Origin of the sequence: Cytobacillus sp. FSL H8-0458 (genome assembly GCF_038002165.1) — a bacterium.
Taxonomy (GTDB): Bacteria; Bacillota; Bacilli; order Bacillales; family Cytobacillaceae; genus Cytobacillus.
Map to the genome: position 1 here is coordinate 4,115,694 of NZ_JBBOBR010000001.1, position 57,671 is coordinate 4,173,364.

55 protein-coding genes, 4 tRNA genes, 3 rRNA genes and 1 other RNA gene (2 of these 63 cut by a window edge) are annotated in these 57,671 nt (G+C 45.0%); 6 read left to right on the forward strand and 57 right to left on the reverse strand.

The features are described from left to right. The 8 genes from hslO to spoIIE all read right to left on the reverse strand — a co-directional run. Nucleotides 1–373 carry the beginning of an Hsp33 family molecular chaperone HslO gene (gene hslO, locus NYE23_RS20770; RefSeq protein ID WP_076262413.1) on the reverse strand. It extends 506 nt beyond the left edge of the window, so 373 of the gene's 879 nt are visible here — the first part of the coding sequence; it begins with the start codon at nucleotides 371–373; the stop codon falls past the left edge of the window. Between the two features lie 159 nt (nucleotides 374–532). Then, nucleotides 533–1,312 carry a type III pantothenate kinase gene (locus NYE23_RS20775; RefSeq protein ID WP_163145274.1) on the reverse strand — a complete coding sequence of 260 codons (780 nt, stop codon included), beginning with the start codon at nucleotides 1,310–1,312 and terminating at the stop codon, nucleotides 533–535. A 153-nt stretch (nucleotides 1,313–1,465) separates the two neighbouring features. Next, nucleotides 1,466–3,457, reverse strand: coding sequence for an ATP-dependent zinc metalloprotease FtsH (gene ftsH, locus NYE23_RS20780; protein ID WP_341080416.1), 1,992 nt, complete (start codon nucleotides 3,455–3,457; stop codon nucleotides 1,466–1,468). Between the two features lie 142 nt (nucleotides 3,458–3,599). Next, complete coding sequence (hpt, locus tag NYE23_RS20785) at nucleotides 3,600–4,145, reverse strand: hypoxanthine phosphoribosyltransferase (RefSeq protein WP_175609168.1); 546 nt, start codon at nucleotides 4,143–4,145, stop codon at nucleotides 3,600–3,602. Between the two features lie 23 nt (nucleotides 4,146–4,168). After that, nucleotides 4,169–5,557 (reverse strand): tRNA lysidine(34) synthetase TilS, encoded by a 1,389-nt coding sequence (gene tilS / locus NYE23_RS20790; protein ID WP_341080417.1) that lies wholly within the window; start codon nucleotides 5,555–5,557, stop codon nucleotides 4,169–4,171. 160 nt (nucleotides 5,558–5,717) lie between these two features. Next, nucleotides 5,718–6,692 carry a serine/threonine protein kinase gene (locus NYE23_RS20795; RefSeq protein ID WP_341080824.1) on the reverse strand — a complete coding sequence of 325 codons (975 nt, stop codon included), beginning with the start codon at nucleotides 6,690–6,692 and terminating at the stop codon, nucleotides 5,718–5,720. Next, nucleotides 6,661–7,398 carry a VWA domain-containing protein gene (locus NYE23_RS20800; protein WP_341080419.1) on the reverse strand — a complete coding sequence of 246 codons (738 nt, stop codon included), beginning with the start codon at nucleotides 7,396–7,398 and terminating at the stop codon, nucleotides 6,661–6,663. The genes NYE23_RS20795 and NYE23_RS20800 overlap by 32 nt, the downstream gene beginning before the upstream one ends. A gap of 90 nt (nucleotides 7,399–7,488) precedes the next feature. Then, a complete protein-coding gene (gene spoIIE, locus NYE23_RS20805; protein WP_341080420.1) occupies nucleotides 7,489–9,969 on the reverse strand; it encodes a stage II sporulation protein E in 2,481 nt (826 codons plus the stop codon). A gap of 356 nt (nucleotides 9,970–10,325) precedes the next feature. Here spoIIE and NYE23_RS20810 point away from each other — a divergent pair. Next, nucleotides 10,326–10,399, forward strand: a tRNA-Met gene (locus NYE23_RS20810). A gap of 159 nt (nucleotides 10,400–10,558) precedes the next feature. Beyond that, nucleotides 10,559–10,630: transfer RNA gene (locus tag NYE23_RS20815), tRNA-Glu, on the forward strand. A gap of 114 nt (nucleotides 10,631–10,744) precedes the next feature. Here NYE23_RS20815 and NYE23_RS20820 read toward each other — a convergent pair. The 27 genes from NYE23_RS20820 to metG form a co-directional block, all read right to left on the reverse strand. Beyond that, nucleotides 10,745–11,200: a S1 domain-containing RNA-binding protein gene (locus NYE23_RS20820; RefSeq protein WP_341080422.1), complete on the reverse strand. Its 456-nt coding sequence runs from the start codon at nucleotides 11,198–11,200 to the stop codon at nucleotides 10,745–10,747. Nucleotides 11,201–11,435: 235 nt separating this feature from the next. Next, nucleotides 11,436–11,846 carry an FtsB family cell division protein gene (locus tag NYE23_RS20825; protein WP_341080424.1) on the reverse strand — a complete coding sequence of 137 codons (411 nt, stop codon included), beginning with the start codon at nucleotides 11,844–11,846 and terminating at the stop codon, nucleotides 11,436–11,438. A 15-nt stretch (nucleotides 11,847–11,861) separates the two neighbouring features. Further along, nucleotides 11,862–12,494, reverse strand: a complete 633-nt coding sequence (gene yabQ, locus NYE23_RS20830; RefSeq protein WP_341080426.1) for a spore cortex biosynthesis protein YabQ — start codon at nucleotides 12,492–12,494, stop codon at nucleotides 11,862–11,864. Beyond that, nucleotides 12,491–12,793, reverse strand: coding sequence for a sporulation protein YabP (yabP, locus tag NYE23_RS20835; protein WP_206845858.1), 303 nt, complete (start codon nucleotides 12,791–12,793; stop codon nucleotides 12,491–12,493). The genes yabQ and yabP overlap by 4 nt, the downstream gene beginning before the upstream one ends. Nucleotides 12,794–13,056: 263 nt before the next feature. Further along, nucleotides 13,057–13,323, reverse strand: a complete 267-nt coding sequence (locus tag NYE23_RS20840) for an RNA-binding S4 domain-containing protein (protein WP_076262393.1) — start codon at nucleotides 13,321–13,323, stop codon at nucleotides 13,057–13,059. Nucleotides 13,324–13,340: 17 nt separating this feature from the next. Next, entirely contained in the window at nucleotides 13,341–14,795 is a 1,455-nt protein-coding gene (mazG, locus tag NYE23_RS20845; RefSeq protein ID WP_341080428.1) for a nucleoside triphosphate pyrophosphohydrolase, read from the reverse strand. An 8-nt stretch (nucleotides 14,796–14,803) separates the two neighbouring features. Then, a complete protein-coding gene (locus NYE23_RS20850) occupies nucleotides 14,804–16,411 on the reverse strand; it encodes a putative polysaccharide biosynthesis protein (RefSeq protein ID WP_341080825.1) in 1,608 nt (535 codons plus the stop codon). 162 nt (nucleotides 16,412–16,573) lie between these two features. Then, complete coding sequence (gene spoVT / locus NYE23_RS20855) at nucleotides 16,574–17,110, reverse strand: stage V sporulation protein T (protein WP_009336655.1); 537 nt, start codon at nucleotides 17,108–17,110, stop codon at nucleotides 16,574–16,576. A gap of 410 nt (nucleotides 17,111–17,520) precedes the next feature. After that, on the reverse strand, nucleotides 17,521–21,060 hold the full coding sequence (gene mfd / locus NYE23_RS20860; protein ID WP_341080429.1) for a transcription-repair coupling factor: 3,540 nt from the start codon (nucleotides 21,058–21,060) through the stop codon (nucleotides 17,521–17,523). A 411-nt stretch (nucleotides 21,061–21,471) separates the two neighbouring features. Further along, nucleotides 21,472–21,702, reverse strand: coding sequence for an anti-sigma-F factor Fin family protein (locus tag NYE23_RS20865; RefSeq protein ID WP_048009787.1), 231 nt, complete (start codon nucleotides 21,700–21,702; stop codon nucleotides 21,472–21,474). Between the two features lie 129 nt (nucleotides 21,703–21,831). After that, nucleotides 21,832–22,392, reverse strand: coding sequence for an aminoacyl-tRNA hydrolase (gene pth, locus NYE23_RS20870; protein ID WP_341080431.1), 561 nt, complete (start codon nucleotides 22,390–22,392; stop codon nucleotides 21,832–21,834). Between the two features lie 428 nt (nucleotides 22,393–22,820). Further along, complete coding sequence (locus NYE23_RS20875; RefSeq protein ID WP_341080433.1) at nucleotides 22,821–23,471, reverse strand: 50S ribosomal protein L25/general stress protein Ctc; 651 nt, start codon at nucleotides 23,469–23,471, stop codon at nucleotides 22,821–22,823. 164 nt (nucleotides 23,472–23,635) lie between these two features. Next, nucleotides 23,636–24,592, reverse strand: coding sequence for a ribose-phosphate diphosphokinase (locus NYE23_RS20880; protein ID WP_035332965.1), 957 nt, complete (start codon nucleotides 24,590–24,592; stop codon nucleotides 23,636–23,638). 44 nt (nucleotides 24,593–24,636) lie between these two features. Beyond that, a complete protein-coding gene (gene glmU / locus NYE23_RS20885; protein ID WP_341080436.1) occupies nucleotides 24,637–26,010 on the reverse strand; it encodes a bifunctional UDP-N-acetylglucosamine diphosphorylase/glucosamine-1-phosphate N-acetyltransferase GlmU in 1,374 nt (457 codons plus the stop codon). Between the two features lie 271 nt (nucleotides 26,011–26,281). Next, the gene (spoVG, locus tag NYE23_RS20890; protein ID WP_009336662.1) at nucleotides 26,282–26,572 is read right to left on the reverse strand and encodes a septation regulator SpoVG; all 291 of its coding nucleotides are present in this window, start codon (nucleotides 26,570–26,572) and stop codon (nucleotides 26,282–26,284) included. A 167-nt stretch (nucleotides 26,573–26,739) separates the two neighbouring features. Continuing rightward, nucleotides 26,740–27,114, reverse strand: coding sequence for a RidA family protein (locus NYE23_RS20895; RefSeq protein ID WP_341080440.1), 375 nt, complete (start codon nucleotides 27,112–27,114; stop codon nucleotides 26,740–26,742). Nucleotides 27,115–27,138: 24 nt separating this feature from the next. Further along, nucleotides 27,139–27,957: a pur operon repressor gene (gene purR / locus NYE23_RS20900; protein WP_035332962.1), complete on the reverse strand. Its 819-nt coding sequence runs from the start codon at nucleotides 27,955–27,957 to the stop codon at nucleotides 27,139–27,141. A gap of 59 nt (nucleotides 27,958–28,016) precedes the next feature. After that, on the reverse strand, nucleotides 28,017–28,886 hold the full coding sequence (gene ispE / locus NYE23_RS20905; protein WP_341080827.1) for a 4-(cytidine 5'-diphospho)-2-C-methyl-D-erythritol kinase: 870 nt from the start codon (nucleotides 28,884–28,886) through the stop codon (nucleotides 28,017–28,019). After that, complete coding sequence (locus tag NYE23_RS20910) at nucleotides 28,870–29,043, reverse strand: hypothetical protein (RefSeq protein WP_341080442.1); 174 nt, start codon at nucleotides 29,041–29,043, stop codon at nucleotides 28,870–28,872. Before NYE23_RS20910 ends, ispE begins: the two co-directional genes overlap by 17 nt. A 167-nt stretch (nucleotides 29,044–29,210) precedes the next feature. Beyond that, nucleotides 29,211–29,384: a small, acid-soluble spore protein, alpha/beta type gene (locus tag NYE23_RS20915; protein WP_026041722.1), complete on the reverse strand. Its 174-nt coding sequence runs from the start codon at nucleotides 29,382–29,384 to the stop codon at nucleotides 29,211–29,213. Between the two features lie 432 nt (nucleotides 29,385–29,816). Further along, a complete protein-coding gene (gene veg, locus NYE23_RS20920) occupies nucleotides 29,817–30,080 on the reverse strand; it encodes a biofilm formation stimulator Veg (protein WP_009336667.1) in 264 nt (87 codons plus the stop codon). Nucleotides 30,081–30,388: 308 nt separating this feature from the next. Then, on the reverse strand, nucleotides 30,389–31,273 hold the full coding sequence (gene yabG / locus NYE23_RS20925) for a sporulation peptidase YabG (RefSeq protein WP_341080445.1): 885 nt from the start codon (nucleotides 31,271–31,273) through the stop codon (nucleotides 30,389–30,391). A gap of 179 nt (nucleotides 31,274–31,452) precedes the next feature. Beyond that, nucleotides 31,453–32,331 (reverse strand): 16S rRNA (adenine(1518)-N(6)/adenine(1519)-N(6))-dimethyltransferase RsmA, encoded by an 879-nt coding sequence (gene rsmA / locus NYE23_RS20930; protein WP_341080447.1) that lies wholly within the window; start codon nucleotides 32,329–32,331, stop codon nucleotides 31,453–31,455. Next, entirely contained in the window at nucleotides 32,324–32,884 is a 561-nt protein-coding gene (gene rnmV, locus NYE23_RS20935) for a ribonuclease M5 (RefSeq protein WP_035332988.1), read from the reverse strand. Before rnmV ends, rsmA begins: the two co-directional genes overlap by 8 nt. Nucleotides 32,885–33,166: 282 nt before the next feature. Next, on the reverse strand, nucleotides 33,167–34,360 hold the full coding sequence (locus NYE23_RS20940; protein ID WP_197204267.1) for a G5 and 3D domain-containing protein: 1,194 nt from the start codon (nucleotides 34,358–34,360) through the stop codon (nucleotides 33,167–33,169). A gap of 657 nt (nucleotides 34,361–35,017) precedes the next feature. After that, on the reverse strand, nucleotides 35,018–35,785 hold the full coding sequence (locus NYE23_RS20945; protein WP_341080451.1) for a TatD family hydrolase: 768 nt from the start codon (nucleotides 35,783–35,785) through the stop codon (nucleotides 35,018–35,020). 214 nt (nucleotides 35,786–35,999) lie between these two features. Continuing rightward, on the reverse strand, nucleotides 36,000–37,967 hold the full coding sequence (gene metG / locus NYE23_RS20950; RefSeq protein ID WP_341080453.1) for a methionine--tRNA ligase: 1,968 nt from the start codon (nucleotides 37,965–37,967) through the stop codon (nucleotides 36,000–36,002). A gap of 619 nt (nucleotides 37,968–38,586) precedes the next feature. On the opposite strand from metG, the gene NYE23_RS20955 reads away from it, so the two are divergent. After that, on the forward strand, nucleotides 38,587–38,871 hold the full coding sequence (locus NYE23_RS20955; protein WP_048009776.1) for an AbrB/MazE/SpoVT family DNA-binding domain-containing protein: 285 nt from the start codon (nucleotides 38,587–38,589) through the stop codon (nucleotides 38,869–38,871). Nucleotides 38,872–38,910: 39 nt separating this feature from the next. On the opposite strand, the gene rsmI is transcribed toward NYE23_RS20955, so the two are convergent. The 10 genes from rsmI to NYE23_RS21005 all read right to left on the reverse strand — a co-directional run bounded on the left by rsmI (nucleotide 38,911) and on the right by NYE23_RS21005 (nucleotide 46,242). Then, nucleotides 38,911–39,795, reverse strand: coding sequence for a 16S rRNA (cytidine(1402)-2'-O)-methyltransferase (gene rsmI, locus NYE23_RS20960; protein WP_341080457.1), 885 nt, complete (start codon nucleotides 39,793–39,795; stop codon nucleotides 38,911–38,913). Between the two features lie 95 nt (nucleotides 39,796–39,890). Beyond that, nucleotides 39,891–40,157 (reverse strand): GIY-YIG nuclease family protein, encoded by a 267-nt coding sequence (locus NYE23_RS20965; protein ID WP_341080459.1) that lies wholly within the window; start codon nucleotides 40,155–40,157, stop codon nucleotides 39,891–39,893. Next, the gene (locus tag NYE23_RS20970; RefSeq protein ID WP_341080461.1) at nucleotides 40,147–40,887 is read right to left on the reverse strand and encodes a tRNA1(Val) (adenine(37)-N6)-methyltransferase; all 741 of its coding nucleotides are present in this window, start codon (nucleotides 40,885–40,887) and stop codon (nucleotides 40,147–40,149) included. The genes NYE23_RS20965 and NYE23_RS20970 overlap by 11 nt, the downstream gene beginning before the upstream one ends. A 75-nt stretch (nucleotides 40,888–40,962) precedes the next feature. Continuing rightward, the gene (gene yabA / locus NYE23_RS20975) at nucleotides 40,963–41,337 is read right to left on the reverse strand and encodes a DNA replication initiation control protein YabA (RefSeq protein ID WP_341080463.1); all 375 of its coding nucleotides are present in this window, start codon (nucleotides 41,335–41,337) and stop codon (nucleotides 40,963–40,965) included. Between the two features lie 12 nt (nucleotides 41,338–41,349). Next, nucleotides 41,350–42,177, reverse strand: a complete 828-nt coding sequence (locus NYE23_RS20980) for a PSP1 domain-containing protein (protein ID WP_035332950.1) — start codon at nucleotides 42,175–42,177, stop codon at nucleotides 41,350–41,352. Continuing rightward, entirely contained in the window at nucleotides 42,170–43,177 is a 1,008-nt protein-coding gene (gene holB, locus NYE23_RS20985; RefSeq protein ID WP_341080466.1) for a DNA polymerase III subunit delta', read from the reverse strand. Before holB ends, NYE23_RS20980 begins: the two co-directional genes overlap by 8 nt. A gap of 13 nt (nucleotides 43,178–43,190) precedes the next feature. Further along, a complete protein-coding gene (locus NYE23_RS20990) occupies nucleotides 43,191–43,631 on the reverse strand; it encodes a YaaR family protein (protein WP_341080468.1) in 441 nt (146 codons plus the stop codon). A gap of 42 nt (nucleotides 43,632–43,673) precedes the next feature. Continuing rightward, nucleotides 43,674–44,003, reverse strand: coding sequence for a cyclic-di-AMP receptor (locus NYE23_RS20995; protein WP_009336682.1), 330 nt, complete (start codon nucleotides 44,001–44,003; stop codon nucleotides 43,674–43,676). A gap of 155 nt (nucleotides 44,004–44,158) precedes the next feature. After that, a complete protein-coding gene (gene tmk / locus NYE23_RS21000; RefSeq protein ID WP_341080470.1) occupies nucleotides 44,159–44,785 on the reverse strand; it encodes a dTMP kinase in 627 nt (208 codons plus the stop codon). Between the two features lie 20 nt (nucleotides 44,786–44,805). Beyond that, nucleotides 44,806–46,242 (reverse strand): aminotransferase class I/II-fold pyridoxal phosphate-dependent enzyme, encoded by a 1,437-nt coding sequence (locus NYE23_RS21005; RefSeq protein WP_341080472.1) that lies wholly within the window; start codon nucleotides 46,240–46,242, stop codon nucleotides 44,806–44,808. 258 nt (nucleotides 46,243–46,500) lie between these two features. Here NYE23_RS21005 and NYE23_RS21010 point away from each other — a divergent pair, with 258 nt between their 5' ends. After that, nucleotides 46,501–46,704, forward strand: coding sequence for a sigma factor G inhibitor Gin (locus NYE23_RS21010; protein WP_341080474.1), 204 nt, complete (start codon nucleotides 46,501–46,503; stop codon nucleotides 46,702–46,704). 151 nt (nucleotides 46,705–46,855) lie between these two features. On the opposite strand, the gene rrf is transcribed toward NYE23_RS21010, so the two are convergent. From rrf to tadA, 12 genes are all read right to left on the reverse strand, one after another. Then, nucleotides 46,856–46,972 (reverse strand): 5S ribosomal RNA (gene rrf / locus NYE23_RS21015). A gap of 204 nt (nucleotides 46,973–47,176) precedes the next feature. Further along, nucleotides 47,177–50,112, reverse strand: a 23S ribosomal RNA gene (locus NYE23_RS21020). 157 nt (nucleotides 50,113–50,269) lie between these two features. Beyond that, a tRNA-Ala gene (locus tag NYE23_RS21025) sits at nucleotides 50,270–50,345 on the reverse strand. Between the two features lie 11 nt (nucleotides 50,346–50,356). Beyond that, nucleotides 50,357–50,433 (reverse strand) — tRNA-Ile (locus NYE23_RS21030). Between the two features lie 216 nt (nucleotides 50,434–50,649). Next, a 16S ribosomal RNA gene (locus NYE23_RS21035) occupies nucleotides 50,650–52,200 on the reverse strand. Together the 16S, 23S and 5S rRNA genes with 2 tRNA genes alongside form the textbook arrangement of a ribosomal RNA operon. A gap of 275 nt (nucleotides 52,201–52,475) precedes the next feature. Continuing rightward, complete coding sequence (locus tag NYE23_RS21040; RefSeq protein WP_035333490.1) at nucleotides 52,476–52,739, reverse strand: pro-sigmaK processing inhibitor BofA family protein; 264 nt, start codon at nucleotides 52,737–52,739, stop codon at nucleotides 52,476–52,478. A gap of 122 nt (nucleotides 52,740–52,861) precedes the next feature. Continuing rightward, a complete protein-coding gene (locus NYE23_RS21045; protein WP_341080476.1) occupies nucleotides 52,862–53,080 on the reverse strand; it encodes a YaaL family protein in 219 nt (72 codons plus the stop codon). Between the two features lie 17 nt (nucleotides 53,081–53,097). Continuing rightward, nucleotides 53,098–53,694 (reverse strand): recombination mediator RecR, encoded by a 597-nt coding sequence (gene recR, locus NYE23_RS21050; RefSeq protein WP_009336775.1) that lies wholly within the window; start codon nucleotides 53,692–53,694, stop codon nucleotides 53,098–53,100. A gap of 126 nt (nucleotides 53,695–53,820) precedes the next feature. Continuing rightward, the gene (locus NYE23_RS21055; RefSeq protein WP_048011083.1) at nucleotides 53,821–54,144 is read right to left on the reverse strand and encodes a YbaB/EbfC family nucleoid-associated protein; all 324 of its coding nucleotides are present in this window, start codon (nucleotides 54,142–54,144) and stop codon (nucleotides 53,821–53,823) included. Nucleotides 54,145–54,166: 22 nt separating this feature from the next. Then, nucleotides 54,167–55,864, reverse strand: a complete 1,698-nt coding sequence (gene dnaX, locus NYE23_RS21060) for a DNA polymerase III subunit gamma/tau (RefSeq protein WP_341080478.1) — start codon at nucleotides 55,862–55,864, stop codon at nucleotides 54,167–54,169. 135 nt (nucleotides 55,865–55,999) lie between these two features. Next, an RNA gene (gene ffs / locus NYE23_RS21065) (signal recognition particle sRNA large type) lies at nucleotides 56,000–56,264 on the reverse strand. A 79-nt stretch (nucleotides 56,265–56,343) separates the two neighbouring features. Next, nucleotides 56,344–56,883: a tRNA adenosine(34) deaminase TadA gene (gene tadA, locus NYE23_RS21070; protein ID WP_341080480.1), complete on the reverse strand. Its 540-nt coding sequence runs from the start codon at nucleotides 56,881–56,883 to the stop codon at nucleotides 56,344–56,346. Between the two features lie 76 nt (nucleotides 56,884–56,959). On the opposite strand from tadA, the gene NYE23_RS21075 reads away from it, so the two are divergent. Together NYE23_RS21075 and NYE23_RS21080 are read left to right on the forward strand one after the other, a co-directional pair. Next, nucleotides 56,960–57,535, forward strand: a complete 576-nt coding sequence (locus NYE23_RS21075; protein ID WP_341080482.1) for an isochorismatase family cysteine hydrolase — start codon at nucleotides 56,960–56,962, stop codon at nucleotides 57,533–57,535. 46 nt (nucleotides 57,536–57,581) lie between these two features. Further along, nucleotides 57,582–57,671 carry the beginning of a glycoside hydrolase family 18 protein gene (locus tag NYE23_RS21080; RefSeq protein ID WP_341080485.1) on the forward strand. 1,197 nt of this gene lie beyond the right edge of the window, so 90 of the gene's 1,287 nt are visible here — the first part of the coding sequence; it begins with the start codon at nucleotides 57,582–57,584; the stop codon falls past the right edge of the window.

Sequence of the window (57,671 nt, forward strand, 5' to 3'; positions counted from 1 at the left end):
TTCCAATGTCCTTCACGACTGTCAGGGTCCCTTCAGTGCCGACCGCACGGCGCACGTCAAGCTTGCCCTGCTCATTAAGGTCGAAGTGCGTCTGCGGGTTTGTTACATATCCGCGAACCTCTCCATTTGCATTGCTGTCTACCAGAATGGCGCCAATTGGGCCGCCGCCTTCGATTTTGATCGTCAGTTTGTTATCGCCCTTCAGCATGGCACCCATCATCACGCCTGCCGTCATAGCTCTTCCTAAAGCAGCTGACGCGGTTGGCCATGTATAATGTCTGCGCTGCCCCTCTCCAACTGTTTCGGTAGTGCGGGATGCATATGCACGGACTTGTCCATCATATGCAAGTGCTTTTACTAGATAATCGCTCATTTTTTGCTCCTTTCCACGAAAAGCGCAAGCGCCTTGCCCACCCCCGACACCTTCGAGGGGGCAGGCTGCTTGCGCTAGACAATTTTCGAAGTTCAAAAAGTTTAAATCCTTGTTATCTTCGAGAGAAACTGCTTTAATGGCAGCAGCTTTTTAAGCTTACTATTTTTTTATGTTCTCCATATTTCGTTTATAAATAATCTGCAGGCCCTTTAAAGTTAAAAATGGATCCACAACATCGATGATATCCGACTCTTGCGCGATGAGCCCCGCAAGGCCCCCTGTGGCAATGACAGTCGGCTTTTCATCTGCCTGATCTTTCATTCTTTTTACTATACCTTCAACCTGGCCGACGTAACCATAAAGAATTCCTGCCTGCATGGCAGATACAGTATTCTTTCCGACAATATGATCAGGACGGGCAATTTCTATTCGTGGAAGCTTCGCTGCACGGGAATAAAGAGCCTCTGTTGAAATCCCGATTCCCGGGGCAATGGCGCCGCCCATATATTGTTTATTTTCATTGATATAGCAATAGGTAGTGGCTGTCCCAAAATCGACAATAACTAACGGGCTTCCATATTCATGAATGGCCGCTATAGCATTGACGATGCGGTCTGCCCCCACTTCTCTCGGGTTATCATACTTGATGTTTAAGCCTGTCTTGATGCCAGGACCTACAACAAGAGGCTTCACATGGAAATATTTCTGGCACATTCTTTCAAGTGAAAACATGATTGGCGGCACCACTGAGGAAATGATAATGCCATCTATATCTGAAAAGGAAAGATTCTCATGCTCAAACAGAGACTTCACAATCATTCCATATTCATCTTCTGTTTTATTCCGGTTGGTTTCAATTCGCCAATGATGCTTTAATTCATCTTGGTCATAGACACCCAGAACGATATTCGTATTCCCTACGTCGAAAACAAAGATCAACATTCTCACCACTTTATGATTATTTAAAACGCTTTTTTCACTGAAAACATCATATCACAACTGTTGTTGTTTCGTGTAATTGAAAATTCCGGGCGGTCTTGGAATTGATATTTTTCGGCAAAAAAAAGCGCCCCTGGAGGCGCTTTTCGATTATTATTTGTCTTTTCGTTCTTCGTCGATGGCAGGTGGCACATCCGCTTCTGCGGGGCTTGAGCCTTCCCTTGTTTCAGGGATTTCGCCTGTTTCAGCCGGATCCTCTTTCTTGATGCTGATGTTTACTTTCACATCTTCATCCGTTGAAATGGAAGTTGCTGAACGGTCAGGCAGTCTGCCGTGGTCTGATAAGTGCTTGATTTGTTCCGCATCAAGCGTTTCAACTTCAAGCAATGTATTTGCGATCAGATTCAGCTTATCACGATTTTCTGTTAAGAGCTTTCTTGCTCTTTCATAAGATTCCTTGATAATGCGCTGGATCTCAAGGTCGATTTCATATGCGATTGCATCTGAATAGTTCTGTTCATTATGGAAGTCACGTCCAAGGAATACCTGGCCGCCCTGAGACTGTCCAAACTGCAATGGTCCAAGCTTGTCGCTCATTCCAAATTCGGTTACCATGCGGCGGGCAATGCCTGTCGCACGCTGGAAGTCATTATGGGCACCTGTGCTTACTTCACCGAAGACGATTTCTTCAGCCACACGTCCGCCAAGCAATCCGACAATTTTGTCGAGAAGCTCTGGCTTCGTCTGGAAGTAGCGGTCTTCTTTCGGAAGCATTACTGCATATCCTCCGGCCTGGCCGCGCGGCACGATTGTAACCTTATGAACCATTTCTGCTTCATCAAGCACCAAACCGATGACTGTATGACCTGCTTCATGGAAAGCAACGATGTTTCTTTCCTTTTGGGAAATCACACGGCTCTTCTTGGCTGGTCCCGCAATTACGCGGTCTGTTGCTTCATCGATATCTTCCATATCGACTTTTTTCTTATTGCGGCGGGCAGCTACAAGCGCTGCTTCATTCAATAGATTTTCAAGGTCTGCACCCGAAAATCCTGGAGTGCGCATCGCAATGCTCTTTAAGTTAACCGACTCATCTAAAGGCTTGTTGCGGGCATGTACTTTAAGCACTGCTTCACGGCCTTTGACATCCGGGCGGTCAACCGTAATCTGTCTGTCAAAACGTCCCGGACGCAATAATGCCGGGTCAAGAATATCAGGACGGTTAGTGGCAGCAATGATGATAATTCCTTCATTTGCTCCAAATCCATCCATTTCAACAAGAAGCTGGTTAAGGGTCTGCTCGCGTTCATCATGTCCGCCGCCAAGGCCGGCACCACGCTGGCGCCCTACAGCATCAATTTCATCGATAAAAATAATACATGGCGCGTTCTTTTTCGCATTTTCGAATAAGTCGCGGACACGGGAAGCACCCACACCGACGAACATTTCAACGAAATCAGAACCGCTTATAGAGAAGAACGGAACGCCCGCTTCACCGGCAGCTGCCCGCGCAAGCAAGGTTTTACCTGTTCCCGGAGGTCCCACAAGAAGAACCCCTTTAGGAATTCTAGCTCCCAATTCAGCAAACTTGCGCGGGTCTTTAAGGAACTCAACGACCTCAACAAGCTCCTGCTTTTCTTCATCGGCGCCTGCAACATCTTTAAAGCGCACTTTCTTTTTGCTTTCATCATACAGCTTGGCTTTGCTTTTGCCGAAGTTCATCACACGGCTGCCTCCGCCCTGCGCCTGGTTCAGCAGGAAGAAGAATAGTATGAAGATGATGATGAAAGGAATGATTGACGTAAAGAATGTAACCCAGCCGCTTGTTTCCTTAGCCGGCATAACATCGACATCCGATGTCTGGGCTAATTGATCCACACGGTCAAGGATATTATCATTGTTCATGATATAAGTCAGGAAGTATTTGCCTTCCTCATATCCCTCAAGCTGACCCCGTACTTCAAAAACACCTCTCTCAGGCTGAAGGGAAATGGACGTGATATCGCCGCTTTCCAAGTGATCAACAAATTTATTATAAGAGATGTGCTCCGTTGGTTCATTGTTGCCGTTAAAGAAGCTGACAACTCCAATAATGACTAAAAATATTAATAAATAAAAGATGGTATTCCGGAAGATCCGATTCATCCCTTACCTCCTCCCACGGTAAACAAACTATAGTGTATAGTATCATAGAAAATCGTGCCAATACAAGGAATTAGACTTCTTAAAACCGGGTGATTCTTGTTTCAGTAAAGGGCTTTAATCCAAGATCATGCTTAGGATTTCCTTAATCGTTATTGCTGTATACTTCCGGCTTAAGCACTCCAATATATGGAAGGTTGCGGTACTTTTCCGCATAATCAAGGCCATAGCCGACTACGAACTCATCAGGAACAATAAATCCTACATAATCAGCTTTGATATCAGCCTTTCTTCCAGTTGGCTTGTCAAGCAGTGTTACAATCTTAATGCTTTTCGCTTTTCTGTAGCGGAACAGCTCAACCAGATAGCTGAGTGTCAAGCCGCTGTCGATGATATCTTCAATGATCAGAATATCTCTGCCTTCAACAGAAGTATCAAGGTCTTTCAGAATTTTCACTTCTCCAGAAGAAACCATTGAATTCCCATAGCTTGATACATCCATGAAGTCCATCTCAAGATATGTATCCACACGCTTTAAAAGGTCGCTCATGAAAGGCATTGCCCCTTTTAATACCCCAATGGCAAGCGGGAATCGGTCCTGGTATTCTTCAGTAAGTTCAGCAGCAAGGGATTTAATTTTATCCTGCAGCTCCTCTTCCGAAATCAGTACTTTTTCAATATCATTTTTCATCATTTATTGTGCCCCCTAGAAGATCATTGCTTTATGTATTTTAAAATAATATAACTGGTGCAGGATTGCTGCTGCCTATCATCATGCGATTTCTTCAAACCGGGCACCCATAGGATCCTGCCTTGTGCATCTGTCACGATTGGCCAGGTTTTCCGATCATGCAGCGGTATTTTATGATCGATGAAAATATCCTTAATCTTTCGGGAACCCTGCATTCCTTTAAGCGTCATGCGGTCTCCCTTTTCTCTCGTCCTGATAATGATTGGAAAAGAAACACCGTCCCTGTCCAGTACCAGGGTTTCATTGTTTAGATTTCCATCAGGACAGTCAGCATATTCAAGAATAATCGATCCGCCGTTTGGGAGTTTAATGCTTGCAGGTTTGAAGATTTCATATCGATAGGATTGTACAGGTTCCTTCGGGAATAAAAAGTGGCATTGCCGGTAGGAGCGTACAATATGTAAACCGCCTGGAAAATCTAAATTTCCCGATGGATGAGGACTATTCATTAAGGAAAAAACACTCTCTATATGAGATGCCGATAACGATGCCGGCCTTTCCTTATAAAGATAGTTTAATATTAGTTGAATCCCTCTCCTTTGTAAAGGCATTGGCATTGCCTCAAAAGCATCAATATCCACACTAATTTCCTCATTGGCATCCTTTTTCATTACTGTATTCATTTTATGGACGGTTAATTCCTGCAGATATGCTTCATCACTTTGCAAATCTTCACTGAATTTTTGAAAATGCTCATGCACCTGAGGATTTTCTTTTCTCAGGAATGGGAGCACTTCCTGCCTGAAGCGGTTCCGGCTGTATATGCCTTTTTCATTGCTTGGATCCCGCCGGGGGTTCAGGTGTTCTTTCAGGCAGTAGCTTTCGATTTCCGCTCTATTCAAGCACAGGAAAGGGCGGATGATCGTATAATTGCCAAACGGACGCTTAAAGGGAATTCCTGCTCTTGCGCTGCCAGCACTTCCTCTTGTGAGGCGCATCAAAATGGTTTCAACCTGATCATCGCCATGATGTCCAAGCGCTATATAGTCTGCTCCATATTTCCCGGCTGTTCTTTGATAGAAGCTGTAGCGGCAATCCCTGGCAGCTGTCTGTGAACTTTTCCCGGACTTCTTCATATACTCAGGCACATTCACCCTTTCCATTTCAAATGGAATGGCTTTGTCCCTGCAGTAATTCTTCACAAACATGGCGTCCTGAAGGGATTCTTCACCTCTGAACATATGATCGACATGTGCGGCAATCAGTTCTATCTGATAATGCTGCTGCCTGCTCCGAAAATAATGGAGCAGGGCGATGGAATCCGGCCCTCCTGATACACCGATTACTATTTTCTTATTTTTTAAATCCAATCCCTTTTTCTTAAGGAAAGCACTCACTTTCTCTTCGAGCATAGGCTTCTTCCTTATCTAATTTAAATATATTTACTACTACCCCTGCAAAGGGCAGCATAATCCTTACTATGGAAAAGCATATCATTTTTAAAGGGTAAATATCAAAAGGGATTAAGCTTATATACGGATCACTGAAAAGAAAGTTTCATTTCTTTCAAAATCAAAGCAGCTGCCCATAAATATATAAGAAATATAGCACGGTTACAATAAGGGTTATGAGCAGAGTTTCAAAGAAGCTCCCTTTCTGTTTTCTCTGCCTGTTCATTTGCCTGCTGACAGGCTGAGGGCTGGCGGTTTGGCCTGAATTCCTGCTTGTACTTCTTTGCGCCGGATTTGTACGTGTGAGCTGGAGCATATCGTTTTTCATTTCACCGGCTGAGCTATACTGGCCCTGCAGAGCATTCAGAATAACATCTTCGTATTTCAGCAGTTCTTTCTTTTGGCGGACCATCAATTTGAGCTGTTTAAGGTCACCGGTTGTCTTGGCAAACCTTTTTGGATAGGCCGTATTGATTAAAATCATGGCAGCAGCAAAGAGATCATAAGCAGGGTCGGCCTTTCTGGTCCCAAGACCCCAATACCCGCGGTCATAAAACTCGGTAAATTCCTTTATTGCCCTTCCCTGAATGGTAGTTCCGCCCACATCAATGGTGCGTATTCTCGAAGGAGGACCTGTTACGATCAGATTATCCGGCTTTAAATCACCGAACACCCAGCCCGCTTTATGCAATGCATCCAGATCGTTCAGAAGCTGTACAATTAAAACACCGGTCCAGGATGGCCCCTTCTGCTGAATGAATGTCAGCAAATCAGGACCCTGTATATATTCCATTACATAAAATGAAACCTTACCGCTCCTTCTTTCCCAATCATCGACATCAAGCAAAGAAGGCCCGAGGGCAGAGCCTTGGACCTTTGCAAAGGATTTAAGGACGTTCACCTCGGACGTGATGGACATCCCGTTATCACTCATTTTCAAAGCAACCTGCTGATTTTGGTTTTTGGCGAGATAAACAATCCCATTCGCACCATAGCCCAATTCCTTTACAATGGTATATCGGCTGCGGTGCCACTTTCCTTCAATCACAGTACCAGGGTTTACTTTACACTGACTCTTCAAAGAATGATTCATCATCACGGGAAAGCAGACTCCTTAATGAACGTTTTTTCTTGAAATGGTTTAGTGCCTCATGAATGGCCGGGCCTGTTGGCGTAATCCCTCCCGTTGTCAATTTCGAGAATATGCTGGTCAGCGATTCAAGATTCGGTGTCCAATCCAGCAGTTTTTCGACATCTTTCTTTTTCCCGGGAAATACGAATACGGAAAAACGATTATCACCAGAGCGGGCATTGAGGCTCAGGGACAGATCCAGCAGGGCTTCCTTAACGGTCGGGAGCTTATGTTTCATACTTGCACTTGTATCCACGAGGACCAGCACCTCAAGCTCGACCGTCTCACCCAATTCATCCACGACCTCCATCACTTCGCCGCGCTGATCAGGCGGGAGGTCCTCCATCGTTTTTGACCCGCCCAGAATTTGCTGGAGCTCTTTGTTCACCACTCCCTGAAGTGTCTGGGTCATGGCTTTTCTCGTCACCATCTGTACCGTCTGGGAAAGCTGCTGAGAGTAGACAACCTGACTGACTCCGCTTCCTGACATAGCGATTCCTTCAATTTCATTCATTCCCTGTTCATCAATGACATCCTGCTCCATGACTCCGATTACATTCACAGTTATTCCCTGCTCCTTGGCCAGAGCCGCCATGGCAATGGGATCTTCACCCTGATTTGAACAGCCATCCGTTATCAATAAAATCTGCTTCAGTGTTCCTGTTTTCATTTGAAACTCCCCTCCACATATGAGTTGTTAGCATTTTCGACTGATTGGAGAGGAAATATACATATAAACGCGTCACTATGAGCAAATTAATCAGTTGGCTTTTTGGCGGATGGCATGCACAGGGATGCTTGTCCATTTCGGTGTATTATGCTTAACCTTTGAGACTACCACTGTCATATCATCCTCTATATTTCCGGACCTTGACCTGATCACCTCTTCCATAATCAGATCGGCCACTTCCTGCGGATCGTCCGTCTTCAACTCGGATATTTTGCGCTTCATCCACAAATCAAAGTTCTCCACATGCTTCGGCCCTTCAAACACGCCATCACTCATCATGATCAATAAATCACCGGCTTTAAGCTGTTCACTTACCACATCCACATCAAATTCCTGAATGATGCCCATCGGGAGGTTGCTGGCCTGAATTTTCATTACCTTAGGACCTCTTTTTACAAAGCTTGGAGTTGATCCAATTTTCAAAAATTTTGCGTCAGCATTCTGCAGATCAATCATGGCCAGATCCAAAGTGGAGAAAATTTCGTCTGTGGTCCGTAAAGAAAGAACGGAATTGACGGATTTGATGGCAACCTGCTCTTCAATGCCCGATTGAAGAATTTTCTGCAGAAGCTGAAGTGTTTCCTGGCTTTCCGCATGGGCCCTTTCCCCATTGCCCATTCCATCACTGATGGCAATCGCATACTTTCCGCAGCCCAGCTCGATGGTGGAATAGCTGTCCCCGGACACTAAGCCCCCGTCCTTCGCAGCATGTGCAACGCCTGTTTCAACCACGAAAGCCTTGGCTGACCGGAATGTGACATGGCAGTATCCATTCGGAAACGCGGCACATTCCTCAGAATTTACTAATATCGTTTCTCCCAAAATATCAGATAGCATCGGTGCAATGAGCTTTTCACATTCCCCATGTCCCTGGCAGTATGGGATGGTCATATCAATGTCGACATTCCCCTGCTCCAGGCTGTAGATTTCCACCTGCTCGATATGAATGCCAAACTCCTGAAGTGCTTCAAGGATCTGTTCTTCCTGTTTATGATGATTCTCCCGCTCTCTCTGAATTTCTTTGGCAAAGTCACCCATCACCTCCGAAACACCCCTCAGCTGGTCGGCTACCAGTCTTCTGCTTTCCTGAACCTGCTTCTTCAGCTTTTGGTTCGCTTTATAATAAGTCAGCTCCTGCTGAACGGCTTCTGTCACTTTTTTCGATCTTGTACAGTACTTTTCCCAATCCCTCGCAAGCTTAGGAGATAGGGCACCTTCGTTGTTGTCCACATCATGCATAATTTCCATCATGTAGTCATAGGTTGTATTAAAGTTCTTTGACCAGCAATGATCCTTCTTAAAGCAAGTCTGGCAGGTTTTCTCCGTTACATTACTTAAGAAGTAATCCACTTCCCTGTCGCCGTCCTCTTCCCATTGAGACGGCTCATCATGAGAGGAAAAGCTTTTGGAAAGAGCCTGAAAGACGCTCGAAAATTGGGCAACGCGCTGTGCCGTTACATCACGCATTTTTCTCATATATTGCTGCTGTTCTGCGGCATATTCAGGTGTTCCCGGGATGTGCTTGGCCAATTTCAATGTTAAAGCCTGCGGGGTTAATAAAAATAAGAAAATGGCTGCACCTGTTTCTGACAGAGTTTTCATGAGGTTTCCGCTGCCCTCTCCATACATGCCCATCAGGAGTGTCGCAACCAAAAGTCCGAATGCCACACCAAATTTCCTGCCTTCTTTCAAAAGGCCTCCTAAAAGGCCCGCAAAAGCAAGCAGACTCATATGATAAAAGCTCGATATATTCGCAAGGGAGAAGATCAGGCCGGTTACAACCCCTACTGTAGAACCGACTGTTGCCCCTGCCACAAAGGCGAAGAGCAGGACAAGGTAGCGTGACATAATATGCTCGACCGAAAGATCATAGACCGTCCAGCCGATGGTTCCCGTCATGACAGAGGCCAGCATAATGATCAGGCAGACGATTTCTTCAGTTTTCAGTGATTGTCTGCGTTTATTTATCGAAAGCAGCGGCAGTCCCTGCAGAAAAATAAGTGTTAGTATGAAGCCAAGGCTCGACTCGACACCGGCCATCATGCCATCATATAAAGTCAGCTGGCCCTTCAAAATAAAAGCCTCCAGGAGCTTGCCTGCCAAAAGCGTGAAAAATACATAAAAAGGCAGTGCCCTGATTTCATTAGACAGCCATTTCTTTGAGACCCGGAATGCAAATAAAAAGATGAAGGTGATTCCAAAAGCGGATACCGCATTGGATATGGATAATGTGGCGGCACCTGCCATTAGTCCCACCAGGGCCAGGGGCGCCTTATCCCTTCTTATGAAATAAACCGCTGCAAAAAACGGAAGACTAAATGGGGTAAGCTTCGCCAATATCAAGGCTCTTCCAAGCAAAAAGCCAATGATCAGCAGAACATAGCCTTTTTTCAGAAAGAAATTCTCCAGCCCTGATTGGAGCTTTTTTAAGCCTTTGGCAAAATCCAGTTTCGGTTTGTTGAAGGGCACTTCCCCGATCGGCTCCATTACATTCCTTTCTACCTTTTCCATTAAACTACACTCCCCATATTTTTATCGTTGCTGACAATTATAAAATCAAGCGCTCCAGAAGTTTGTCAAAATAGCGGACAAGCGCCGGCTTTTCGTTCGACGGTTTTCCACTATATATGGGGATAGATAACAAGATTTAAAATGGAGCTTCCTGAGGTTCGCCTTTGTTCTGACAAAAAAAGTAAACAAACCATTGAAATGACAGCATTCTGCGAAAAGCGAAGCATGGAAGAAATTGACGAAGAGGCAAGAGAGATTTACGACATATTTCTTTCAATATATTATTGACTTCCTATTTGAAAATTTGTATTATAAATCTTGTGCTTCAGAGCACACCTATTAATCTATTGAAATTTGGCGGTGTAGCTCAGCTGGCTAGAGCGTACGGTTCATACCCGTGAGGTCGGGGGTTCGATCCCCTCCGCCGCTATCAAAGAAATGCGGAAGCGCGTTGGTCAGGGGCGACCAGCATAAGACAAGATGGCAGAAAGGTTGCACTTTACCTTTTTGACAGATTGGCTTATGACCTCGGGCCCCTGCGCGCTGAAGCTGGACTATATGAAATGCGGAAGCACGTTATTATTATCCTGGCCCGTTGGTCAAGCGGTTAAGACACCGCCCTTTCACGGCGGTAACACGGGTTCGAATCCCGTACGGGTCATTTCAAAAGATCGTCAGCCTTAGGCTGGCGTTTTTTTGATTGTTAACAGCACAAAAAAACAAGCCCTATCCGGACTTGTTTATCATTCTGCTATATAGATCGATCAGCAGCAAGTTAGCCTCGCTTAGCTCCTCTTCCTCCGCGTTTGGATTCAGTATGGCGTTTTAGCGATGACAGACGATCCTCGCTGTCCTTCAGGAAACGGGCCATTTTGGCTTCAAAGTTTTCTTTAGGGCGATGGTCGTTTGATCGGTTATGGCGAGGGCGGCCAGAATTGGAATTCGTTCTGAATTCTTTTCTGTCTCCTCTTTCAGGTCTTTCCGAACGCTCAGGCCGGTCTTTTGCCTTTTTGATGGATAATCCAATCTTGCCGTCCTTTTCGACATTAATGACTTTTACTTCAACCATGTCACCCACTTTTAGGTGCTCATTAATATCTTTTACATACTTGTCAGCGACTTCACTTATGTGCACCAGACCGGTTGAGCCTTCCGGCAGCTCCACAAATGCTCCGAATTTTGTAATGCCTGTAACCTTTCCTGTTAACTTGCTGCCTGCTTCGATTGACATTAAAAAAACTGCCTCCTTGAAAGATATAAAGTGAAACTTCAATCAGTGGGGGTTTTCCTTATCCCCCACTGATTGTTAGTTGAACCAATCGGGCCTTTACGGGCAGTTTGATCCCCACTTATCCTCCTTTGATTCCTCAAAGTCTTGAAGTGGGGGTCTTACTGCCCGTTAGACTGCGATAAAGTGAAACTTTTATATATTATACAGAAACCAAAAAAAGAGTGTCAATATAGCGTCAGTCGGCCTTTTTTTCTTTCTTCTTTTCTTTTTCCGCATCTTCTTCAGGGAGGTTAAAGATGATTTCGTTATTGTCAGATAGGAAATAATCTTTGCGGGCAAGCTTCGCGATATACTCATCATCATTCAGCTTAACAATTTCTTCTTCGAGCATAACTTCTTTTTTCTTCAGGTCAGAAAGCTCCTGATCCAGCCTGGTTTTCTCTTCCACTTTTTCTTCCAGAGCAGCAGACTGCGAAACGAGTGTGGTGATCATAAAAAAAGAAACGACGGCTGCCAGTGTGAAAAATGCTGCTAATCTGCGAAATAAAAGCTTTTTCTTCCGGCCTGCACTGATCTCTGCTGCTTCCTGCTGTTTGACATAGCTGGTTTCCATTTTGGCTACATTTTTCTTCTTGGTGACACTCATTTCCGCACTCCCTCCTTACTCTTTAGGTTTTTTCCACTTAGCTGTCCATTTTAAAACATAATTCTTTATACGCTGTAAATATCCTGCCAATTTATTATATAACTTCTCGACTGTTTTTTTAATCTTTTTCGGCAAAAGTTTCCATAAAAGTGACAAAATCCATTTGACAGGCAGAAAAACTGCCTTCAGGGTGAACCAAAAGACTCGAAGTATGACTTTTAAAAGGGAATAAAGTCCTTTTCCAAGCATGACGGCAATCGCAATTAACGCCATAATCAGACCCTGAATGGGTTTATAGATGAGCAAAGTTAAGGTCTTCACGAAAAAGCGGTATATGGAGATCGCCATTCGGATGGATATCTCCAATACCCGCAGATACATTTTCTTAAATAAGCTTTGATAAGCGGCAAAACCGCACAGCAAAGCAATGAAAATATAAAACCTCAGTTCACCCTTATTCACCAGGAATAAAATATAGAAGATTGCCAGACCCTGTACGATCCAAAAAAGAATATCATTAATGAAAACAAGCCAGCTTTTCCGCTTAGTCCTTTGCAGGAAACGATTATACGTATCAAGGGCAGCCCCAAATACACTTCCCATGCCAATCATCGCCAGCATGGTCACAAATTGAGTGGTCAGTGTCATCGGAACAACTTGCTAAAGAAACCTTTAGCTTTATCTCCATTCTGATCGTCAATATAAACAAGGTCAAATACCTTCCCTTTGATGGAAACAATTCCCTTGTCCACATCCAGATTTTTCATCTGCAGATTCTGCCCTCTAATCGCAAGGAACCCCATCACCGTTTCCAGCAAAAACTCTTCATTATCAAAGCTTTCCACCTGTTTAACACCCGTAATATCAAGCAGCCTTCTGCCTCTCATAATGACATCATGTTCCTGAGTATTGGTTTTGTTTGAATTTGACTCATAATATTGACTCATTATTCATCCCCCGCAATCACATAGTACAACCTTTTTGTACATGTTTATGAATGGTGGGATTAAAATAGAACAAGCCATTAAGAAAAGCGCAAGCGCCTTGCCCACCCCCGACAAGCACAAGACGAGCCTCCCGGAAAGGCGTTCTTTGCCTTTTTGGGAGGATTGGCTTGTGACCTCGAGGGGGTAGGCGCTGGAGCTAGACAGTTATCGAAGTTCAATGATATAAATTCTGATAATATAAGAAAAGCGGGAGTTCATAAGACTTATGCTTCTGATTCCACTTTTTCTTCCTTTACAATCGAGTACATGCCGGCCGCTTCTTCCTTGCGGGTTGTTTCCTGCAGGCGTTCCACCTTGACCGTTACCAGCTTCTGGCCGAAGCGGACTTGAAGCTCATCTCCCACTTTAACAGTGGAGCTTGCTTTGGCCTGCTGTCCGTTTATCGTGATCCTTCCCTGATCAGAAACCTCTTTTGCCAATGTTCTTCTTTTGATAAGCCTGGATACTTTTAAAAATTTATCTAATCTCATGTAACGCCACTCCTCTATTAATAGCCTTTGGATTTTGCCTCATTCCAGAATTCATCAAGCTGTCCGAGCGTAAAGTCTTCAAATTTTCTGCCGCTCATCATTACCCGTTCTTCCACATACTTAAAACGGCGGATGAACTTTTCATTTGTTTTTCTCACAGCTTCTTCGGCATCCATTTTATAAAAGCGTGCAATATTCACAAGAGCGAACAGGATATCGCCAAATTCCTGCTCCATCTCCGGGCTGAAGTCCGCGGCTTCCTTCTCGAATTCGGCAATCTCTTCTTTTACCTTCTCCCAGGCAGGCTCAACTTCCTTCCAGTCAAAGCCTACTTTTGCTGCTTTCTTCTGAATTTCAGCCGCTCTCATTAAGTTCGGGAATGATTTTGGGACAGAATCCATCATGGATTCCTGTTTGTCACCCTTTTCTTCCTGCTTAATGCTCTGCCAATTTTTCAGGACATCTTCTTCATTTTCAGCCTGCACATCGCCAAAGACATGGGGATGACGGCGGACCATTTTTTCGGAAAGGCCTTCAATCACATCATCGATGGCAAAGTAGCCTTCATCCTCGCCGATTTGAGCATGAAGCATCACCTGCAGCAGGACATCGCCCAGTTCTTCCGTCATATGCTCGGTATCTTCATTATCAATCGCTTCAATCAGCTCATAGGCTTCTTCGATTAAATATTTCTTTAATGATTCATGGGTTTGCTTTTTATCCCATGGGCAGCCGTTTGGTCCGCGCAATTCAGCGATAATGCTGCGCAGTTTAGAAAAGTCTTTATAAAGGACAGCCTCATCTTTTACAGGGGGCACATAAACGGAAGTTAAGTTATTCAGCTCCATATTATGATCCAATTCATGCAGCTGCACCTTTTTGATCACTTCTTCGCTGCTTCCGGCAGCTGTTACAATATAAACCTCGTAATCGTAAGGCAGCTTTTCCATCAATGTCAGCTTGACGTCACTCGCAATAAACTGATCATACACCTGTCCAATGATGACGTGCTGTGCGACCTGAATCTCATCCCTCTTCAGATCGGTTCCATCCAGAAGCTGGAACCCTTCGATCGGGTCGATTTTCAAAGCCTGAAATAAAGGATCCAGGAAGCTTTGTCCTCCTCCAATGGTAATCTCGATGCCTCTCTGCGGAGCCCGCTCTATGAGAAGCTGAACCGTACGCTCCGCAACAAGCGGATGCCCTGGAACTCCATATGTAATCTCTTTGGCAAGAGCTTCATTTAGGAGAAATTCACAAATCTCCTCGTATACTTCTTCAAACTGCTCATGCTTTTCGTAGATATGATCAAAAGACTGATACGTCAGCCCTTCTTGTTCGAGATCACGCAGAACCGGATGCTCTCTAGTCCGCAGGTAAAGAGCATCTGTATTTTTAAGCTGTCGATATACGCCAAAAGGAAGCTGATCCAGATCTCCTGCTCCTAGTCCAAGAATGGTTATTTTTTTCATAAAGCAATTCATCTCCTAGTCTTTTTGGGAAGCAAGAACATGAGTTTGCTTCCAAGCGGCAGCAAAGCAAGCTCTTCCTCTTTAAAAGTATTGCCTTTAAACATGATATACAAATACGTAAAGCCTCCCAGCGCTACGCCGCTTAATGCCTGGAATCCGGCAAACGCCCTTCCCGGTTCCGGGATTGGCAGCAGTGCTGTGGCGTGCAGGTACAGCTGCAGAACAACTGACATCATTAGTGCTGCGAATCCAGCCGCAAATAGAAAGCGCAGTGAAATCAATGAAATTTTCAAGTATACCTGAAGCTTTGCTATAAGAAGCATGAGGACGGCCGAAAGGGCTATGCTTGATGCCACGGCTGCACCGATTGTGCCGTATGATGGCACCAAAATCGTATTCAGTGCGAGTTTTGCCGCAAATCCAAGCAGAATGGCTCCTGCCGGGAAAAAGATGAACCCCAGTCCCTGTAAAATGCCGGTAATGGTGATGATCAGGCTGCTCAGCAAAATCAGCAGACTGAGAATCGCCAGGACATCCGATCCTGATGAGTTTTCAAACAGCATAATATTTGCAGGCTTTATGATATTCCAGAGCCCAACGGTTGCCGCAGCTCCAACCAGAATGCCGATTTGAAGGGCAAGTCTGATTTTACTATGAAGGAATGCGGGCTGATTTCTCATTTTTTCTTTGGAAATAAGCGGCACCAGCGATAGGGACATCGATGTTGCCACGACAATGCCCAGCTGGACGATCGGCTGTCCGCGGTCATACACGCCTTTTAGCGCCTTTGCCTCTTCCCCTCCAATTCCGGATGCTATGAGGAGTGAGTATAAATTAAACGAATCTGCCAGCTGAATGAAAATAAGCACCAGACTGCTGATGCAGATGGCAAATCCCTGTATGATAATCGTTTTGGCCAGCTTGCCGCCTTGTTTAAAATCAATTGAAACGGCGGACGGCAGACTATTTCTTTCTTTTATATAAAAAAAGGTAATTAAAATCAGGACGGCGATGATTCCGCCGGTAACGGCCCCGAACATGGCCCCGCCTCCCACCATGTAGAGGGAATTTCCTCCCTTAACCAGCAGATAAGCGGCAAGCAGGATCGTGACGACCCTGACAAGCTGTTCTCCTACCTGGGAAACAGCGGTTGGCACCATGTCTCCTTTCCCTTGAAAATATCCCCGGAAGAGAGACAGAATTGGAAAAATAAGAAACACGGCTGCCACCACTCTGAGCAGAATTGCCAGCTGCGGATCGCCCATCCTGACAGCCAGCCAGTCCGAACCCCAGTACAGGATGGAAAACCCGATAAAACCTATTATGAATATAATAAAGGCAGATACGGCAAATAAATTTTGAATATCCTGTTCTTTCTTTAAAGCAGCCTGTTCGGCATAAAGCTTAGAAATAATAACCGGAAACCCGTATGTAGATAACACAATGATGATTCCATAGAACGGATAAACCTGCTGATATATATAAAACCCCACATCCCCGACAATATTTTGAAAGGGGACCCGGTAAATTGCGCTTAAAATTTTTGTAATCAGGGCAGCGACCGTCAGGATAAACGCACCTCTAAACAAATCGCCGGATGTCTGAACGGGCCTCAGGTTGCCCATCTCCTTCCAATTGAATTCGAAAGTATTATAGCATATCGGGGCTTTGTGCGGGATTTTTCGGTTGTGGCACATCCCGTTGCGCACGCTTTTTTTGGTTTACGCGCCAAAGAAAAAAGGCAGCATTCCGCTACCCCTTTCATTAAGTATTCATTTTTATGATTCCATTTGTCTGGCCAGGAAGCCTGCTGCTGTTTCAACTGCTTTTTGTTCCACGTCGCCAAGTGAATCTTCTTTTGCAAAAATGATAACTGCACCAATTGGGTCGCCGTTTGCAATGATTGGGCCAATTGTATAAGCGGAGGAAGACTCAGTGTTCCCGTCCACAAGCGAAATATCGCCTGACTGGTTAACCAGAACTGAACTGCGTTCTTCCATTGTTTTTTCAACAAGATCGCTTATATTCTTGTTTAAATAGTCCTTTTTAGAACCGCCTGCAACAGCAATGTAAGTATCTCTGTCACAGATTAACACTGGATTTCCCAGGCTGTCATATAATGCTTCTGCATATTCTTTTGCAAAATCGCTCAGTTCACTGATTGGTGAATATTTCTTTAAGATGACTTCTCCATCACGATCTACGAAAATCTCCAGCGGGTCCCCCTCACGAATACGCAATGTTCTGCGGATTTCTTTAGGAATGACTACACGACCCAAATCATCGATACGACGAACTATACCTGTTGCTTTCATCCAACGTTGCCTCACTTTCATCTGATGATTTAATAGAAAAGCGGAAGCGCCTTGTTCAGCCCCGACAAGCATAAGACGAATCACGCAGGAAATCCTGATTTCTGGAGTGATTTGGCTTATGACTCGAGGGGCTAGGCGCTGGAGCTAGACATTCTCTTCAGCGCCAGCACTTACTCTTTCCTCTTCTGGCTATGATCCATAATTGGGAGAAAATGAATGCATCGCCATGTTTGAACTTAGTATCTTTCATATGGAAAGTTATATACGTGCACAAAAACTTTTTCTCGTAGATGTTATTCATTCCATTTCCGGATAAACATTCCAAATGGTCCTTCACTTAAAAATACCCTTGTCAGAACGAGATAAACATTTCTAATATTTCATTTTTTTGACAGGACTGTGTCCATGAATTACACAGTTGGATGTTCTTGTTCCTTTTTAGCTTCCTGCATTCCTTTAATCACTTCGTAGGCAATGTTGAGCCATTCATTTGTTTTGACGCCTTTAATATGGAGGACTGCTTTCAGCTTCTTTCCATCCATGCCCAGGCCGATCATACGGCCGTATTTGCTGGTAATCTGGAAAATCTTCTGTCCGTCAATATGTTCGCTGGCCTTTTCAGATAAAAGAATCAGCACTTCCTGTTTGGATTGCTTAACTGTCTCGACTCCTGCCAATTCACCATAAGCCTTCATTTCGGCAATCTGGAATAAGTAGCCTACCTCATCCGGATATTCGCCAAAACGGTCGATCATTTCATCCTGAAGCTCTTCTACATCTTCAAGAGATGATATGCCGCGGAATCGCTTATACATTTCAATTTTCTGATGGCCATCAGATAAGTAGAAATCAGGAATATAGGCATCAACATCCAGATCGATTTCAATTTTAGCCGGCTTTTCCTCGATGCCATCCAGCTTATCTTTCCGTTCTTCAATCGCTTCTTTAAGCATTTGCGAATACAGATCAAAACCGACGGAGTCGATAAATCCATGCTGTTCGGCTCCAAGCAGATTGCCGGCGCCCCTGATGGATAAATCCCGCATGGCAATTTTGAAGCCTGAGCCGAGCTCCGTAAATTCCTTTATGGCCTGAAGCCGCTTTTCAGCTACTTCTGTTAATACTTTATCTTTTCGATAAGTAAAATACGCGTAGGCAACCCTGTTGGAGCGGCCAACCCGGCCCCTAAGCTGATAAAGCTGGGACAGACCCATTTTGTCTGCATCATGGACAATCAGCGTGTTGACATTTGGAATATCTACGCCTGTTTCAATAATCGTTGTGCTGACGAGAACATCGGACTCGCCTTCAAGGAAGCTTAACATAACAGATTCTAACTCATTTTCCGTCATTTTCCCATGGGCATATGTTACCCTTGCATCTGGAACCAGCATGGATATTTCCTCGGCTTTTCGTTCTATATCCTCCACCCGGTTATATAGAAAATAGACCTGTCCATCCCTTGCCAGTTCCCTTTCAATGGCTTCACGAACCAGTGCACCATTGTATTCCATCACATAAGTCTGAACCGGGAATCGGTTTTCTGGCGGTGTTTCAATAACTGAAAGATCCCTGACGCCAAGCATTGACATATGAAGGGTTCTCGGGATTGGCGTGGCTGTCAGAGTAAGGACATCCACATTGGTCTTAAGCTGCTTGATCTTTTCTTTATGTGTCACACCAAAGCGCTGCTCTTCATCAATAATGAGCAGGCCTAAATCTCTATACTGGATATCCTTTGATAAAATCCGGTGTGTGCCGACAACTACGTCAATAGTCCCTGCCTTTAAGCCCTTTAGCGTTTCGGTCTGCTGCTTTTTTGTTCTAAATCGGCTTAATAGCCCGATTTCGATCGGGTAATCCTGGAATCGTTCTCTCATTGTTTCATAGTGCTGCTGAGCCAGGATGGTCGTCGGTACGAGGATGGCAACCTGCTTTCCATCTGCAATTGCCTTAAAGGCAGCACGAATGGCCACTTCTGTTTTCCCATAGCCCACATCTCCGCATAATAAGCGGTCCATCGGGCGCTCCCTCTCCATATCCTTCTTAATTTCATGGATGGAGCGGATCTGGTCCTCTGTTTCCTGATAAGGGAAGGCCGCTTCAAACTCTCTTTGCATATCGCCATCCGGATTGAAGGCAAAGCCTTTTGATGCCTCGCGCTCTGCATAAAGCTTGATCAGATCATCCGCAATATCCTGAACAGATGATTGAACCTTCTTCTTAACCCGCTTCCAGTCGTTTCCGCCCAGCTTGTAAATTTTAGGCTCTTTTGCTTCGGAGCCGACATATTTCTGGACAAGATCAATCTGCTCCACCGGCACATACAGCTTGTCGCTTCCCTGGTAGCGGATATGGAGATAATCTTTATGGACTCCATTAATCTCAAGGGTTTCAATCCCCAGGTACTTTCCGATCCCGTGATTGACGTGAACGACATAGTCCCCAACCTTCAGTTCGGAATAGCTTTTGATTCTTTCCGCATTTGAAAGCTTTTGCCTGCGGGCCTTCTTTTTCGTGCGTTTGTTAAAAAGCTCTTCTTCCGTAATAACGGCCAGCTTTTGCCCTGGAAGCTCAAATCCGGTCTGCAGACTGCCCTCTGTAATTTGGATTTTCCCTGTTAAAACCGGGTCATTCTCACTCACAAATGCCGCTTCAATCTCGTAGTCTTCAAGCACTCTTTGCAGTTTTTTGATCCGCTCTTCATCAGGACCCAGGAATACGACCGAATATCTGCCCTTTTTCCATCTGTCCAGCTCGCTTTTCAGCACATGCATCTGTCCATGGAAATTCTGCATCTGTTTGCAGGTGACATTAATGATGTTTTGCGGGTTGGTATTCGGTACATGTCTTAGGAACAGCGACATATACGTAATCGGATGCCTGGAGCGGTGCAAAAACTCTTTTAACGTGTGTGATACCTTCACATCATGAATAATCTGGCCTTCACCTAAAAGGCTTGTATACCACTCAGCCTCTTCCTTATCAAGGGAGTCGTTCATTTCCTGAACACGGCTGATTTCATCAATGAAAATTAAGCCATTGGCAGGGAGATAGTCTACTAAACTACTTCCTTCCTCAAAGGCATACGAAAGGTATTTGAAAAGCTGTTCAGGCTTGTTCCCCATTCGCAGCTGTTCTAATTCGTAGCCAACATTCTGGGCCAGCTGCGTTTTCGCTTTATCGTCCTTCAATTTTTTCAGGCTTGATCCCAAACCTTTTTCCAGTTTTTCAATTATGGTCTGGAAGTGCTCTGAATCAAGAGGGATTTCGGTTGCAGGTCCAATCGAAATCTCGGTTAACTTTTCTTTTGATCTCTGGTCCTCCAAAGAAAATGTCCGGATCGAATCCACTTCCGTATCAAACAGCTCAATCCTTACCGGATCCGCTTCAGTCAATGGATAGATATCAATGATTCCGCCCCTGACACTGAATTCTCCAGGCGAAGAAACCATCTCCGAACGGACATAGCCCATCTGAACAAATCTTTTTAATTGATCATCAGTCAAATCATCGCCTATCTTTAAAGACAGCTGGTATTTTGTCCAGTGGTTTGGAGGCGGAAGAATTTTTCTTAGCCCGGCCATCGGCACAATCATGATTCCTGTCTTATTTGTACTCCAATAATTTAAGGCCTCAATCCGCTGGGCCTTTAACTCGGGGCTTGCAATCCCCATTTCAGCTGCGATCAATTCATTGGCAGGATACAAAAACACTTCCGAATCTCCTGCCAGATTGACGATATCATCATATAGCTTCTGTGCCTGCAGAAGGTTGTGCGTGACAACAAGCATCGGCCTTCCCGATTGCTCATATATAGAAGACAAAAACAAGGTGCGTGCCGATCCTGATAAACCGGCAAGCATCTGCTCCCTCAGTCCTTCCTCAATGCCAGACAAGATGGAACTTACATCATCCTGCCGGCTAATAATCTCTTTAAGACCTAACATGAAAGCCCCTCCTATAAGAAAAGCGCAAGCGCCTTGTTTTACCCCTTTATCCTTGAGGGGTTGGCGCTGGAGCTAGACAGTTCTCAACGTTAAAATTATACTTTCTTATCTTTTTAGAAAAGCGCAAGCGCCTTGCTTACCCCTTTATCCTCGAGGGGGCAGGCACTGGAGCCAGGCAAAGTTTCATTTATTTTATAAAAAGCTCTCTGGCAGTTCAACCGCCAAAAGGCAGATGTCATTCCAGGCCCCTTTGAGCCCGAAAACTGACAGTCTGCAAAATCCATTTTTTCTATCATTAATCTTACTAAACAAAATAAGGATGCAACAAGAAACTATAGAACGGTTTCTATCAAAATTAATGATGCCTCAAAACAGAAATAGAAAAACGCTTTGGATGGCCTCCAAAGCTTGTTAATGAATAATAAAGTCCTGCTGATGATAATCCGGATTGCGTTCCAGTGATTCCTGGCAATCCTCACAGATCGCTCTTACATGCATATCTCCTGATTGATCATAAGAGATCATCTCCTGGCGTTCCTGATCGTTTAGCTTATGGAAGCCAAGCTGCTCTGAGTATACAGAGCTGTTCTCTATTGAACCAATCTTTGTTCCGCAATGACGGCAATGATAATGAATAGCCATGCCTGTCCCTCCCGTTAAACTGTCCATGATTCTAGTATGGACCCCGGGCAGGGAACTTATTCACGCATCCGGCACTGCAGCCAATGATGGGATACATTATTCTATGATAAGATTAATAAAATATGAAGATTATTGATTAAAATCGTTCATAACCTGTAAAAATGGTTTTCTAAACCATTCCTCACATGCCTCTGCGCACTTTTTAGCCGTTTCGTCCATGATTGGCTGTTCTTCTTTCGTGAAGCGGCCGAGCACATAGTCCGGCACCTTCATGCCGCTTGGCGGTCGGTCGATCCCGACTCGGATTCTGTTAAACTCCTGTGTTCCCAGATGTGCGATGGTCGACTTGATCCCATTGTGGCCGCCTGCGCTCCCTTTTTGGCGGAGCCTAATCTTGCCCACAGGAAGATCCAGATCATCATAGATGACCACAAGTTCATCATCATTAATCTCGAAATAATCCATAACAGCCCGGATGGACTCTCCGGACAAATTCATATATGTAAGAGGCTTAAGCAGAAATACTTTTTCTCCGTTCACATAGCCTGCGCCAAATACGCCTTTCAGCTTGGCCTGATTCAGAGGAATATTCAGACGGTCCGATAAAACATCAATCACATCAAAGCCAATATTGTGCCTCGTTTTATCATACTGCTTGCCGGGATTCCCCAGCCCTACAATTAATTTCATTTTCTCACCCCATATTAGAAAAGCGCAGGTGCGCCCGCGAATTACCTGGCGTGTGCGCTGACTTCATCTATTCTCTCTTTATTATAGTAGAAAGTGTGTGGTTCGGTAAGAAGATTCTGTTTGGAGGATGCCGGTTCGGACTCTGCAGGCTCTTTTTTCGGTCTCTCTGTCCGAAGTTGGGCCGGGTTCGGACTCTGAAACCTCTTTTTCCGCTTCCTTTGTCCGAAGTTGAGCCGGGTTCGGACTCTACGGGCACGTTTCCTGCTTTTTGTGTCTGAAGTTGAACCAGGTTCAGACTCTAACAACACTTTTCCCGCATCTTCTGTCCGAAGCTTCCAAAGGCGGGCCAAATGCCAGCTCAACTCAAACCCAAGCAAACAGGGGCTTGCCATATTGCAAAGCCCCTGTAAGAATAGCGTCACCCGAGCTTATTCTTCGCCTGTTTTATCTTCATCTGCGGTTGTTTCTCTGCCTTCTTCATTTTCAGGTGTGCCTGCTTCCTGTTCTTCACCGCTGTTGATTTCTTCTTCCTGTCTTGGAGGAAGGATGGAAGCGATGACCGCGTCTTCTTCATTGTTTATTTCATAGCCGCGATTGGCTTTGATATCTGCGACTGTCAGGGTCTCATTTACCTGGAGATTCGTTACATCCACTTCAACAGAGGATGGAATATTATTCGGTGTCGCTGTGACTGAGACTTCATGCATAGATTGCTGCATAACGCCTCCATCTTTTACCCCTGCTGCAACTCCAGTTAAGACGACGCGTACATCTGCTGTCATTTCTTTGTTCATGTCTACCGCAAGAAAGTCGGCATGGACAATAGCATTTTTAATCGGATTTGATTGGTAGTCACTAAGCACCACTTCATGCTTGCTGCCATCCACATCCAATGAAAAGACACCATTTCTGCCTACTTCCTTTATCGTCTTCAGAAAATCGGCTTCGCTTAAGTAGATCGATTTACTTTGCAGCTTTGACCCATAAACAACGGCTGGAATATTCCCTTCCTTGCGCAGTGAAGTTAAGTTAGAGTTGCGTGAACCTTTTCTTTCTTTTGCCTGCAATACAGCTGTCATAAAAACGTCCCCTTCCTCATTTAAAAATTAGTCTTGTCTATATAAAAAAATGCCCTAAAATGAGGAAGTCTAAACGTTTTTGTTTTTTACAGATTTATTATTTTCAGAATGCACGCAGATCAGGCTTGCTTTGCAGCAAGCCTGGATGGTTATTTTATTACCGATCAATCAAACAGAGTGCTCACAGATTGCTCTTCATGAACCCGGATGATGGCTTCACCGATTAGAGGTGCTACGGAAAGTTCGACAATCTTGTCTGTTTTCTTCTCTTCCGGAAGAGTGATTGAGTTTGTTACAACCAATTCTTTGATGGTTGAGTTTTCAATTCTTTCGATGGCAGGTCCGGATAGAACCGGGTGTGTACAGCATGCATAAACTTCTGATGCACCGTTTTCAATCAGGGCATTTGCTGCTAGTGTAATCGTTCCGGCAGTATCAATGATATCGTCAATTAAGATGGCCGTTTTTCCATCGATGTTCCCTACAATGTTCATGACTTCGGCTACATTTGGTCTTGGACGGCGCTTGTCAATGATGGCAATCGGCGCTTTTAAGCGGTCAGCCATTTTACGCGCACGTGTTACGCCGCCATGGTCCGGTGACACGATTACGATGTCGCCATCCATCATTTTGTTCTTAAAGTAATCAGAAAGGATTGGCACACCCATTAAATGGTCGATAGGAATATCAAAGAATCCTTGAATTTGCGGCGCATGCAGGTCAAGTGTAATCACACGGGTTGCACCAGCTGTTTCCAAAAGGTTTGCTGCAAGCTTAGCTGTAATCGGCTCACGCGCTCTTGCCTTGCGGTCCTGGCGGGCATAGCCATAGTAAGGCATTACGATGTTAATGGTCTTGGCAGATGCACGCTTAAGAGCATCAATCATGATCAAAAGCTCCATTAAATGCTCATTGACAGGAGAGCTCGTTGACTGGATCACATACACATCGCATCCGCGGATGCTTTCTTCAATGTTAATTTGGATTTCGCCGTCGCTGAAGCGCGTTACGGAACATTTACCAAGCTCCACACCAATCACATTGGCGATTTCTGCAGCTAGCTTGCGGTTTGAATTTAAACTGAACACCTTTAAATTTGGATCTAAATACTGGTTTGACATTTTGGGCCTCCATCGATTTATTTCTTACAAATAGAAAGTTCGGTTTATTTCTTAATGTTTAAGTTTTGCGTGTAGTTTTCCTTGTTCACCTGGCGTGCGCGGGCAATGGAAAGGGCTTCTCCCGGCACATCTTCAGTAATCGTCGAGCCTGCTGCTACATATGCACCTTCCCCAATCGTTACAGGTGCCACGAGATTGGAGTTGCATCCAATGAATACACCATCTTCGATTTTGGTCAGGTACTTATTTTTGCCGTCATAATTAACAGTGATTGAGCCGCAGCCCAGATTAACATCCTTGCCTACTTCTGCGTCGCCAATATAGCTCAGGTGAGAGGCTTTGCTTCCTTTTCCGAAAACAGACTTCTTCACTTCAACAAAGTTGCCGATTTTCACTTCATCATGAATATCTGATTGCGGACGAATGTGAGCAAACGGCCCAATATTCACTTGTGAACCGATATGGCTGTCATGTGCTGCAGACTGGCGGATCACTGTGCCTTCCCCAATATGGCAATCAGAGATCTCCGTATTTGGTCCGATCACACACTCAGAACCAATGATGGTATTGCCGGAAATGATGGTTCCAGGGTAAAGAACTGTATCAGAGCCAATTTTTACATCCGCACCAATATATGTGTTTGACGGATCGATAATGGTCACGCCGTTACGCATATGTTCTTCATTAATCCGCTGTTTCATGAATGATTCTGCCTGGGATAAGGCTACCCGGTCATTGACACCCAGAGTTTCGCCGAAATCAGCTGTCTGGTAAGCCGTAACGACCTCTCCTTCATTTTTCAGGATTTCAATTACATCCGGAAGGTAATATTCGCCCTGCACATTATCATTTGTTACTTTGTTCAAGGCTTCAAACAAAGCCTTATTATCAAAGCAATAAGTTCCAGTATTGATTTCTTTTATCTTGCGCTCTTCGTCGGAAGCATCTTTCTGTTCAACGATTTTTTCAACCATCCCCATGTCATTGCGGATCACGCGTCCATATCCGAATGGATTTTCCGCATGAGCTGTTAAAATAGTCGCTTTGGCAGAAAGCTCTTCATGATGCTTGAAAAGCGCTTCCATCGTTTCATGCCTGATGAGCGGTGTATCTCCGCAGACTACGATGGTCACACCCTCTTTGCCTTCAAGCATTTCGCGGGCCTGCATAACCGCATGTGCGGTGCCAAGCTGCTCCTCCTGAAGAGCATATTTGCTGCTTGAGCCAAGCTGCTGCTCCACCATTTCCGCTCCGTGTCCAGTAATCGTGACAATTTCTTTTATGTTAAGCTTTGTAACTTGATCAACTACATGTTGAACCATCGGTTTGCCGCATACAGGGTGAAGTACTTTGTAAAGCTTTGACTTCATTCTTGTCCCCTGGCCTGCGGCTAAAATAACCGCGTATCGATTAGACATTTACAGGCCTCCATTTTAACCTTTTTATCCATAACGAATATATCTTAAATGGGCTCTTATTTCAAGAATTGATGACAAAGTACAAATATTTGTCATTACCATAAGCCGTATTTTCTGAAGAAATGGTTTATATTTTTTACAGAAAGGGTAATGGACAGAAAGAAAAAAGCCCTAAGCACCGCCATTGGCAGGGGGTCTTAGAGCTTGATTTATTTCAGCTGAATTAAAAAAGAGCCTTACTTATGAAGTAGGCCCTTGTTGATTTATTTTCTTAGGAAGCACCGGCTTCTTCAAATTCCACTTCTAATTCACCTAAACGGTGGTACTCGGCTAATACAGCCTCCTGGATTTTACCTCGCGTTCCTGAATTGATTGGGTGCGCGATATCTCTAAACTCCCCATCCGGAGTACGTTTGCTGGGCATAGCTACAAATAAGCCATTATTTCCATCAATCACACGAATATCATGAACAACAAATTCATGATCCAGCGTAATAGATGCGATTGCCCTCATTCGTCCATCCGTGTTAACGCGGCGTAATCTTACGTCTGTCACTTCCATTCTGTTCACCACCTTTTCGAGAAGATATAATCCTAATTGTATAAATTCAACATATTTCCTGAATCTCCTTCTTTAATAAAAAATATTTTTTGAATATTTTGTTCAAATATTTTCCCAAAATAAAAAACGCCCGTCACATGAACGAGCGAGTGAAATGCGGTTATTATTTATTTAACAAGAGCAACAACTTCAATTTCCACAAGAGCATCCTTAGGCAAGCGTGCCACTTCCACACAGGAGCGTGCAGGCTTGTGTGTGCTGAAATATTCTCCATACACTTCATTGATGGCTCCAAATTCGTTCATGTCCTTGATAAACACCGTTGCTTTTACCACGGTATTTAATGACGCTCCAGCTTCTTCAAGCACTGCCTGAAGGTTTTTAAATACCTGATGCGTCTGTTCTTTTACATCCCCACCCACCATAACACCTTCTGCTGTAAGCGGAATTTGGCCTGAGCTGTAGAATAAGTTATTTACAGTAATCCCCTGAGAATATGGTCCAATTGCTGCAGGTGCCTGATTTGTTTGAATGACTTTCATGAATTCTCCCCCTAAAAAATATGATTATTTTTTAAAATAGTTGCCTTCACTTACATTGATTTTCTTTTCCCTCACATCAACATCAGATAGACGCACAAGAGAAAGGTACTCATCAACCAGCCGTTCTTCTGCTTTTTCCGCCTCGACCAGGACAGCAATGCCAGCAAGGTTTGCTTTGAATTCCTCCAGCATGCTGACCATGCCATTAACCGTTCCGCCGGCTTTCATAAAATCATCAATGATTAAGACATTGGATCCCTCTGCCAGGCTTCTTTTCGAAAGTACCATGGTTTGAATTCTCTTGGCGGAGCCTGACACATAGTTAATACTTACCGTGGATCCTTCTGTCACCTTGCTGTCACGTCTTACGATGACAACGGGCACATTGAGATAATTTGCGGCAGCATAAGCAAGCGGAATCCCTTTTGTTGCTACCGTCATGACCACATCAACGGGCTTATCCGCAAAGGCAGAGGCAAAAAGCCTGCCTGCACGCTGGACAATTAAAGGATCACCGAGAATGTCAGTCATATAGAGATAACCCCCGGGAAGAAGCCTTTCGGGGCTTGCAATTAAGCTGCAAAGCTCGTCTACAAATGGCCGGGCTTCATCATCGGTTACTTTAACATGGAACTTGACGCCGCCTGCTGCTCCGGAAACGGTCTGCAGTGTGCCTATTCCTCTTTGCTCAAATGTTTCTTTGATGATGGCGAGATCTTCACTGATCGAAGACTTGGCAGAACCATACCTTTCTGAAAAGAAAGTTAAGGATACCAGCTGACGCGGATGGTTCAATAAATAATTGGTCATATCTATCAACCGTTCGCTTCTGCGAAATTTCATTGTGGAACCCCCATTTAAATCCGAATATTTTAACGATAATATACCACTAATATACGGATTTAATCAAGCTTATGTCTTTCTCCGAGCATTCTGACCGCAAAAACCTGGTCGCAAAACCCTCTAAGTCCATTATAAATCCGATGCATTCTTGAATCATGATGCACAAGCCCAAACACGGTTGGTCCGCTGCCGCTCATCAGGACAGCATCTGCCCCAAATCGTTTCATCTGGTCTTTTATTTGCAGAACCTCCGGGTGCATATTCAGTGTGACATCCTCGAGAACATTACCCATGTTCCGGCATACGTCATCATAGCAGCCCGAATTGATTGCTTCGATCATTCCTTCAGTATTTGGATGCTGCACCTGTTCTACATCCAGCCTTCTGTATACATCCGCTGTCGATACGCCGATGAACGGCTTAGCAAGTATGACCCAGCAGGTTGGAGGAGCAGGAAGCTGCTGAATTCTCTCTCCTCTTCCTGTAGCTAATGCAGTGCCTCCGTATACGCAAAAAGAAACATCAGAACCGATTTCCGTCCCTATTTGAGCAAGCTCATCCATTGAAAGCCCCAAATCCCACAGCTTGTTAAGACCCCTGAGAGCCGCTGCTGCATCACTGCTGCCTCCGGCAAGTCCAGCCGCAACCGGAATCATTTTTTCTATTGTAATGGACACACCTTTTTTTATTTGAAACCGTTCTTTAAGAAGGTGTGCAGCCTGATATGCCAGATTCCGCTGATCATCCGGAACAAAACGGTTGTGAGAGATAATCCTGATCTCGTCTTTATCTAAAAGTGTTAATTCCAGGCGGTCTGCCAAATCAATCGTTGTCATTATCATTTCCACTTCATGATAGCCATCTTCCCGTTTATGTAAAACATCCAATGACAAATTGATTTTAGCAGGCGCCTTAACCATGACCTTCAACATTTCCACCTACTTCTTTCCTTTGAATCGGACTCCTGTCCAGCTCCACAAGCGAGCGCTTTGCCCTGCCGGTTCGTTTCGAAGGGAAAGCCATACCTTCAATCAGTATTGACTTTATTTTAATCGGCAATAAGCGGCAGCTTAATGCTTTTCTCATAGAGCGTCTCCATTTTTTGTCCTATTTTACCACAAAATAAACATAAAAGCTCAGGTAGCCTGGAATATAGAGGTTATCGCGATTAGACAGAAGAAATGCCGAGGCATAAGCCTCGGCAGACGCAGTGCATATTAATGCTTAAACATAAAACATATTCTGTGCGAATGCTATTTGTTAAGAAGGTTCTGCTGTGCAATTTCGATGGCCCGCTTCACCATATTGCCGGCATCTTTCGCACGGATGCCGCCCCAGCCTTCCTTTTGGACCACATCATAAAAGCCAAGCTCTTTCGCAATTTCTTCTTTTAAACCATCTGACATAACGCCGCGTCTTCTGCCCAACATTAACATCCCCTTTCGCACTGCGGTATGTATAGTATGTGAAAGGGGTGTGCTAATCATTAAGAAAAGTGCAAGCGCCTTCGGAACAAGCAAAAAACGCTTGTTCCTGCGAAGAACATCCAAGGAAGCTTTCCCTTGGTGCTCACCCCCGACAAGCACAAGGCGAGCCTACCGGAAAGGCGTCTTTTGCCTTTTTGGGAGGCTTGCCTGAAGTGTGGAGGCGACTGCCCAGGGACGTCAGACATAAGATGGTTCCTGTAAGAAGGCGTTTTTCCTTCTGGAAACGGCTGGCTTATGACCCCGAGTCCCTAGGAGCCGCAACTAGACAAGCTTGTGACCTCGGGGGGGGTAGCGCTGGAACTGGACAACTCTAAAAAAGAGCAAACAAAAAGCAGCAAACAATTTGTTCACCGCCAGCTGTCATATATATTATTAGCTTAAAGCAACCTGTCCTGATGTATCTTCATAGAATGTAATTTGAACCGTTTCTGTTAAAACATCCGCATAGCTGTAAGATACCCGTTCAAATGCATTTTCATCCTGATCTAACTCAATCACAAATACTGAAGGATACGTTTCGGCCAGAACTCCTGAGCGTTCAATGGTCTTTCTGCGCCCGCCATTAGCTTTTAGCAGGAGCCTTTTCCCAAGATTTGAATCAAGAGCTTTTTTAATATCTGATAATGTTTTTGCCATTCGGTCCACCTCACTATGTTAAGTATATCACACTGACACAAGACTGTCAAACAAAAATATAAATTATAACAGTGTTTAAAATTAAATGTCAATATGTTTTGTTCTACTTTTTCTTCTAATTTTCAACAATTTTAGGATTGCCTTAATTGGAAAAGATTATGTATAGTTTTTAGAAAGCTTATAAGCTTGCCGTTCATTACCTGGGAAATAGACGATTGCCCCCGCGCGAAATTCCTCGAAAAATGCTAAATATCTTATTAGAAACAACATAAAAAAACAAGCCGCATATAATAAAAACGGCCCGCTCATTAAAATTCATTTAATTCATCGTCATTGTAAGGCATTCCTGTTCTCAGTACTCCCCGGGTTTCAATTCCTCCAAGTCCCTTTTCACCTGTCAGTGTATTTCTTAAGATATCCCACAAATTGATTCTTTCCATAAATGGAGTAAGGCTGACTTTCGCAACAATGTAAACAGGGTCAAGGGCATGAATATTCACTCTGGAAGGAGAACTGGCAAAATTGGCTCCAGCATGGATCAGTGATTCGAAATGTGACTGGCATGCTCCGGCAAAAATGACAAGCTGATCAAGGTGCGGTACTTTTTTGCGTGCTTCCCTCACCGCCTGCACAAATTCCCTGGAGTGCCGGTAAGCATTGATATCGGACTTTTTCCCTTTTGCCTTTGAATAAGCATCATGACCTGTTACAACGAGGATATCCGGCCTGTAATGATCGATGAGCTGTCCGATTTTCATCGGCATTTCCTTTTCATTGCAATGGATGCCTGTTACGGGTATGCCTATTTTTTCATACACACTCAAGCATTTTTTTAAATAAGAAGGATCACCATCCAGGTGAAGCACCCTGCCTGGTATCTGAAAATAGTTAAGCGTCTTGCTGTACCCGTCTGTCACTTCATACTCCTGCTTCTCCCTCAAGAGAGCCACATCCTGCCTGAATAGCTGGAAGGACTGTTCCTCAAGTGACCTGAACTCCTGTTCGAACTTCATCCGCTGCGCCTGGTTGATGACGATTAAATCCTCACATGGAGCATCCGCAACAAGGCGGATATCCTCTCCGAATAATATGGCAATTTTCTTGCCGCCCTGTTCTTTAATATCAATCACGCGGAATAAAATATCACAATGATACGAAATTCTTCCGACGATATCCATCGTATTTATAGTCAATGTCGTCACTCCAATTTCCCGAGGGTAAACACGGGCTGCATCTAAGCTCTGGTTTGTGATTTATTATTTATGTCATAAATTATGCATTTGACTATGAACATGTGCGTAGAAATGGCGGATGGAGAAGATGGCATTGGGGCGTAAAAAAAGCCCGCTGGCTACTCAGCAGGCTTAGTCTTTTATGAAAAATGGGGCAGCAGGGCATCGCTCAATCGGGCAAATTCTTCAATGGATAGAGTTTCCCCTCTTCTGCCAGGCTCAACATTGGCTTGTTCGAGAGCAGAGAGGATTTGTTCCTTTTTCTGTTTTCCTTCAGGCAGCTGGCTTGTTAAGTTATTCAGAAGCGTCTTGCGCCTCTGAGCAAAGCTTGCTTTTGTCACCTGGAAAAAGAAGGGTTCACTTTTCACTGCCACTGCAGGCTCTGTGCGCTTTGTCAGTTTAATGACGGCAGAATCCACATTCGGCTGCGGCACAAAGACCGTCTTTGGCACGATCATGGCGGTTTCAGCCTCTGTATAGTACTGGACAGCAATGGAAAGGGAGCCGTACTCTTTCGTGCCTGGGCGGGCCGAAATTCTGTCTGCTACTTCTTTTTGGAGCATACAGACGATGCCCCTAATTGGAAGCTGGTCCTCTAACAGTTTCATGATAATCGGGGTTGTTACATAGTATGGTAGGTTGGCGACCACCATTATATCGTCAATTCCTTCAAATTCCCGTTCAATCGCCGTCTTTACATCTGCCTTTAACACGTCTTCATTGATAATGGATACATGGGGATATGGCGATAGAGTTTCCTCTAAGATGGGAAGCAGCCGCTGATCGATTTCAAAAGCCAGCACCTTTTTGCTTCTCCGGGCCAGCTGTTCGGTCAGTGCCCCAATTCCCGGGCCGATTTCAATGGCGCCCGACTCTTCCGTTAAATCAGCATGATCGACAATTCTCCGGAGAATATTCGTATCGATCAAAAAGTTCTGTCCCAGGCTTTTCTTAAAAGAAAATCCGTATTTATCCAAAATCGCCCGTGTTCTGGCTGGCGTTGCAATATCTTTATGCATTTTGTTCCTCCTTGCGAATAGCTTCGATTGCCTCAGCAAAATCCTTCTGGCTAATTTGAAACATCATTAAGCGCTTATGAAGCTGCTTCCCGTTTGTGTAGCCGATTTTAAGAAGCCTGCCAAGCTTTTCTCTTCTTTCCTTGGCACCTTCCCCGCCAATAAGGCCTGCAGTGACCAGATCTTCCTGGGTAATGGTTTCTTCATAGGTTTCCTGCATAACCTGGGCATCCTTTAATGCCTGGCGGATCATTTCTGGCGATGCATGCTCAACGCCCACTCCTCTGCCATGCTTGTGGAGGGCATCCGCTTTTTCTATAAAGGCATGCTTGCATCCGGGAACTTCATTGGTGATCGTATTCCGGATTTTTTGTCCGGGAAAGTCCGGATCTGTGAACACGATGACCCCTCTCGTTTTCTGGGCAAGCTTTATTTTTTCAATGGTTACCCCATTAATGGCAGATCCATTCGTTTCAATTGTATCGGCATCCAGCGCCCTCTTGATCGCCGCTGTATCATCCTTGCCTTCTACAACGATAATTTCCTTGATTTTCATGGTTCCTCCCAATAAAAGCATAAGCGCCTTGCCAGGCTGCTTGTGCTAGACAGTTATCGATGTCAAAAATAAAAACTTCTCATTCCGTAAAAAAATATAAAAAAACTGAAAAAAATTTGAAACATTTCTGTAATGTAATTCGTCTAAATAGATGTAAGAAGAATATATTTATAAAGAATAGTTCTTATTATATATGAACCAGCTTGAAAATGAAAAATGTTATCCATTAACCTTCTCTGCAATGAAATAAAAAATGCAGGGGAAGCCCCTGCATCATAAAATTTAATTCAGTATTTTAATTTTTACAGTTTTTCTTCCCCACTTGTATGCTTCTGATTTGGAGGAGAAGAATACATCGATTTTGTTTCCTTTAATCGCGCCGCCTGTATCAGCTGCAACGGCATAGCCATAGCCTTCCACATAGACCTTCGTTCCAAGGGGAATGACACTTGGATCAACCGCTATGACCTTAGCACCAGGATTGGCACGCAGGTCCAGGCCGGTAGCCGTTTTGCCTGAGCATCCGCTGCAATTAGCCGTATAGGCAGTTGACGATACATATATTTCCTTACCGCTTGCCTTGCTGCTTGTTCCGCGGGAAACGACTTGTGTTGCTGCAGCCACCTTTGTTCCGACAGCAACGACTTTATCCTGCTTTTCCTTCACTTGCTTTTCACTGATCAGCTTTCTGGAAATTTCTTTGCCATTCTCCAGGACGACTTCAAACTCTTTCGTCTTAAGGCCTTTTTTTCCAGCATTCATCACTTTTTCAGTGCCCTTAGTTAAGCTATTATCCTTCTTTGTCACAACTGCGAAATTAATTGGTTCTTCCACTACATCGGTGACTTTTTCAACTCGAATGACTTTTATTTTGTCATTGGCTTTGACTGTCTCTTCCAACTTTGGTTCAACGCGGTCTAAATCATTGATCTTGATTCCCTGCTGTGATAAAAAGTCAGCGACCGTAGTCGAAGTTGACCAAACCTGCTTCTCTTTCCCGCCATTATTAAGCGTTAAAGCGAATGCTTTCTCTACTTGAATTTCCAGGTTGTTTTTAACTGTATCCTCTGGCTTTGGCTGAACCTTATCATGTTCAGTCAGTGTAATATTCTGTTCTTTTAAAACGTCCCCGACCGTCTTTGCAGCCGTCCAAATCGTTTTCTTCTCGTTATCTGTTACAACTTTCACCTGTTTAGCCGGTTCATAGACAATTTCTGTATTGTCCTTAACCTCTGTGTTTACCGAGGGAAACACATAATCTTCTGAGCGGAGTGAAATATCTAGATCATCGAATATATCTTGAATCGTTGCTGCATGTGTTTTGATGACTTTCTCTTGGCCGTCTATCGTCAATGCTACTGTTTTCTTTGTCGTTTCATATGCAATGAAACCGCAGGCAGCAGCAAAAACTACTAAACTAGCAGAAAAAATGGCCAATTTCTTTTTACTCAAAGACTTGGATAACAGGTTTTTCATGTTTTGAATCACGATGAAAAACGCCTCCTTTTCTCTCGGAGTGATTATATAGAGTATCTTGCCGACTGTCAACTCTTTCATTTTCCAGCTTCCGAAAGGCTGGAAGAATGCAGGCATTAGGTTTTTTTGCCTGTATTCTTAGAACTGCACTCTATCTCTATGTATGAATGATAGTTCCCCTCTATGCATGCCTTTTTGCAAATGCCCTGTTTTTAGTCATGCTTGCCTTGGATTAATAATTTTCCACACTCATGTGAAAAATCCTTCTTTTTTTGATTTAGGAATTTTTCACGCATTTGGAAATCCTTTGTTTCCGGCTGACCAGGCGCTCAGCAATCGGGAGCGATTTTCGGGAATTCCCTCAAGACCTCAGTCTTCCGGTCCTCCAACTGTCACGCTCCCCGACCAGCAGTAAACGCCCTCCGCTCGATCAGCAGGGGTGCTAAAATAGCACCTTTTTCTAATTGTCCAGCTAACTTTTTTCTAGTAATTGGCAAGCACTTCCGTAAACGTATTTCCTATTATGCAAAAAAACCGGATGAAAGGAAAGAGAGACTTATCGACACGGTTATCCTATGAGAAGAAGGAGACATGTAGAACTTTTTAGAATCAGAAAAAATTTGGACAAGCTCCCACAGGCTTCGACAAAATGAGCTATCAATTTATGCCGAATAATTTTTTTGCATTTTCTGTGGTTGCCTGTGCAACTTCTTCTGTTGAAAGTCCTTTTATTTCTGCAATCTGCTCTGCCACCAATTTCACATAGCTGGGTTCATTCCGTTTTCCTCTGTGCGGATGAGGGGTCAGATATGGGCAGTCTGTTTCAATCAATAGCTTTTCAAGTGGAATAACATCGGCTACTTCCTTTGGTTTTTTTGCGTTTTTGAAGGTCACCGGACCGCCAAGGGAAATGTAAAAATTCATATCCACACACTCTTGGGCAATTTCCGGGCTGCCGCTGAAGCAATGCATGATTCCGCCCACTTCTCCCGCGCCTTCTGCCTTGAGGATTTCAACTATATCGGCTGTAGCATCACGGTTATGGATGACGATGGGAAGCTTGACCTTTTTCGCCAGACGGATCTGCTTACGGAAGACCTCCTGCTGGATATCCTTTGGGGACTTGTCCCAATAATAATCCAGCCCCATTTCTCCAAGTGCCACCACTTTTGGATGGCTGGAAAGCTCTTCAATCCACAGCAAATCTTCCTCTGTCATATCGATGGCATCAACCGGGTGCCATCCCACACTGGCGTAGATGAAATCGTATTTCTCGGTAAGCGCCATCGCTTTTTCGATGGTTGGACGGTCAAACCCGACGACCACAATGTTGGAAATTCCTTCACTAAGGGCACGGTCGATCACTTCTTGTAAATCTTCGTTATATTGTTCGGCATTAAGGTGTGCGTGTGTGTCGAAAAACATCAAAAAACTCCTTTTCCTTCATATTATTTTTCTATTACTATTATGTCAGTGATGTAACAAAACAACCTTACTGTCAAAATGGTTCCAATTATATAAACCCGTCAGAAATTACTTTCTAAGAATAATTTTTTCCAAAAATAAAAAACATAGAAATGCCCACGGTATACGCTTAACACTTCTATGTTTTTATGTTTAACAGGAAAAAGAAATAATATTATTTTACCCTTGCACCTAGTGGAAGAGATTCAGCAATTGTGGCAAGTGAAAGTTCGCCGTCTTTTCCTCCTGCTAAAATCATTCCTTCTGAAAGCTCGCCGCGAAGTTTAACAGGCTTTAAATTGGTTACACAGATTACTTTTCTGCCGACCAGTTCTTCCGGCTTATAGAATTTGGCAATCCCGGAAACGACCTGGCGCTTTTCATAGCCAAGATCCAGCTGTAATTTCAGGAGCTTATCAGCTTTTTTCACCGGTTCTGCCCCAATGACCTGGGCCACTCTTAAATCGACCTTCATAAAGTCATCGATTGAGATTTCCTCGCTATCCGGCTTTTCCTCTGCTTTTGCTTCAGGCTTCGATTCTTCTTTAAGGGCAGCAGATCCCTGCATTTTTGTTTTAATGAACTCCACTTCTTCAGTAATATCCAGGCGAGGGAAAATCGGTTCTCCCTTTAATACCTTTGTGCCTTCAGGAATCAGGCCGAATGTCTCAAGGCTTTCCCAGGATGTTAATGCTTCTTCATTTACATTAAGCTGTGTGAAGATTTCCTTCGGCGTACGTGTCAGGAATGGCTGCAGAAGCACCGCGATTCTGCGCAGGGATTCCGCCAGATGAACCATTACACTTGCAAGCTCTTCTCTCTTCTCTTCTTCTTTGGCCAAAGTCCAAGGCTGTGTTTCATCTATATATTTATTCGTTCTGCTGACAAGCTGCCACACGGCAGTTAAGGCAACAGAGAACTCCATTTTTTCCATTGCTTCCTCATATTTGTAAACCGTCTCACGATTCATTTGCAGCAGCTGCTGGTCGAACTCACCTTCTGAACCTGTATATGTCGGAATAACACCGTCAAAGTATTTATTCACCATCGCGATCGTACGGTTTAATAGGTTGCCTAAATCGTTGGCAAGATCAAAGTTGATTCTTTCCACAAAACCTTCCGGTGTAAATACTCCGTCTGCGCCGAATGGCACTTCGCGAAGCAGGTAATAGCGCAGTGCATCCAGGCCATAACGGTCAATAAGGGTCACAGGGTCCACTACATTCCCTTTTGATTTGGACATTTTGCCGTCCTTCATCAAAAGCCAGCCATGGGCAAATACCTTTTTCGGCAGAGGCACATCCAAAGCCATCAGCATGATTGGCCAGTAAATCGTATGGAAGCGCACAATTTCTTTTCCAACCAGATGAACATCTGCAGGCCAGTAGTTCAGATACTTGGAATCATCATCGGTTCCATAGCCAAGTGCGGTAATGTAATTTGATAGTGCATCAATCCATACATACACCACATGCTTTGGATTATTTGGCACTTTTACTCCCCAGTCAAAAGTTGTTCTGGATACCGCCAAATCCTCAAGGCCCGGTTTAATGAAGTTATTGATCATTTCATTTTTACGTGATTCAGGCTGTATGAAAGATGGATTTTCTTCATAATACTGCAGAAGTCTGTCAGCGTATTTGCTGACCTTAAAGAAATAAGATTCTTCCTTCACTTTATGAACGGGACGTCCGCAGTCAGGGCAGTTGCCGTCTGCAAGCTGGCGTTCTGTATAATAAGACTCGCATGGCGTACAGTACCAGCCTTCATATTCACCAAGATAAATATCGCCCTGTTCTACAAGCTGGGCGAAGATTTTTTCGACGATCTGCTTATGTCTGTCCTGTGTCGTGCGGATAAAGTCATCATAGGAAATATCAAGCTTTTTCCAGAGATCCTGGATGCCGGCAACAATTTCATCAACGTACTGCTGAGGTGTTACCCCTTTTTCTTCTGCCTTCTCCTGGATCTTCTGTCCATGTTCATCTGTTCCTGTAAGGTACATAACGTCATAGCCGCGCATGCGCTTGTAGCGCGCCATCGCATCACCGGCCACCGTTGTATAGGCATGCCCTATATGTAAATTTCCGCTAGGATAATAAATTGGAGTGGTTAAATAAAACGTCTTTAATTTGTCCTCCACAAGATTCCCTCCCTCATTTAATGAAAACATTGGTGCATATTTATATGCAGCTATGCCTTTGGCTGACTCATATCAAAGATACTAAAAAATCTCGCCCAACTAGGACGAGAGTATTAATCAGAAAATCGTGCCGTTATTGGGCCTGCTATATCGATATTTTACAAGAGGTTATATTCGTCAGCATAACCTCTTATACCATCAAAATATACCTAAAAACTTGAAATTGTGCAACCAATAGGCAGAAAGGAATGGCAGGATTTTTCTCTAATAAAATTTTTTTATTTTTCTATCCCTAAAAAAGGAAACTGCCTTTCGAATATTATTATAGTAATAGCATGCGTTTTTGTAGAATTTTGTCGAAATGTCGAAAAGAGTCATATGCTTAATTTATGGAAGCTTCTTTCCATATTCTCATTTAAAATGGCTTTTATTTCGAAAATCGCAGTTATATCAACACTTCAGACAGTATCCTAAAATTTTCTATTCCATTCCAAAATAAAGTAATTGACGTATATGGGAATGGCTGGTATTATGAATGTAGCAAAGATTTTGTCGAATAATGACGAAACGATATAGATAGAGAAAAATATTATTGGAGATTTGAGAGGAGACTTTTATTATGAAATCTACAGGTATTGTTCGTAAAGTTGATGAGCTTGGCCGCGTAGTAATCCCTATTGAACTAAGACGCACACTTGGAATCGCTGAAAAGGATGCTTTGGAAATCTACGTAGATGACGAAAGAATCATCCTTAAAAAGTACAAGCCAAACATGACTTGCCACGTTACCGGGGAAGTATCTGATGATAATATCTCACTGGCTAACGGCAAACTAATCTTAAGCCGTGACGGTGCAGAGCAGCTGTTAAAAGAAATTCAAAACACTTTTGAAACTGTAAAATAATAATGTACAAAAGCTTCTCACTTGTGTGAGAAGCTTTTTTTATTCTTCAATATGATAAGCATGGTAAACATCCCGCTTATTTAATCCTCGATCTTTTGCGGTTTGCTTGATGGCTTCCTTGCTCGAGAGACCTGTTTCTTCTATATGATGTCTGACATGATCCTCAATCGAAAGATTCTCCCACCAGGCAGTTTCTTCTTCATCCTGCACTGTCTCGGAAGTCCCTTCAATAATAATCACAAATTCTCCTCTCACTTCGCCGCCGCTTGAAGCCCATTCCATCACTTCTTCTACAGTTCCCCGGATAAATTCTTCATATCTCTTAGTCAATTCACGGCATAACGCAATATTTCTGTTGCCCATGATCACAGACATCAGTGAGAGGGTTTCCTTCAGGCGGTGGGGAGCTTCATATAAGATGATGGTTGCCGATAGCCTGGAGAGATCCTCGAGCTCCTGTTTCTTGAGTTTCTTCTGCCTGTTCAGAAACCCATAGAAATAAAAAGGCTGGGTGTTGATGCCGGAAGCAATCAGGCCAGTTAAAGCAGCATTCGCACCGGGTAGGGGCACCACTGTCAGCTTTTCTTCAGCAGCTGCTGTTACAAGGTCATAGCCCGGGTCTGAAATCGCAGGCATCCCTGCATCACTGACAAGGGCAATTTTGGCGCCATTGGCCACTTTTTCAAGCAGCTTCTGTCCGCTGATTTCCTTATTATGTTCATGATAGCTGATGATGGGTGTGGCTATCTCAAAATGATTGCATAGCTTCTTTGTATTGCGCGTATCCTCCGCTGCTATAAAGTCCGCTTCCTTCAGGATTCTAACCGCCCTGAAGCTCATGTCTTCCAGATTGCCGATCGGAGTCGGAACTAAATACAGAATTCCTTTTGTTTCTTCATGTTCAAAGCTTTTTTGCTGCCACATATGTACCACCCGTCTCTTTCGTGAAAAGCGCAGAGCGCCCGCTTATCGGCTTAAGACCTAGAGCCGATGGCGCTCGGAGCTAGACTGTTTTCAAATTAATAAATTGAAATATTGTGTTGTTTTAAAAACTCGTCCTTCTTCTTTCGGGACCATTGCTTGAATTCATATTCCGCTCTCATCGCTTCGCCTTTTTCCGAAAAAGAACGGGTGAAGACCAGCTCAACCGGTCCTCGTCCTCTGGTATACTTGGCCCCTTTTCCTTCATTATGGGCCTTCACCCGTTTTTCAAGATCATTGGTGTAGCCTGCATATAAGCTGCCATCACGGCAATGGAGAACGTAAAAAAAATGGCTATTCTCCATATAAAATCTCTCTCATTTCGGGTGTGTATTCATTTTCTTCATTATATACAAATAAAGGAGGCAGGATTTTCAGGTCTGGATTTCCGTTCTTAACTGCCTCAATCAGCAAGGTGTTTGCTTCTTTTCCGGCCTTCGGATAGACAAATTGCACCCTTTTCGGCTCCAGCTTATATTTGCGCATGAGCGTGACAATGTCCAGGAACCTGCCCGGCCTGTGCACAAATGCCACCTTGCCTCCCTGTCTCGCAAGTCCGCTTGACGCTTTAACCGCATCCTCAAGTGTACAGAGAATTTCATGACGGGCAATCGCCAAATGCTCATTCTCATTGATTTCATCCTTAGAAGGAGTCGGAAAATAAGGCGGGTTGCAGGTGACAACATCAAATTTTCCATAACCTAATTCTCGATGGATCTCTTTAATATCCCCGCGAATCATCTTAATCCGGTCTTGAAGCTTATTGTATTCAATGCTTCTGACCGCCATATCATACAGACGCTCCTGAATTTCGACGCCTGTAATGGCCCCCTTTGTTCTTGTGCTTAAAAAAAGCGGTATCACGCCATTTCCACTGCACAAATCAATGAGATTGCCTTTTTGAATCGGCACATACACAAATCGGGCCAGCAAGACAGCATCCAATGAAAAAGAAAAAACGGCCGGGCTTTGGATGATCCTCATATCTTCAGCCAGCAAATAGTCCAGCCTCTCCCCTTCTTTTAAAAAATCCATTCTTGATCCTCCATGCTTCTCTGATTCTTTGCTTTTATGGAAAAATAGCCTTCCTATCATAGGAAGGCTAAAAGTTTACTTCTTATTCAGGAAAGACAGGCAAAACAGACAGTCTCCCTCTTTACGGGGGCTGCCGAAATGGAGATTGCAAATGTGAAAGCCTTCCTGATAGAGGCGGGCCAGGTTATCATAGCCTTCGCCAATATCAATCACCTTATCATCATCTGCAGCATCGGCCAACTGCTCTGATTTTCCTTTTTTCGCCGATGTGCTTTCTTTTTCCGCAGATATGTCTAAATGACGTCTTAAATGCTCATTTTCCAGCTTCAAAGAGTTATTCTCTTCAAGTATTTCTGCCAAATGCTGCTTTAACTCACCAAGCTGCTGATATAACTCTCCAATTTGGGTTTCCATATTACTCACTGAGTCAAAGATTTCTTTTTTATCCACGACTTCCACCTCTTAATCTGTGGACTGAACTGATACAGCACCTTGTTTTAAAATTTCATCCAGTGTATATTCGAGGACGCGCTCGGCTTCTTTCACATCAACCTGCAGCACACGCTCCAATATATTCAAGCCTACCACTTTTCCGGCTCCATCCGGGGTCTGAATCCATTCCCCAAGGTCCGGAAGCATTTCTTTTGCTGCTTCATACTCATCATTTTCATATTTCAGGCAGCACATTAAACGGCCGCATAAACCCGATATTTTCGTTGGGTTCAGCGATAGATTCTGGTCCTTTGCCATCTTAATGGATACAGGATCAAAGTCACCCAGGAAAGTGGAACAGCACAGCATTCTTCCGCATGGGCCGATTCCTCCCAGCATTTTTGCTTCATCCCTCACACCAATCTGGCGAAGTTCAATCCTTGTCCGGAAGATGGCTGCGAGATCTTTGACAAGCTCGCGGAAGTCAACCCGGCCATCAGCCGTAAAGTAGAAGATGACCTTATTTCGGTCAAATGTATATTCAACATCCACCAGCTTCATATCAAGCTGATGTGTTTGTACCTTTTCACAGCATACCTCGTATGCTTCCTTGGCAGCCTGCTTGTTCTCCTCAACAATCATGCGATCCTTTTGATCTGCAATACGAAGAACCTTTTTTAATGGAAGGACAACATCATGCTCATCGACCTGCTTCGGTGCAATTACCACTTTTCCGTATTCTACACCTCGGACAGTTTCGACAATGACAAAGTCATCCTTTTGTATTGAGAGATCTCCGGGATCAAAATAATAAATCTTGCCCGCTTTTTTAAAGCGCACTCCTACTACATCATACAAAGGAAGATCCCTCCTGCAATTTTAGCACAAGCTGTTCCATCAACAGCTGCGGATTCATATTTGCCTGCAATTTTCTTTTGGCTTCCAAAACAGCCGTCATCTGTTCCGTCAGGCGTTTGGTGGAAGATTGCAGTGCAAACTGCTCTAAACGTTTTCGTTCGTTCAGATGGACAACCTGGTCTTGTTTCCCAAGCTGAATATATAGTAAATCTTTAAAAATAAGAAGTAATAGATCCAAGCCGCGATCAATCTGCTCTTTTTCTCTAAAGTGCAAGAACCAATCCTCCTGAAGGGCAACCATTGCCTCAAGCGGATTCTTCTTTACCACTTCATATAATTTTAACACTATTTTTTGTGCTTGTACAAACCAATCATCAGAACTATATTGTAAAGCTTCATCCAAATTATTGGTAATTTGTGCAAGTAATGGTGCCTGGACAGGATCCACTCCATTATTTTTTAATTGCTGAATCATTTCAGCAGGAGATAATGGTTTAAAAGAAATGGACTGGCAGCGGGATAGGATAGTAGGAAGCATCTGCTGCGACTGCTCGGTAATCAGCACAGCGGTCGTCTCTGAATGGGGTTCCTCCAGAAATTTAAGCAGACTGTTGGCCGCGTTCACTGTCATTTTGTCAGCATGAACAATCACATAAAGTTTCCGCCTGGATTCTACCCCGGTCTTTGAAAACTCTTCCTGCAGGCTTTGAATCTGATTTTTTTTGATAGAATGCCCGTCCGGCTCCAGAATATGAACATCCGGATGATTTCCGCTGTTTATCCTTTTGCAGTTTGAACATGTTTCACATGGAACATACCCTTCAATCGGCTCATGGCAGAATCGGCTTTTCGCCAAAAGCATGCTAGCTTCCCGCTTTCCTGTTCCTTTCATCCCTTCAAACAAGTAGGCGTGGGCCAGCCGATCCTTCACTATGCTATTTTTAAACATTTTTAATACAACTGGCTGTACGGCCTCCAGCTGTTCCCACGTTTTTCCCACAAGTATCACTCACTTACATATATAAATTTATTAGGAGTCCCTTAATTTCTCCGACTTTCCCTAATATATCAATAGAAGATTCTTCTTTTTTCATTAATTCATCTGTCAGCTCTGAAAGCTTTTCATCTACCGTTTCCACGACTTTCAGAGACCGGCCCTGTCCATGCTGGTTCCAGCTGTGCGATTGCCTCAGCTCCATTCCAAAATCAACCGCTTCCTTCACAAATCGTTTCACAAGCGTTTTAAATTTGGCCAGATCCTTAAAGGTTCTGGAGCGGGCAAGCCGTTCCCCTGCGGCATCTATATCCTTTAACAGACCCTGAAGCTGGGAAGCCTGCATTTTCCGGTCCTGCTTCTGCACGATTTCAGAAAATTTAACGCCGTTCCCGGCCGCCTGCTTCTGCTCATTGCGGACATTTTCCATCTTGAGCCGAAGTTCCTGATTAATTTTCATACCTGATCCTCCGCAAAGGGCTCTAGGCTCCCTTTGTATTTATTAAAAATGATGGAATTGCTCGACTGGCAGAACAAACACTGTCGCACCGCCAACCTCAACCTCAACAGGGTATGGCACATAAGAATCAGCGTTTCCGCCCATCGGCGATACCGGTGCAACCAGCTGGTCTCTTGCTCTGCAATTTTCCTTAATAATCTGCAGGGCTCTCTCCACACGGATATCCTCTGTCCCGATCATGAACGTTGTATTGCCTGATTTCAAGAATCCGCCCGTGCTGGCCAATTTTGTCGCACGAAAGTTATTGTCAACCAGCGCATTCATTAGCTTATTGCTGTCCTGATCCTGAATGACTGCCAGAATTAATTTCATAAGCCCATCCCCTTTACAAGTTTTCATCCGTTTTGTCTTACTTTTATTATATCAATTATTTTATCTTCAAGCAGAAATTAAGGGAATACAGAAAAAATAATTTTAAAGCTTGTAAAAAAAAAACCTTAAAGATATCCCATCTTTAAGGCGAGTTTTTATATTCGTTCTTTCAGCTTGCTCTCCGCTTGCTGATACACTTCCTCCAATGGCTTTGAAGCATCAATCTTAAAGATGCGCTCCGGGTAAAGCTCCATTAGCTTCAGATAGCCCTCCCGCACTTTATGATGAAAATCGAGCTTTTCCAGGTCCAGGCGGTTCACTTCCCGTCCTTTATGCTGATTGATTCTTTCCAGCCCGGCCTCAGGTTCAATATCAAAATACAGTGTCAGTTCAGGCATCATGCCTTCAATGGCAAAGCTGTTGATCGAGTAGACCTCCTCAATGCCAAGTCCTCTTGCATAACCCTGATAGGCAAGAGAGCTATCAATAAACCGGTCACATAAAATGATATATCCCTCATCCAGTGCCGGCTTTACTTTCTCAGCCAGGTGCTGCCTTCTGGCTGCCGCATACAGCAGAGCCTCTGTTCTCGGGTCCATCTTTGTATTCTTTTTATCAAGTATGACACTTCGAATTTGCTCAGCAATCTCGATTCCGCCAGGCTCTCTTGTCTGAAGTACCTGATAGCCTTCCTCTGCCAGATTGCTTGCCAGCATATCAATAATCGTTGTCTTTCCGGCACCCTCAGGTCCTTCGACCGTAATAAACTTACCTTTTTTCATTTTACTTCCTCCAGCTGCTGTTATAGATCATCATAAATGTTAATGCTGCCTGCTTTTATATTGTCTCCATTTTGAAACCGCGCTCCGGCCTGAATTTGTAATGTGATGTTTGCTATATCTTCGCTCTCAATGATTTCACCCGGGTATAAGAGCGGAATGCCTGGCGGATAAGGAGTTACCTGCTGAGCGCATATTTTGCCGGCCGCCTCTTCCAGTGCCACCGTTTTAATGATGTGCTGACTCTGTTCCTTTTGCTCAAGGGCAAGGCCGGAAACAGGCTTTTTAATGAAAGTGATTCTTTCCTGGCGGTTTGCCGGTCCGTATGATGTCAATTCCTCTTTCAAACATTCAATCACCCGGTCAAATGGATAATCCATATCGTTCTTCAAAAGAGGCGAAACAAAAAGGACATTATTGGGATCCGCCATTTCCGTAAAGATCCCGTGCTTCTCCAGAAGAGTCTGCAGGTCAAATCCGCTGAGTGAGGTTTCCGACTGAATGGTTACCTTTAAAGGGTCGCCTTTGTGATATTGAAATGGCAGTACCTTAATGCCTTTAACACTGTTTAGATCCTTCCTGAAACGCCCGATTTTTTTTAGCAGTGCTTCCTCATCCTTTTTCGAAAATGAAGCTAAATAAGCCCTTGCCAAATCAAGAGAAGCCATAATCGGATAGGAAGGGCTGCTTGATTGGAGTATCCCCAGATAGTTGGACACTTTCTCTTCCTTTATAAAACGGCTGTTAAAATGCAAATAAGCACCCATTGTCATAGCAGGCAACGTTTTATGTGCCGATTGTACAGTGAGATCTGCCTGCAGCTGAACGGCCGATGCGGGAAAATGGCTCCCGCCTATTAAATGCGCTCCATGCGCCTCATCCACCAGCACCGGAATACCATGATTGTGGGCGTACTTAATAATATTTTCAAGATCGTATACCATTCCATAATAATTCGGATAGGTTAAGATGACTGCTTTTGCCTCCGGATATTGCCTGATCGCCTCTTTAAGCGTTTCTAAAGCCACTCCCCCGGCGACGCCCCACTCATCATTAAACTCAGGCGCTAAAAAGACAGGCTTCGCCTTAGCCAAAGCAATGCCATTAAGGATGGACTTATGGCAGTTCCTCTGGACCAGTACAGTCTCATTTTCCTCTGCTGCTGACAGGACCATGGCAAGATTCCCTGCAGTCGATCCGTTCACAAGGAAAAAGCTTTTTGAAACTCCATACAGGCTGGCAAGCAACTCTTGCGCCTCCAGGATGACTCCTTCAGGAGAATGCAAATCATCCAGTCCGCTGAGCTCCGTAGCATCGAGCTCTAAAATATGTTTAAAATAATCTGCTCCCTCACCGCCTGCAAGAAACCCGTTCTTATGGCCCGGCACATGAAAGGATAACGGCTGGTGTGAAGCATGTATTTGTAATTGATTCCATAATGGAGTGTTTTCCTGATTCATATGTTCATCACTTTCCTATGATTCTTCTTCTATTTTAACAAAACAAGTATGTAACTGCTACATATGGCCGATATCTGCGCCAGTCCCTGAAGCATCTGGCAAAATAATAAAAGAAATCCTTTATAGACATACACCCAAATTAGATTTCCATCATACAATATTAATCAAGTAACCTCAGAAAAAACCGTCAATGAATATTCGAAAAATTGTATACAATACAATTGATCTGGGCAGAATAAGTGTATGGAGGTGGAGTGATTGGGTTCGCTATTAGCAAAGAAACAGGCAGGGGAAGAATGTGTCATATGCGAGCAGGCAAAAACCAGGGGAATACATCTATACACTTCTTTTATCTGCACAGATTGTGAAAATGATTTACTCACCACGGATACAAATCATCCAAAATATAATTATTACTTAAAGAAACTGCGGAAAATAACAATGCCGGAGATATTTTCTTGAAATGTAAGCCCTTTGATAGGGGCTTTTTATTTTTTTGCGGCTGCGGGGGCAGCTGGTGTTTGGGTTTCTGCATGCTGGGAATGTGGGCACGATGATTCAGATACCTATCATTCCACACAAAAAAGAGCACCCAACAGGTGCTCTTTCATTTGCCCGGCAGCGTCCTACTCTCACAGGGGGACAGCCCCCAACTACCATCGGCGCTGAGAAGCTTAACTTCCGTGTTCGGTATGGGAACGGGTGTGACCTTCTCGCTATCGCCACCGGACTATTTGGTTTGAAGAAACTTCGTTCCCTCAAAACTAGATAATGTATGAAGAAGCAGTTGCCGAGTATTCACCAATGACTTGTCTAGCTTCGGCTCCTAACTTCTTGGCCGTTTCGATCCGTCCCTCCAAATCCCAAAACCAGGATTTGAATGGCCGGCTCTCCAACGTCTCTCGAAGTTGAACAGTCGCCTCCGCTTTTCGTTTTGGTTAAGTCCTCGATCGATTAGTATCAGTCAGCTCCACATGTCGCCACGCTTCCACCTCTGACCTATCAACCTGATCATCTTTCAGGGATCTTACTAGCTTGACGCTATGGGAAATCTCATCTCGAGGGGGGCTTCATGCTTAGATGCTTTCAGCACTTATCCCTTCCGCACATAGCTACCCAGCGATGCCTTTGGCAAGACAACTGGTACACCAGCGGTGCGTCCATCCCGGTCCTCTCGTACTAAGGACAGCTCCTCTCAAATTTCCTGCGCCCACGACGGATAGGGACCGAACTGTCTCACGACGTTCTGAACCCAGCTCGCGTACCGCTTTAATGGGCGAACAGCCCAACCCTTGGGACCGACTACAGCCCCAGGATGCGATGAGCCGACATCGAGGTGCCAAACCTCCCCGTCGATGTGGACTCTTGGGGGAGATAAGCCTGTTATCCCCGGGGTAGCTTTTATCCGTTGAGCGATGGCCCTTCCATGCGGAACCACCGGATCACTAAGCCCGACTTTCGTCCCTGCTCGACTTGTAGGTCTCGCAGTCAAGCTCCCTTGTGCCTTTACACTCTGCGAATGATTTCCAACCATTCTGAGGGAACCTTTGGGCGCCTCCGTTACTTTTTAGGAGGCGACCGCCCCAGTCAAACTGCCCACCTGACACTGTCTCCCGCCCCGATCAGGGGCGCGGGTTAGAATTTCAATACAGCCAGGGTAGTATCCCACCGACGCCTCCACCGAAGCTGGCGCTCCGGCTTCTCAGGCTCCTACCTATCCTGTACAAGCTGTACCAAAATTCAATATCAGGCTACAGTAAAGCTCCACGGGGTCTTTCCGTCCTGTCGCGGGTAACCTGCATCTTCACAGGTACTATAATTTCACCGAGTCTCTCGTTGAGACAGTGCCCAGATCGTTACGCCTTTCGTGCGGGTCGGAACTTACCCGACAAGGAATTTCGCTACCTTAGGACCGTTATAGTTACGGCCGCCGTTTACTGGGGCTTCGATTCAAAGCTTCGCTTGCGCTAACCTCTCCTCTTAACCTTCCAGCACCGGGCAGGCGTCAGCCCCTATACTTCGCCTTGCGGCTTCGCAGAGACCTGTGTTTTTGCTAAACAGTCGCCTGGGCCTATTCACTGCGGCTCATCAGGGCTATTCACCCTAATGAGCACCCCTTCTCCCGAAGTTACGGGGTCATTTTGCCGAGTTCCTTAACGAGAGTTCTCTCGCTCACCTTAGGATTCTCTCCTCGCCTACCTGTGTCGGTTTGCGGTACGGGCACCTTTTCCCTCGCTAGAGGCTTTTCTTGGCAGTGTGGAATCAGGAACTTCGGTACTAAATTTCCCTCGCCGTCACAGCTCAGCCTGTGTGGTAACGGGATTTGCCTCGTTACCGGCCTAACTGCTTGGACGCGCTAATCCAGCAGCGCGCTTACCCTATCCTCCTGCGTCCCCCCATTGCTCAAACGGTAAAGAGGTGGTACAGGAATATCAACCTGTTGTCCATCGCCTACGCTTTTCAGCCTCGGCTTAGGTCCCGACTAACCCTGAGCGGACGAGCCTTCCTCAGGAAACCTTAGGCATTCGGTGGATGGGATTCTCACCCATCTTTCGCTACTCATACCGGCATTCTCACTTCTAAGCGCTCCACCAGTCCTTGCGGTCTGGCTTCAACGCCCTTAGAACGCTCTCCTACCACTGACATCGAAAGATGTCAATCCACAGCTTCGGTGATACGTTTAGCCCCGGTACATTTTCGGCGCGGAGTCACTCGACCAGTGAGCTATTACGCACTCTTTAAATGGTGGCTGCTTCTAAGCCAACATCCTGGTTGTCTAAGCAACTCCACATCCTTTTCCACTTAACGTATACTTTGGGACCTTAGCTGGTGGTCTGGGCTGTTTCCCTCTTGACTACGGATCTTATCACTCGCAGTCTGACTCCCATGGATAAGTCTTTGGCATTCGGAGTTTGTCTGAATTCGGTAACCCGATGGGGGCCCCTAGTCCAAACAGTGCTCTACCTCCAAGACTCTTACTACATGAGGCTAGCCCTAAAGCTATTTCGGAGAGAACCAGCTATCTCCAGGTTCGATTGGAATTTCTCCGCTACCCACACCTCATCCCCGCACTTTTCAACGTGCGTGGGTTCGGGCCTCCATCCAGTGTTACCTGGACTTCACCCTGGACATGGGTAGATCACCTGGTTTCGGGTCTACGACCACATACTCATTCGCCCTATTCAGACTCGCTTTCGCTGCGGCTCCGTCTTATCAACTTAACCTCGCATGTAATCGTAACTCGCCGGTTCATTCTACAAAAGGCACGCTATCACCCATTAACGGGCTCTAACTACTTGTAGGCACACGGTTTCAGGATCTCTTTCACTCCCCTTCCGGGGTGCTTTTCACCTTTCCCTCACGGTACTGGTTCACTATCGGTCACTAGGGAGTATTTAGCCTTGGGAGATGGTCCTCCCTGCTTCCGACGGGATTTCTCGTGTCCCGCCGTACTCAGGATCCACTCTGGAGGGAACGAAGTTTCAACTACAGGGCTTTTACCTTCTCTGGCCGGCCTTTCCAGACCTGTTCATTTACCTCGTTCCTTTGTAACTCCGTGTAGAGTGTCCTACAACCCCAGGAGGCAAGCCTCCTGGTTTGGGCTAATCCCGTTTCGCTCGCCGCTACTCAGGGAATCGCGTTTGCTTTCTCTTCCTCCGGGTACTTAGATGTTTCAGTTCCCCGGGTCTGCCTTCCATATCCTATGTATTCAGATAAGGATCCCATCCCATTACGGATAGGGGGTTTCCCCATTCGGAAATCTCCGGATCAAAGCTTACTTACAGCTCCCCGAAGCATATCGGTGTTAGTACCGTCCTTCATCGGCTCCTAGTGCCAAGGCATTCACCGTGCGCCCTTTCTAACTTAACCGTATTTGACAGGTTCATCGAAGATGAACAAGATCAAAGGTTTTTAACTCTATTTAACATAGAGAATTTACTAAGATGGCGATTACTCGGTTATTGCTTCTTCAATAACATTATCTAGTTTTCAAGGAACAAAAAATAACGAATGGCATCGTTATGGTTGGTGGAGCCTAGCGGGATCGAACCGCTGACCTCCTGCGTGCAAAGCAGGCGCTCTCCCAGCTGAGCTAAGGCCCCATTATATGAGATGGTGGGCCTAAATGGACTCGAACCATCGACCTCACGCTTATCAGGCGTGCGCTCTAACCAGCTGAGCTATAGGCCCACATAACAGGATTCGAAAAATGATAAGCTGCATATCTCTGTGTCAGTTCTCTCACTGCGCTCCTCACGTACCTCCGTACGCTCCGGTGCTCGTTCGGTCGCTTCCTTGATCTATTTGCTTCTCATTTCTCTCATTTTTTTAGTATGAAAGTTTGAGGATTCATCCCTCAAAACTGAACGAACAAAGAGCGTCACGTCTCTTGTAAATATTCCTTAGAAAGGAGGTGATCCAGCCGCACCTTCCGATACGGCTACCTTGTTACGACTTCACCCCAATCATCTGTCCCACCTTAGGCGGCTGGCTCCAAAAGGTTACCCCACCGACTTCGGGTGTTACAAACTCTCGTGGTGTGACGGGCGGTGTGTACAAGGCCCGGGAACGTATTCACCGCGGCATGCTGATCCGCGATTACTAGCGATTCCGGCTTCATGCAGGCGAGTTGCAGCCTGCAATCCGAACTGAGAATGGTTTTATGGGATTCGCTTAACCTCGCGGTTTCGCAGCCCTTTGTACCATCCATTGTAGCACGTGTGTAGCCCAGGTCATAAGGGGCATGATGATTTGACGTCATCCCCACCTTCCTCCGGTTTGTCACCGGCAGTCACCTTAGAGTGCCCAACTGAATGCTGGCAACTAAGATCAAGGGTTGCGCTCGTTGCGGGACTTAACCCAACATCTCACGACACGAGCTGACGACAACCATGCACCACCTGTCATCCTGTCCCCCGAAGGGGAACGCCCTATCTCTAGGGTTGTCAGGAGATGTCAAGACCTGGTAAGGTTCTTCGCGTTGCTTCGAATTAAACCACATGCTCCACCGCTTGTGCGGGCCCCCGTCAATTCCTTTGAGTTTCAGCCTTGCGGCCGTACTCCCCAGGCGGAGTGCTTAATGCGTTTGCTGCAGCACTAAAGGGCGGAAACCCTCTAACACTTAGCACTCATCGTTTACGGCGTGGACTACCAGGGTATCTAATCCTGTTTGCTCCCCACGCTTTCGCGCCTCAGCGTCAGTTACAGACCAAAGAGTCGCCTTCGCCACTGGTGTTCCTCCACATCTCTACGCATTTCACCGCTACACGTGGAATTCCACTCTTCTCTTCTGCACTCAAGTTCCCCAGTTTCCAATGACCCTCCCCGGTTGAGCCGGGGGCTTTCACATCAGACTTAAAGAACCGCCTGCGCGCGCTTTACGCCCAATAATTCCGGACAACGCTTGCCACCTACGTATTACCGCGGCTGCTGGCACGTAGTTAGCCGTGGCTTTCTGGTCAGGTACCGTCAAGGTACCGGCAGTTACTCCGGTACTTGTTCTTCCCTGACAACAGAGTTTTACGATCCGAAAACCTTCATCACTCACGCGGCGTTGCTCCGTCAGACTTTCGTCCATTGCGGAAGATTCCCTACTGCTGCCTCCCGTAGGAGTCTGGGCCGTGTCTCAGTCCCAGTGTGGCCGATCACCCTCTCAGGTCGGCTACGCATCGTGGCCTTGGTGAGCCGTTACCTCACCAACTAGCTAATGCGCCGCGGGCCCATCTGTAAGTGATAGCGAGATGCCATCTTTCAGCTTTTCCTCATGTGAGGAAAAGAGTTATCCGGTATTAGCCCCGGTTTCCCGGAGTTATCCCAGTCTTACAGGCAGGTTGCCCACGTGTTACTCACCCGTCCGCCGCTGACTTCAGGGAGCAAGCTCCCATCTGTCCGCTCGACTTGCATGTATTAGGCACGCCGCCAGCGTTCGTCCTGAGCCAGGATCAAACTCTCCATATAAGAGTTGATTAAGCTCGTTTTGTCTTTTCAAAAAAGACTAATGATTAAACGTTGACGTTTTGTTCGTTCAGTTTTCAAAGATCAATCCGCCGCAGAAGCGACTTTATTAATATATCATTCTCACGATTCAATGTCAACATCTTTTTTATAAGTTGTTTTTTTCATCTCGTCGTGGTGACGACCTTTAATATATTATCACCGTCGAAAAGAACTGTCAACAGAAATACTAAAAAAGATTCAAAAATAAAAACAGCCGCATAAGAACGGCTGTAAAATTAAATAATCCATGTCTGTATAGCAACAAGAGCAAACAATCCGGGAATGCCCAGAAATCCGGAAATGGCTGAAGTGGCAAGGTTTATAGGAACATGAATGCCAATCTGATTGCCAAATGCATTTAAGAAAAATAATAAGAGTGCTCCTATGATCAGTTTAATGGCTCCCTGCCCTATGAATCTTACTGGTTTTACCGGGGCTCCTATAAATAGAAGCAATAAAATTAATCCTCCCAGAATGGAGATCACTACGATAGGATCCAAACGAAAAATCCTCCTCTCAGGAAACTTGTACTACTAATTTATGATTAGTGTGTACAAAAAAGACCTTAGAGGAGGACAAGTATTTTGTTTATGGACGATTTTCTTTCCGCTAAATAGATAACTTACATTCTGACTTTGACATTTCTCTTTTTAGCTTCCCTGAATAGAAAAAAGTATTTCGCTTCGGCCAGCTTGGCCTGACTGATTGCCTCCGGGGAGGGATCAAAGCTTTTTTCCACCAGCGATTTCTGGTTGTTCCAATCTGTTTTCAATCTGTTCAGCTGCTCCAGAAGCTTCTCATCAAACTCGTTTCGAAGCCATTTTTTTCTGCGAAAAAACATATATTCCGCCTCCGTGCTTAAACTTCTCTTCTTCCCTCTAACGCTTTTGAGAGCGTTACTTCATCCGCATACTCAAGGTCTCCGCCTACCGGCAGGCCATGTGCGATGCGGGTAGCTTTTATGCCGGACGGCTTGATCAGGCGGGAGATGTACATGGCTGTTGCTTCCCCTTCAATATTCGGATTGGTGGCAAGAATAATCTCCTGGACCGTCTCATCCTGAAGCCTTTTCAGTAAATCAGGAATATTGATATCTTCAGGGCCAATCCCATCCATCGGAGAAATCGCTCCATGGAGGACATGATACAGCCCGTTGTATTCCTTCATCTTTTCCATGGCAATCACGTCTTTCGGATCCTGGACCACACAGATGACCGACCGGTCGCGTCTCTGGTCCTCACAAATATAACAAGGATCCTGGTCCGTGATATGGCCGCAGACAGAGCAGTAAGACAAATTTCTTTTCGCATTGACCAGTGCTTTCGCAAAATCCAGCACAGTATCTTCCTTCATGCTTAAAACAAAAAACGCCAGACGCGCAGCCGTTTTCGGGCCGATTCCGGGCAACTTCATAAAGCTGTCAATCAGCTTGGATATCGGTTCAGGATAATGCATGTATGTTTCCTCCTATATGAAAAGGAAAAGCGCCGCGAGCATGATGGCCTGATGGATATTCCATCAGGCTATGTTCGCTGGCGCCCGGCCTGTCCGTGCTTTTAAGCACTCCTTCAGGACGTTTGATTAAAACATTCCCGGCAGGTTCATTCCTTTAGTAAATTGGCCCATCGTATCGTTTGTTAAATCTTCCGCTTTTTTCAGTGCATCGTTAGTTGCCGCCAGGACAAGGTCCTGAAGCATTTCGATATCTTCCGGATCCACAACTTCCTCTTTAATATTTACTTCTAAAACTTGTTTATGTCCGGATACAACGACAGTCACCATTCCGCCGCCGGCTGTTCCTTCAATTCTTTTTTCGCCAAGCTCTTCCTGTGCCTGTGCCATCTTCTTTTGCATTTTCTGCATTTGCTTCATCATATTTTGCATATTTCCCATTCCACCGCGCATTTTACATACCTCCAGCTAGTTTCTATTCTTTAATTTCAATTAGTTCAGCGCCAAATAACTTGACCGCTTCAGCCACATGAGGCTCTTCCTCATTTCCGCCGAAGCTCCCGCCAGACTCATCTCCGTCACGCTGGCTGCGCAGGAAATCCTCCCTGACACTTTGCCATTGTTCATCCGGAATGCCGACCAGCTGCAATCTCTTTCCTAAAAGTTCAAACAGGACATTCGCCAAAGTATCCAGGAATTTCGCATTATCCATGGCCATCTGACAATGAATTTCATATTTGAATTTTACAATAAGAGCTGTTTCCGATGCGGCTACAGGCTCTGCTTCATTGAGAAGAGCTGCCTGGGAGCGCATCTGGTTTTGAACAAGCAGGTTCAGCATTTCGCCCCAGCGGCTCTTTACAGCCACCAGGTCGTTTTTAGTTGCCTGCTTCAGTACTTCATTCACTTTCCCGACTGGTGCCTGGAATCCTTTGCGTGAACTTCTCTGCGGCTTTTTCTGTACAGCAGGAGCTCCATCGTCTTTCACCGCTATGCCGTTTTTCTTTAATTCAGCAAGCTCGTGCTGAAGCTGTTGGATTTGCTGCATCAGCGGCTTAATGTCTGCAGCCTGTCCTGGTCTCTCCCGCTGTTCAAGCTGGCACAGCTTCACAATCGCCACTTCCAGGAAAATTCGCGGATGGTTGGTCCATCTCATTTCCTGCTGTGCCTTGTTCAGCACTTCAATCAGCTCATAAAGCTCTTCAGGCTCCACTTCCCCGGCAAGCTGCTGGAAGTCCTCATCGAGCATAACTCTTTCCAATGATTCCTCGAGCCTTGGAGCCGCTTTATATAAAAGCATATCCCGGTAATACAGGATAAAGTCCTCTATAAAGCGGGATGGATCTTTCCCCTGAAAAAGGAGCTCCTCCAGAAATTCCAGCCCGGACGCTGCATCCCTGTCTTTAACCGCTCTTGCCAGTTTATTTAAAAACCCCTGCGACACCGCACCTGTTACAGACAGGGCATCTTCAACTGTAACGCGATCCTGGCTGAAGGAGATCGCCTGATCAAGCAGACTGAGCGCATCACGCATACCGCCTTCTGCGGCTCTTGCGATGATCTGCAGTGCCTGCTCCTCATAGGCTGCATCTGTTTCATCCGCAATCAGCTTCATTCTTCCTGTTATCGCCTGAGCCGTAATCCGCTTGAAATCGAATCGCTGGCACCGGGAAATAATCGTCAGAGGAATTTTATGAGGCTCCGTTGTGGCTAAAATAAAAATAACATGCTTAGGCGGCTCTTCAAGCGTTTTTAACAGGGCATTGAAGGCTCCAATTGAAAGCATATGCACCTCATCGACAATGTAAACCTTGTATTTTACAGCGTTCGGGGCATATTTTACTTTGTCCCTGATATCCCTGATTTCTTCTACACCGTTATTGGATGCAGCATCGATTTCAATGACATCAGGAATTGATCCGTCTGTAATCCCTCTGCAGGCCGAACACTCATTGCACGGTTCAGTAACAGGTGCCTTCTCACAGTTAACAGCCTTTGCAAGTATTTTTGCCGCACTCGTTTTACCGGTTCCGCGGGGGCCGGAAAACAAATAGGCGTGTGATATCTTCTCCTGAAGCAGGGCGTTTTGCAAAGTCTTTGTCACATGTTCCTGCCCGACAACATCGATGAACTGCTGCGGGCGCCAAACACGATATAAAGCTTGATAACTCACTGACACGCCCCCTTCCTATGTATAGTCCTTCATCTATTATAACGTATCTAAATTCCTTTTTACAAAACCTAGAGCAAAAAATACAACAAAAAACCCACCCCGCAAAAGGATGAGTTTTAATAACAATATAAACTGCCGTGCACCTTCCGTCGACTGGCGCCCATAGGCGTTACTTAAGCAGTTAGCTCGGCCCAGGCAACCCTGCGGCACATGGGAGCGTCCACTTAATGCTGCTTCCTTCCGGACCTGACATGATTCATGGATTCCCATTGCGCAGGACCCGGGCGTCAACACCACTTACTTAAGGCAGGCCCTACAGGACACCAGCCTCGGGAAGGGATTCAGCCTCGCTAGAGCGGATTGCGAGTACAGGGCACCGCTACCTCCCCGCCTAGCACGGCAAAGTTGATACCATATTTAGGTGCGTCTTTGTCCGACGCATTTATAAGTATACTAACAATCAGGAAAAAAAGCAATGCCTAACCAATGTCAATTCCTGTATCCTGTTCCATCTGCAGCAATTGCCTTCTCTTTTTTTTCTCTTCTTTCTTGCGCTTTCGCAAGTTCCGGAAAAAGCTCGAAAGCATTTCGCCGCATTCTTCTTCCAGCACCCCTGCGACGACTTCACTCTGATGATTGAACCGCTCATCCTGCAATAGGTTCATGAGCGTCCCGGCACAGCCGCCTTTCGGATCCCTGGCTCCATACACCACCTTCTGGATGCGCGACAGAATTATGGATCCCGAACACATCGGGCAGGGCTCCAAAGTTACATATAGGACGGCATTCTCCAGCCGCCAGGTTCCGAGCTTTTTGCACGCCTGATCAATGGCCAAGAGTTCCGCATGCGCGATCGCAGTCTGATTTACTTCTCTCAGGTTGTGGGCCCGGGCAATAATCTCCCCGTCCAGAACAATGACTGCGCCAATTGGAACCTCCTCCAGCCCTTCAGCAAGCTTAGCTTCCTTGATTGCCTCCCGCATATACAATTCATCTTCAGTGAATGATTCCTGAATCAAATATCTTCATTCCTTCTCTTAACATCTGTGTAAAAGCTGCCCCTTTTACGAAAAATACTCTTAAAGGAGCGATTCGATGAAAAATCCGCAAGCCTATAAACCGGCTCTTATCATTATTGACATGATTAACGACTTTCATTTTCACCATGGAAAAATCCTTGCTGAAAAAGCTTTGAATATCATAAAACCCATCAATGAGCTAAAGACCGCATTCCATGAACAGGATCTCCCGGTTATTTACGTGAATGATCATTATAACCTCTGGAAGGCTGATCTCGATACGATTATGAATTATTGCCGCAATCCTGTCAGTGAGCGTATCCTTCATGAAATACACCCGTCGCCGGATGATTATTTTTTAATAAAGCCAAAGCACTCCGCTTTTTATGGCACTGCCCTAAATACTCTCCTGCACCAGCTCGGCGTCAATCTGCTTGTTATGACGGGAATCGCAGGCAATATCTGTGTCCTGTTTTCAGCCAATGACGCTTATATGAGAGAATACCGTCTGCATATACCGCATGACTGCACCGCTTCCAACGATGACCATGATAATGAAAATGCCTTAAAGATGATGAGAAACGTATTAAAAGCCAATATATCTTCCTTCTCTGAAAACAATTATAACATTTCTTCCCTGTTTCCTTCATAAAATGGCAGTAGTGTTTTAAGATGTGTTTTTCAGGGAGGGAGATAGATTGCAGATTCATGTTGTCCAGCAAAACCAGTCTTTGTTCGGCATTGCCCAGGCATATGGAACGACAGTTGAAGATCTCGTTGAAGCAAAT

Coding starts and splice junctions, on each gene's coding strand:
- spoIIE (WP_341080420.1), bottom strand. CDS start 9,969: ATGGAAAAGGTAGAAAGGAATGTAATGGAGCCGATCGGGGAAGTGCCC.
- NYE23_RS21075 (WP_341080482.1), top strand. CDS start 56,960: ATGAAAAATCCGCAAGCCTATAAACCGGCTCTTATCATTATTGACATG.
- NYE23_RS20895 (WP_341080440.1), bottom strand. CDS start 27,114: ATGAAAGTCATTCAAACAAATCAGGCACCTGCAGCAATTGGACCATAT.
- mfd (WP_341080429.1), bottom strand. CDS start 21,060: ATGTTAGGTCTTAAAGAGATTATTAGCCGGCAGGATGATGTAAGTTCC.
- tmk (WP_341080470.1), bottom strand. CDS start 44,785: ATGAAAAAAGGTAAGTTTATTACGGTCGAAGGACCTGAGGGTGCCGGA.
- rsmA (WP_341080447.1), bottom strand. CDS start 32,331: ATGCATAAAGATATTGCAACGCCAGCCAGAACACGGGCGATTTTGGAT.
- NYE23_RS20955 (WP_048009776.1), top strand. CDS start 38,587: ATGAAATCTACAGGTATTGTTCGTAAAGTTGATGAGCTTGGCCGCGTA.
- NYE23_RS20945 (WP_341080451.1), bottom strand. CDS start 35,785: ATGTTTTTCGACACACACGCACACCTTAATGCCGAACAATATAACGAA.
- NYE23_RS20865 (WP_048009787.1), bottom strand. CDS start 21,702: ATGGCTATTCATTATCATTGCCGTCATTGCGGAACAAAGATTGGTTCA.
- spoVG (WP_009336662.1), bottom strand. CDS start 26,572: ATGGAAGTGACAGACGTAAGATTACGCCGCGTTAACACGGATGGACGA.
- ftsH (WP_341080416.1), bottom strand. CDS start 3,457: ATGAATCGGATCTTCCGGAATACCATCTTTTATTTATTAATATTTTTA.
- recR (WP_009336775.1), bottom strand. CDS start 53,694: ATGCATTATCCTGAACCGATATCCAAGCTGATTGACAGCTTTATGAAG.
- glmU (WP_341080436.1), bottom strand. CDS start 26,010: ATGTCTAATCGATACGCGGTTATTTTAGCCGCAGGCCAGGGGACAAGA.
- NYE23_RS20990 (WP_341080468.1), bottom strand. CDS start 43,631: ATGAAAATTAATCAGGAACTTCGGCTCAAGATGGAAAATGTCCGCAAT.
- NYE23_RS21005 (WP_341080472.1), bottom strand. CDS start 46,242: ATGAATCAGGAAAACACTCCATTATGGAATCAATTACAAATACATGCT.
- tilS (WP_341080417.1), bottom strand. CDS start 5,557: ATGCTCGAAGAGAAAGTGAGTGCTTTCCTTAAGAAAAAGGGATTGGAT.
- pth (WP_341080431.1), bottom strand. CDS start 22,392: ATGAAATTAATTGTAGGGCTGGGGAATCCCGGCAAGCAGTATGATAAA.
- NYE23_RS20795 (WP_341080824.1), bottom strand. CDS start 6,692: ATGATGAATCATTCTTTGAAGAGTCAGTGTAAAGTAAACCCTGGTACT.
- NYE23_RS20875 (WP_341080433.1), bottom strand. CDS start 23,471: ATGACAGCTGTATTGCAGGCAAAAGAAAGAAAAGGTTCACGCAACTCT.
- NYE23_RS20820 (WP_341080422.1), bottom strand. CDS start 11,200: ATGTCAATCGAAGCAGGCAGCAAGTTAACAGGAAAGGTTACAGGCATT.
- NYE23_RS20910 (WP_341080442.1), bottom strand. CDS start 29,043: ATGAGAAAAGCATTAAGCTGCCGCTTATTGCCGATTAAAATAAAGTCA.
- veg (WP_009336667.1), bottom strand. CDS start 30,080: ATGGCAAAAACATTATCAGATATTAAAAAAGCTCTTGATTCAAATCTT.
- NYE23_RS21055 (WP_048011083.1), bottom strand. CDS start 54,144: ATGCGCGGTGGAATGGGAAATATGCAAAATATGATGAAGCAAATGCAG.
- purR (WP_035332962.1), bottom strand. CDS start 27,957: ATGAAATTTCGCAGAAGCGAACGGTTGATAGATATGACCAATTATTTA.
- yabQ (WP_341080426.1), bottom strand. CDS start 12,494: ATGACACTGACCACTCAATTTGTGACCATGCTGGCGATGATTGGCATG.
- spoVT (WP_009336655.1), bottom strand. CDS start 17,110: ATGAAAGCAACAGGTATAGTTCGTCGTATCGATGATTTGGGTCGTGTA.
- NYE23_RS20965 (WP_341080459.1), bottom strand. CDS start 40,157: ATGGAGAATAGCCATTTTTTTTACGTTCTCCATTGCCGTGATGGCAGC.
- yabP (WP_206845858.1), bottom strand. CDS start 12,793: ATGAGTCAATATTATGAGTCAAATTCAAACAAAACCAATACTCAGGAA.
- mazG (WP_341080428.1), bottom strand. CDS start 14,795: ATGAAAAAAATAACCATTCTTGGACTAGGAGCAGGAGATCTGGATCAG.
- NYE23_RS20800 (WP_341080419.1), bottom strand. CDS start 7,398: ATGAAAACAGGAACACTGAAGCAGATTTTATTGATAACGGATGGCTGT.
- rsmI (WP_341080457.1), bottom strand. CDS start 39,795: ATGTGGCAGCAAAAAAGCTTTGAACATGAAGAAACAAAAGGAATTCTG.
- NYE23_RS20970 (WP_341080461.1), bottom strand. CDS start 40,887: ATGGATTTTTTAAAAGAAGGGGAGAGGCTGGACTATTTGCTGGCTGAA.
- NYE23_RS20825 (WP_341080424.1), bottom strand. CDS start 11,846: ATGAGTGTCACCAAGAAGAAAAATGTAGCCAAAATGGAAACCAGCTAT.
- NYE23_RS20880 (WP_035332965.1), bottom strand. CDS start 24,592: ATGTCAAACCAGTATTTAGATCCAAATTTAAAGGTGTTCAGTTTAAAT.
- rnmV (WP_035332988.1), bottom strand. CDS start 32,884: ATGAAAATCAAGGAAATTATCGTTGTAGAAGGCAAGGATGATACAGCG.
- NYE23_RS20995 (WP_009336682.1), bottom strand. CDS start 44,003: ATGAAATTAATTCTGGCAGTCATTCAGGATCAGGACAGCAATAAGCTA.
- hpt (WP_175609168.1), bottom strand. CDS start 4,145: ATGAAAAATGATATTGAAAAAGTACTGATTTCGGAAGAGGAGCTGCAG.
- NYE23_RS20940 (WP_197204267.1), bottom strand. CDS start 34,360: ATGAAAAACCTGTTATCCAAGTCTTTGAGTAAAAAGAAATTGGCCATT.
- NYE23_RS21045 (WP_341080476.1), bottom strand. CDS start 53,080: ATGTTTTTTCGCAGAAAAAAATGGCTTCGAAACGAGTTTGATGAGAAG.
- NYE23_RS20840 (WP_076262393.1), bottom strand. CDS start 13,323: ATGAGATTAGATAAATTTTTAAAAGTATCCAGGCTTATCAAAAGAAGA.